This window comes from Streptomyces sp. NPDC001381 (genome assembly GCF_042895685.1).
In the GTDB taxonomy this organism is placed as follows: Bacteria; Actinomycetota; Actinomycetes; order Streptomycetales; family Streptomycetaceae; genus Streptomyces.
The window spans coordinates 56,831-113,843 of the sequence record NZ_JBIAWO010000010.1; the positions used below are offsets into that span (position 1 = coordinate 56,831).

The window sequence follows — 57,013 nt, forward strand, 5'->3', positions numbered from 1 at the left end:
ATGAGCACGGCGCGGGGTCGGGCGGTCCCGGTGGGGCGGTGACCGCGGATGATGGCGGAGCGCGTCATCCTAGAGCCCGAACGAGCCGTCTGACCAGGGGTTTCAGGACACATATACGGCAATGTCAGTGACGTGGTGTGCAATGGATCTCGTGCCCGCACTCGAAGAACCGCTGAAGAAGGTGCTCGGCCCACCGACCGCGAAGGTGATGGCCGAGCACCTCGGCCTGCACACCGTCGGCGACCTCCTGCACCACTATCCCCGCAGATACGAGGAGCGCGGCCAGCTCACGCACCTGGCCGACCTCCCCATGGACGAGCACGTCACGGTGGTCGCCATGGTCGCCGACGCCCGCCTGCACTCCTTCGCCTCGGCCAAGGCCCCCCGGGGCAAGGGCCAGCGGCTGGAAGTCACCATCACCGACGGCAGCGGCCGGCTCCAGCTGGTCTTCTTCGGCAACGGCGTGCACAAACCCCACAAGGAACTGCTGCCGGGCACCCGCGCGATGTTCGCCGGCAAGGTCTCGGTCTTCAACCGCCGCCTCCAACTGGCTCATCCGGCCTACGAATTGCTGCGCGGTGACGGCGAGGAGACGGTCGAGACCTGGGCGGGCGCCCTGATCCCGATCTACCCCGCCACCGCCAAGCTGGAGTCCTGGAAGATCGGCAAGGCGGTCCAGACCGTCCTGCCCAGCGCCCAGGAAGCCGTCGACCCCCTCCCCGAGACCCTGCGTGCGGGCCGCGGTCTTGCCACTCTCCCCGAGGCCCTCCTCAAGATCCACCGCCCCCACACCAAGGCCGACATCGCCGACGCGCGCACCCGTCTCAAGTGGGACGAGGCCTTCGTCCTCCAGGTCGCCCTCGCCCGCCGCCGCCACGCCGACGCCCAACTCCCGGCGGTCCCGCGCAGACCGTCCCCCGACGGCCTCCTGGCCGCCTTCGACGACCGCCTGCCCTTCACGCTCACCGAGGGCCAGCGGAAGGTCTCCCAGGAGATCTTCGACGACCTGGCGACCGACCATCCGATGCACCGCCTCCTCCAGGGCGAGGTCGGATCGGGCAAGACCCTGGTGGCCCTGCGCGCCATGCTCGCCGTCGTCGACGCGGGCGGACAGGCCGCCATGCTCGCCCCCACCGAGGTGCTCGCCCAGCAGCACCACCGCTCGATCGTGGAGATGATGGGCGAGCTGGCCGAGGGCGGCATGCTGGGCGGGGCCGAGCAGGCCACCAAGGTCGTGCTGCTGACCGGCTCCATGGGCGCCGCGGCCCGCCGCCAGGCCCTGCTCGACCTCGTCACCGGCGAGGCCGGAATCGTCATCGGCACACACGCCCTGATCGAGGACAAGGTCCAGTTCCACGATCTGGGCCTGGTCGTGGTCGACGAACAGCACCGCTTCGGCGTCGAACAGCGCGACGCCCTGCGCGGCAAGGGCAGACAGCCCCCGCACCTCCTCGTCATGACGGCCACCCCCATCCCGCGCACGGTCGCGATGACGGTCTTCGGCGACCTGGAGACCTCCGTCCTCGACCAGCTCCCGGCCGGCCGCTCACCCATCGCCAGCCACGTCGTCCCGGCCGCCGACAAGCCCCACTTCCTGGCCCGCGCGTGGGAACGGGTCCGCGAGGAGGTCCACAACGGCCACCAGGCCTACGTCGTCTGCCCGCGCATCGGCGACGACGTCGACGAACCCGCCGACCCGAAGAAGGCGAAGAAGTCCGCTGAGGACGAGGCCGAGAAACGCCCCCCGCTCGCCGTCCTCGACGTGGCCGACCAGCTCGCGAAAGGCCCCCTGCACGATCTCAGGATCGAAGTCCTGTACGGCCGTATGCACCCGGACGACAAGGACGCGGTCATGCGCCGCTTCGCCGCCGGCGAGACCGACGTCCTGGTCGCCACGACCGTCATCGAGGTCGGCGTCAACGTCCCGAACGCCACCGCGATGGTGATCATGGACGCCGACCGCTTCGGCGTCTCCCAGCTCCACCAGCTCCGCGGCCGCGTCGGCCGAGGCTCGGCCCCCGGCCTCTGCCTGCTGGTCACCGAGATGCCGGAGGCCAGCCCGGCCCGCCAGCGCCTGAACGCGGTCGCCTCCACCCTCGACGGTTTCGAACTCTCCCGCATCGACCTCGAACAGCGCCGCGAGGGCGACGTCCTCGGCCAGGCCCAGTCGGGCGCCCGCACCTCGCTGCGGGTGCTGGCCGTGATCGAGGACGAGGAGGTCATCGCGGAGGCGAGGCAGGAGGCGGTGGAGGTGGTCGCGGCGGATCCGGAGCTCGAGCGGTTCCCGGCCCTGCGGACGGCTCTGGACGCCCTGTTGGACGACGAGAGGGAGCAGTACCTGGAGAAGGGCTGAGTGGACCTGCCTCGGGGGCGCCGGGCCGCATACGACATGCCGCTACCGCCGCCCGGGCGCGACCAGCCACACTGAACGTAAAGCCGCCCACGAACAAGGACCGAAGATGACCCGCGTGATCGCCGGCGCAGCCGGCGGACGTCGCCTCGCAGTACCGCCAGGCACCGGAACCCGTCCCACCTCCGACCGCGCTCGCGAAGGTCTCTTCTCCACCTGGCAGTCCCTCCTCGGCGGCCCCCTGGACGGCGAACGAGTCCTCGACCTCTACGCCGGCTCGGGAGCGGTCGGTCTGGAGGCCCTCTCCCGAGGCGCGGGCCACACCCTCCTCGTGGAGGCCGACGCGAGAGCAGCCCGCGTCATCCGGGAGAACGTGAGAAACCTCGCGCTCCCCGGAGCCGAGGTCCGCGCCGGCAAGGCGCGGCAGGTCATCGAGACGGCTCCCGCGGAGCCGTACGACCTAGTCTTCCTCGACCCGCCGTACGCCGTCACGGACGACGATCTTCGGGAGATTCTCCTCACACTCCGCTCGGGGGGCTGGCTCGCGGCCGATGCCCTCGTCACCGTGGAGCGCAGCACCAGAGGCGGGGAGTTCCACTGGCCGGACGGCTTCGAAGCGCTCCGGGCCCGTCGCTACGGCGAGGGAACGTTTTGGTACGGTCGCGCCGCCTCTACGTGCGAAGACGCACGATGACCGGACCGGAGAGCGAGGGATCACTAGTGCGCCGCGCCGTCTGTCCCGGGTCGTTCGACCCGATCACCAACGGACACCTCGACATCATTTCCCGCGCCTCCCGTCTGTACGACGAGGTCTATGTCGCGGTGATGATCAACAAGTCCAAGAAGGGCCTGTTCGAGGTCGATGAGCGACTCGACCTGATCCGCCAGGTCACCGCCGAGTACGGCAACGTACGGGTCGAGGCCTTCCACGGCCTCCTCGTCGACTTCTGCAAGCAGCGCGACATCCCCGCCATCGTCAAGGGTCTGCGCGCGGTCAGCGACTTCGACTACGAGCTGCAGATGGCCCAGATGAACAACGGGCTGTCCGGGGTCGAGACGCTCTTCGTGCCGACCAACCCCACCTACAGCTTCCTGTCCTCCTCCCTGGTCAAGGAGGTGGCGACCTGGGGCGGCGACGTCTCCCACCTGGTGCCGCCGGTCGTCCTGGAGGCGCTCAACCAGCGCCTGCGCAAGGACTGATGGGACTACAGTCGTCCCGTCCGTCTCCAACACAGCTGTAGAGAGTGGCGAGCAACCGGTGGACGTGCAGAAGAAGCTCGACGAGATCGTCACGGCGGTCTCCAGTGCCCGGTCGATGCCCATGTCGGCCTCGTGCGTGGTCAACCGCGCCGAGCTGCTCGCCCTGCTCGAAGAGGTGCGCGCGGCCCTGCCCGACTCGCTGGCCCAGGCGCAGGAGCTGATCGGCGGCCGGGAGCAGATGGTCGAGCAGGCCCGCCAGGAAGCCGAGCGGATCATCTCCACCGCGCACGCCGAGCGTGGCTCCCTGATCTCCGACACCGAGATCGCCCGCCGCTCCCAGGCCGAGGCCGACCGCATCCTCGCCGAGGCCCGCAAGGAGGCCGAGGACATCCGCGCCGAGGCCGACGACTACGTCGACTCCAAGCTCGCCAACTTCGAGGTCGTCCTCACCAAGACCATCGGCTCCGTCGGCCGGGGCCGCGAGAAGCTGCTGGGCACCGGCCCGGGGCTGGACGACCAGGGCTACGTCGACCCCGAAGAGGACGACGCCCCCGAGCGCAGCCACGACCCCGAGACCCTGCGCCGCGACGCCGACGCCTACGTCGACGCCAAGCTGGGCGCCTTCGAGGCGGTCCTCTCCAAGACCCTGGAGGCCGTCGGCAAGGGCCGGCAGAAGCTGCACGGCCGGATCGCCACCGACGACCTCGGCGCGCTCGCCGAGGACACCTCGACCTACCAGCACTCCTCCGACGCCGACTACCTCGCCGACCTGGCCGCCCTCGCCGAGCAGGACACCGCGGCCGAGCAGCCCGCCCAGAGCCCGTACGGCCAGCAGCAGGAGGCCTACGCCTACCAGCAGCAGCCGGACCCGTACGCCGGCGGCTACGGGGGCCAGCAGCAGGGCTACGGCCAGCAGGCGGACCCCTACGGCTACCAGCAGGCCGACCCGTACGCGTACCAGGGCTACGACACCCACCAGGCGGCCTACGACCCGAACCAGGTCCCCCAGCAGGCCCAGCAGCACCAGGAACCACAGCGCCAGGACCAGCAGGTCGGCTACGCCCTCGACGAGACCAGCCTCTTCGACACCGGCATGATCAGCGCCGAGCAGCTGCGCGCCTACGAACAGGGCCGCGGCCTGTAGAAACAGGGGAGCTGCCCTCGGGGAGGGCCCGGATTGGGCTGTGGGCGAAAGCTCCAGTATCCTGGCTCTTCGGTCGCGCCTACGTCCGCGATCACCGCTGCCCGGGAACACGAAGGGCAGCGCCCCGAGCTGAGAAGATCGAAAGCAGGAATGGCCCTGAACGCCCGCCTCGACCACCGCAACCCTCTCGTGTTCGACACACACGAGCTGGGGCGGCGTCCTGGCGCGCTGCAGCGCCTGACCCGTGAGATCGACGCCCCCAGGGACCTCGGTATCCAGGGAGTCATCGGAGTGCCGGAAGGCGCCCCGGTGGAGCTCGAACTCCGCCTCGAGTCGGTCATGGAAGGGGTGCTCGTCACAGGCACCGCCCGTGCACGGGCCGAGGGGGAGTGCGTAAGGTGTCTGGAGCCGCTCGAGCTCGAACTCGAAGCGGACTTCCAGGAGATGTTCTCGTACCCTGACGCCGACGACCGTGGCCGCCCCAAGGCGGAACCGGCCGACGACGCCGAGGAAGACGAGGACAGGCTCTTCATCGAGGACGGCCTGTTCGACCTCGAACCCGTGCTGCGCGATGCGGTGGTGCTCGCACTGCCGATGCAGCCGGTGTGCCAGGACGACTGCCCCGGCCTGTGCTCCGAGTGCGGAGCCCGGCTGGCGGACGACCCGGACCACCACCACGACGCCGTCGACATCCGTTGGGCGGCACTGCAGGGACTCGCCGGTTCACTCGAAGACGGCGAGAAGGACGAGATGAGCGGCGACGCGCCTCGATCAGCACGCGCCGCCGAGAAGCAGGAGAAGTAGCCGTGGCTGTTCCGAAGCGGAAGATGTCGCGCAGCAACACGCGCCACCGCCGGTCGCAGTGGAAGGCTGCGGTCCCCACCCTGGTTGCGTGCGAGCGCTGCCACGAGCCCAAGCAGCAGCACATCGCGTGCCCGTCTTGCGGCACCTACAACAAGCGCCAGGTCCTCGAGGTCTGAGCGGCTGGTGAGAGGCTTCATGTCTGACGCCAAGGCGGACTCGACCGCCAAGAAAAAGGCGGACACCACGGCCTCGTCCCACACGCTTCTGGAAGGGCGGCTCGGCTACCGGCTCGAGTCCGCCCTTCTGGTGCGTGCGCTGACCCACCGCTCCTACGCGTACGAGAACGGCGGCCTGCCGACGAACGAGCGGCTGGAGTTCCTCGGGGACTCCGTGCTCGGCCTCGTCGTCACGGACACGCTGTACCGCACCCACCCCGACCTGCCCGAAGGCCAGCTGGCCAAGCTGCGGGCCGCGGTGGTCAACTCGCGTGCGCTGGCGGAGGTCGGTCGCGGCCTCGACCTGGGCTCCTTCATCCGGCTCGGCCGCGGTGAAGAGGGCACGGGCGGCCGGGACAAGGCGTCCATCCTCGCCGACACCCTCGAAGCGGTGATCGGCGCGGTCTATCTCGACCAGGGCCTCGACGCGGCCTCCGAACTGGTGCACCGCCTGTTCGACCCGCTGATCGAGAAGTCCTCGAACCTCGGTGCCGGCCTGGACTGGAAGACCAGCCTCCAGGAGCTCACCGCGACCGAAGGGCTCGGCGTGCCCGAGTACCTGGTCACGGAGACCGGCCCCGACCACGAGAAGACCTTCACTGCTGCCGCCCGCGTCGGAGGCGTCTCGTACGGCACCGGCACCGGCCGCAGCAAGAAGGAGGCGGAGCAGCAGGCCGCCGAGTCCGCCTGGCGGTCCATCCGGGCCGCGGCGGACGAGCGCGCCAAGGCGGCGGCGACGGCCGAGGCCGTCGCGGCGGCCGACGCCGTCGCGGACTCCGAGACCGAGTCCGAGTCCGCCTCCGCCTGATCGGAACACGACAGCACGGCGCCCGCCCTTCCCGACGGGGGGGGGCGGGCGCCGCGCATCCGGGGGATCCCATGCCCGAGTTGCCCGAGGTCGAGGTCGTCCGGCGCGGCCTGGAGCGATGGGTCGCCCATCGCACGGTCGCCGACGCCGAGGTGCTGCATCCGCGTGCCGTACGCCGTCACCTCGCGGGCGCCGACGACTTCGCGCACCGGCTCAAGGGCCATCGCATCGGCACCCCCAGCCGTCGCGGCAAGTACCTCTGGCTGCCGCTGGAGGACACCGGGCAGGCGATCCTCGCCCACCTCGGGATGAGCGGCCAGCTGCTGGTGCAGCCGCAGGGCTCGCCGGACGAGAAGCACCTGCGGATCCGGGTGCGCTTCGCCGACGCGCTGGCCACCGAACTCCGCTTCGTCGACCAGCGCACCTTCGGCGGTCTCTCGCTGCACGACACCACCGACGACGGCCTGCCCGACGTCATCGGGCACATCGCCCGCGACCCCCTCGATCCCCTGTTCGACGACGAGGCCTTCCACCAGGCCCTGCGCCGCAAGCGGACCACCATCAAACGGGCCCTGCTCGACCAGTCCCTGATCAGCGGCGTCGGCAACATCTACGCGGACGAGGCCCTGTGGCGCTCCCGCCTGCACTACGACCGCCCGACGGCCGGCTTCACCCGGCCCCGCACCCGTGAACTCCTCGGGCACGTCCGGGACGTGATGAACGCGGCGCTCGCCGTCGGCGGCACCAGCTTCGACAGCCTCTACGTCAACGTCAACGGCGAGTCGGGCTACTTCGACCGGTCCCTGGACGCGTACGGGCGGGAGGGGCTGCCCTGCAAGCGGTGCGGCACGCCGATGCGCCGGCGGCCGTGGATGAACCGCTCCAGCTACTTCTGCCCGAGGTGTCAGAGGGCGCCGCGCGTCCCGTCGTAGCGCTCGCGGGCGGCCAGGACGTCGTCCATGCGGCCCTCCACGCAGTGGATGAGGGACAGCAGCCGCTCGGCGACCTCGCGGCCCAGCGGGGTCAGTTCGTAGTCCACCCGCGGCGGGTTGGTCGGCTGTGCGTGCCGGTGCACCAGGCCGTCGCGCTCCAGCGCGTGCAGGGTCTGGGACAGCATCTTCTCGCTCACGCCGTCGACCCGGCGGCGCAGTTCGTTGAAGCGCAGCGAACCCTCGTACAGCGCCCCGAGCGTCAGGCCGCCCCAGCGGCCCGTGACGTGCTCCAGCGTGCCGCGCGACGGGCAGGCCTTGGCGAACACGTTGTACGGGAGGTCCATGTCCTCCGTGCGCTCCTGGGTGCTGGTCATGCCCCCAGCGTACGCGAAGGCAGCGCTAACCGACAGGTTGCACTAACCAGAAGTTAGTGCTTTCCTTTCGTCATCGCCGGTGAGCTGCGTATCCGTTCGCAGCTCCCGTATCTCACCTTTCCTGAGGAGTACGCACGTGACGACCCCTGTTGTCTCCATCGCCTACCACTCCGGCTACGGCCACACCGTCGTGCTCGCCGAGGCGGTCCGCGCCGGTGCCGTCCAGGCCGGTGCCGAGGTGCATCTGGTCAAGGTCGACGAGATCACCGAGGACCAGTGGACGGTGCTCGACGGCTCGGACGCGATCGTGTTCGGCTCGCCGACCTACATGGGCACGGCGTCGGGCGCCTTCCACGCCTTCGCGGAGGCGACGTCCGCGCGCTGGGCCACCCAGGCGTGGAAGGACAAGCTGGCCGCCGGGTTCACCAACTCGGGCTCCAAGAGCGGCGACAAGCTGCACACCCTGCAGTTCTTCCAGATCCTGGCCGCGCAGCTCGGCATGCACTGGGTCAACCTCGGCCTGCTGCCCGGCTGGAACAGCTCCACCGCCTCCGAGGACGACCTCAACCGTCTCGGTGTGTTCCTCGGCGCGGCCGCGCAGACCAACGTCGACGAGGGTGCCGAGGCCGTCCACAAGGCCGACGTCGCGACGGCGGAGCACCTGGGCCGGCGGGTCGCCGAGACGGCGAAGATCTTCCTGACCGGCCGGACCCAGGCTGCATGATCGTTTCTGCGGTCTCCCCGGCGCAAGTCCCCGGCCGGGACCCCCTCCGCGGCCCTGGCGGGCCTAGTAGCCGAAGTCCTGGGTCCACCAGGGTCCGCCGGACCCGAAGTGGACGCCCACACCCAGCGTCTTGAAGTCGCAGTTCAGTATGTTCGCCTTGTGGCCGGGGCTGTTCATCCAGGCCTCCATGACGGCGGCCGCGTCGGCCTGGCCCCGGGCTATGTTCTCGCCCCCGAGGCCGGATATGCCGGCCTTCCCGGCCCGGTCCCAGGGGGTCAGCCCGTCCGGGTCGGTGTGGTCGAAGAAGCCCCGCGCGGCCATGTCGTCGCTGAACCTCTCGGCCAGCTCGGACAGGGAGCTGTTCGCGGAGACGGCACTGCAGCCGACCTTGGCCCGCTCCTCGTTGACGAGCTTGAGCACCTCGGCCGCGGCCTGCGCCTCGGCCGAGACCGTCACCGGGGACTCGGACTTCTGGGGCGCCTTGGTGGCCGCCTTCGACTTGGACGCGGTGGTCTCCGGCTCCTCCGAGGGCGTGACCTCGGGCTTCTTCTCGGCCGTCTTGCTCGGCGACGCCGAGGCCGAGGACTTGGAGGCGGACGGGGACGGCGAGGTGGAGCGGCCGGCGTCGCGGCTCGTCGACGTGCCGGAGCGGCCGGCGTCGGCGGAGCCGGAGGTGCCGCCCTGCTCGGAGTTCGCGTTGCTCGGGGTGTCGGCGGCCTGCACGTTGTCGCCGGGGCCGGTGCTGCCGCCGAGCCGGTAGCTCTCCAGCCCGGGCACCACGCCCGTGGCCACCGCGACGGTGCCGAGGGCGACGGCCGCGGACATGCCGAGCAGGCCCGTCTTGACCGGGGTGGCGGCCTTCTTCTTACGGCGGCGGCGGCCCGGGCCGCCCGGTCCGGAGCCCGGCCGCGCGGCACTGCCGTCGGGCCGGAAGCCGTCGGCCGCGAACATCGTCGTGGCGGTGTACTCGTCGTCCGTCGCGTACAGGTACTCGCGGCTTCGCGCGACGGTGTCGGCGTACGCCTCCTGGTGCAGGTACGGCGCGATGCCGAGCGTGTCCGGGCCGTCCGGGTACGAGTCCCTCGGGTCGCTGCCTGCCGTGTACGAGCCGTGCGTCTCGGTGACCCCCGTGGCGCGGCCCGTGGCGGCGCGGCCGGCGGCGGAGCGTCGGTGGCGTCCCATGTCCTTGCCTTCCTCGTCCATCGGTCAACCCGTCTCACACGATCCCTGGGAGTAACCCAGCTCACCCGATCGAGTGAGTTTCATATGAGAATCATTGGGTCGGGACGGTACCGCATGGCGCCGGGGGAGGAAGTGCCCCGAGGGACATTGCCCGGTTAGGTTGCACCCATGAGCGAGGATGTACGGCTGGTCGCCTGGGTGCGCGGACGCGTGCAGGGCGTGGGATTCCGCTGGTTCACGCGGGCCAAGGCACTGGAGATCGGCGGCCTGAGTGGCTTTGCTCTCAATTTGGCCGACGGCCGGGTCCAGGTGGTCGCGGAAGGGGCCCGGGAGGGCTGTGAAGGCCTGCTGGAGTGGCTCGAGAGTGACGACACGCCCGGGCGCGTGGACGGAGTCACAGAGATATGGGACACACCTCGCGGCGGCTACGACGGCTTCGCGATCCGCTGACCGCCGCGTGCGGAGAGCGCCCGCACCGGCGGAGGTTCGTGCCACCGGCATGTGCCCACAGCAGAAATGAGCAGGTGGTTGCCAAGAATCGCTTGCGGTGGCAGGCTCCGCACGCAAGGATGATCGCCACGCCCCGGGGGTCCCGCAGGAGTCGCAACGCTGCCGTCACGGCCGTGTGCGAGCGGGTTGCCCGCCAATACGGGGCGTGATCGTGTTGACCGTCAAACTTTTTGGTGAGACGCTGAAAGCACCCCGCGCACCTAGCTGTTTGGCATGGATGAACGGCAGCACGAACAAGATCCTGCCAAGCTCCGCGGGTGCGAATCCCTCACGACCCACACCGCTTCGGTCGGTCACTCAGTGTGGAGGACCATCCATCATGGCAAAGGCGCTTCTCGGTTACGTCGGCGGCTCCGACCCGCGGCTCCTCGCCGAGATGCGACGGCTCCAGCAGCGCGTCCAGGACCTCGAATCCGAGCTCGTACGGATCCAGGCCGAGAACGACGCTCTGACGGCTGCCGCTTCTCACGACAGGTTCATGGAGAGCATCGACGCACACCAGGCGGAGCCTGCGCTCACCTGATCGCTGCACCGCTCCACGACAGCACGCGCAGCGGTTGGGCGAATCCATTCAACCGCGTCGGACCGCTTAGTTGTCAGAAGTTGCAAGGGACGCTTCGGCGTCCCTTCTCTCTTTCCCCCCGCGTCTTCCGTGCCGTCCCCGACCGTCTTCGCCCCGCCCTTCCCTCTCCTTAACGTGTGGTGTGCCCTGCGCGTTCATGGGTGAAACCGCGGGGTTGCCCCGCGTTCATCGTGTGAGACGACCCCGGAAGGTAGAGTCCAGCGCCGTGCACCTCAAGGCCCTGACCCTCCGAGGGTTCAAGTCGTTCGCCTCGGCGACCACACTCCGGTTCGAGCCCGGGATCACGTGTGTCGTCGGGCCCAACGGCTCGGGCAAGTCCAACGTCGTGGACGCGCTCAGCTGGGTCATGGGCGAGCAGGGCGCGAAGTCGCTGCGCGGCGGCAAGATGGAGGACGTCATCTTCGCCGGCACCACCGGGCGCCCCCCGCTCGGCCGCGCCGAGGTGTCCCTGACCATCGACAACTCCGACGGCGCCCTGCCCATCGAGTACGCCGAGGTCACCATCACGCGGATCATGTTCCGCAACGGCGGCAGCGAGTACCAGATCAACGGCGACACCTGCCGGCTCCTCGACATCCAGGACCTCCTCTCCGACTCCGGCATCGGCCGCGAGATGCACGTCATCGTCGGCCAGGGCCAGCTCGACTCCGTCCTGCACGCCGACCCGATGGGCCGCCGCGCCTTCATCGAGGAGGCGGCGGGCGTCCTCAAGCACCGCAAGCGCAAGGAGAAGGCGCTCCGCAAGCTGGACGCGATGCAGGCCAACCTCGCACGCGTGCAGGACCTGACGGACGAGCTGCGCAGGCAGCTGAAGCCGCTGGGCCGCCAGGCCGCCGTCGCCCGGCGGGCCGCCGTCATCCAGGCCGACCTGCGCGACGCCCGCCTCCGCCTGCTCGCCGACGACCTGGTACGGCTCCGGGAGGCGCTCCAGGCCGAGGTGGCCGACGAGGCGGCGCTCAAGGAACGCAAGGAGGCCGCCGAGCAGGAGCTGAGGAAGGCCCTCCAGCGCGAGGCGCTCCTGGAGGACGAGGTCCGCCGGCTCGCACCGCGCCTCCAGCGCGCCCAGCAGACCTGGTACGAGCTGTCCCAGCTCGCCGAACGCGTCCGCGGCACGATCTCCCTCGCCGAAGCCCGCGTGAAGAGCGCCACCTCCGCACCCCCCGAGGAGCGGCGCGGCCGCGACCCCGAGGACATGGAGCGCGAGGCCGCCCGGATCCGTGAGCAGGAGGCCGAGCTGGAGGCCGCCCTCGAAGCGGCCCAGCGCGCCCTCGACGACACCGTCGCCCACCGGGCCGACCTGGAGCGCGAACTCGCCGCCGAGGAACGGCGGCTGAAGGACGTCGCCCGGGCGATCGCCGATCGCCGCGAGGGCCTGGCCCGGCTGAACGGACAGGTCAACGCGGCCCGCTCGCGCGCCGCCTCCGCGCAGGCCGAGATCGACCGCCTGGCAGCGGCGAGGGACGAGGCCCGCGAGCGGGCGTTCGCCGCGCAGGAGGAGTACGAGGCCCTCAAGGCGGAGGTCGACGGCCTCGACGCGGGGGACGCCGAACTGGCCGAGCGGCACGAGACGGCCAGGCGGCGGCTCGCCGAGGCCGAGGCCGCCCTCACCGCCGCCCGCGAGGCGGCCACCGCGGCGGAACGCGACCGCGCGGCGACCAGGGCCCGGCACGAGGCCCTGGCGCTGGGGCTGCGCCGCAAGGACGGCACGGGGGCGCTGCTCGGGGCGAAGGACCGTCTCACCGGTCTGCTGGGCCCGGCCGCCGAACTGCTCACGGTGACACCCGGATACGAGGTGCCGCTGGCCGCCGCCTTCGGAGCGGCCGCGGACGCGATCGCCGTCACGACCCCGGCCTCGGCGGCCGAGGCGCTCCGCCTGCTGCGCAAACAGGACGCCGGACGGGCGGCGCTCCTGCTCGCCGGCGCACCCGAAGCGCCCCCGACGAACGCGTGGCACGGCACGGCCGGCCAGGACGGACCCGCGGACGCGCCACCGCGAAGCGCTCCCCTCTTCGCCATCGACCTGGTCCGCGCCCCCTACGAGCTCGTCCCCGCCGTACGCCGCCTCCTTCACAACATCGTCGTCGTCGACACCCTGGAGGCCGCCGAGAGCCTCGTGCACGCCCACCCCGACCTCGTCGCGGTCACCGCCGAGGGCGACCTGCTCGGCGCCCACTTCGCGCACGGGGGTTCCGCCGGGGCGCCCAGCCTCCTCGAGGTGCAGGCGTCCGTGGACGAGGCCGCCGCGGAGCTCGAGGAGCTGGCCGTGCGGTGCGCGGAGCTGACCGAGGCTCAGCACGTGGCGGGGGAGCGGCGCAGGGAGTGTGCCGCGCTCGTCGAGGAGCTGGGCGAGCGGCGCCGGGCCGCCGACCGGGAGAAGTCGGCCGTGGCCCAGCAGCTCGGGCGGCTGGCCGGCCAGGCCCGTGGTGCCGCGGGCGAGGCCGAGCGGTCCACCGCGGCGGCGGCGCGGGCGCAGGAGGCGCTCGACCGGGCCGTGGAAGAGGCCGAGGAGCTGGCCGAACGGCTGGCCGTGGCCGAGGAGATGCCCGTCGAGGAGGAGCCCGACACCTCGGTGCGGGACCGCCTCGCCGCCGACGGGGCCAACGCGCGCCAGACCGAGATGGAGGCGCGGCTTCAGGTCCGTACCCACGAGGAGCGGGTCAAGGGGCTGGCCGGACGGGCCGACTCGCTGGACCGGGCCGCGCGTGCGGAACGTGAGGCACGCGCGCGTGCCGAGCAGCGGCGGGCCCGGCTGCGGCACGAGGCCGCCGTCGCCGAGGCCGTCGCCTCCGGCGCGCGGCAGCTGCTCGCGCATGTCGAGGTGTCCCTCGGCCGGGCGGACGAGGAGCGCGTCGCCGCCGAGGCCGCCAAGGCGCGCCGTGAGCAGGAGCTGGCCGCCGCCCGCACCGCCGGGCGCGATCTCAAGGCCGAGCTCGACAAGCTGACGGACTCGGTCCACCGCGGCGAGGTCCTCGGTGCCGAGAAGCGGCTGCGGATCGAGCAGGTGGAGGCGAAGGCGCTGGACGAGCTGGGCGTGGAGCCGGAGGGGCTCGTCTCCGAGTACGGCCCCCATCAGCTCGTCCCGCCCTCCCCGCCCGCCGAGGGCGAGGTGCTGCCGGAGGATCCCGAGCACCCGCGCAACCAGCCCGTGCGCTTCGTCCGCGCGGAACAGGAGAAGCGGCTGCGGGCCGCCGAGCGGGCGTACCAGCAGCTCGGCAAGGTGAACCCGCTGGCGCTGGAGGAGTTCGCCGCGCTGGAGGAGCGTCACCAGTTCCTCAGCGAGCAGCTGGAGGATCTGAAGAAGACCCGCGCCGACCTGCTCCAGGTGGTGAAGGAGGTCGACGAGCGCGTCGAGCAGGTCTTCACCGAGGCGTACCGGGACACGGCGAGGGAGTTCGAGGGCGTCTTCAGCCGGCTGTTCCCCGGCGGCGAGGGCCGGCTCGTCCTGACCGATCCCGACAACATGCTCACCACGGGTGTGGACGTGGAGGCCCGGCCGCCGGGCAAGAAGGTCAAGCGGCTCAGCCTGCTCTCCGGCGGTGAGCGGTCGCTGACGGCCGTCGCCATGCTGGTGTCGATCTTCAAGGCCCGGCCCAGCCCGTTCTACGTCATGGACGAGGTCGAGGCCGCCCTCGACGACACCAACCTGCAGCGGCTCATCCGCATCATGCAGGAGCTGCAGGAGTCCTCGCAGCTGATCGTGATCACGCACCAGAAGCGGACCATGGAGGTCGCCGACGCGCTGTACGGCGTGTCCATGCAGGGCGACGGCGTGTCGAAGGTGATCAGCCAGCGGCTGCGCTAGCCCGCCTACCCCGGTTTCGCTTCTTCAATCCTTGAACGCAATCTCCTCACTGGTGCCAGTTTTCTCACATCACCCCCCCTGGTGGTTTCGGAACTTGAAGGCATAAGGTCTGCAACGTTGTTCTTGCCTTCAGGCAGCGTTGCCGATGGCCTTAGGAGTTGAACGTGACCAGCACCACGCAGGCAGAGAAGTCAGGAGCCAGGACGGCTCCCCCCGATCATCTCGGGCACGTCATCTTCATCGCGGCGGCAGCGGCGATGGGCGGATTCCTCTTCGGCTACGACAGCTCCGTGATCAACGGCGCCGTCGAGGCCATCCGGGACCGCTACGACATCGGCTCCGCAGCCCTCGCGCAGGTCATCGCCATCGCCCTGATCGGCTGCGCCATCGGCGCCGCGACCGCCGGCCGGATCGCCGACCGCATCGGCCGTATCCGGGTCATGCAGATCGCCGCCGTCCTCTTCACGGTCAGCGCCGTCGGCTCGGCCCTGCCCTTCTCCCTGTGGGACTTCGCCCTCTGGCGCGTCGTCGGCGGCTTCGCCATCGGCATGGCCTCCGTCATCGGCCCCGCCTACATCGCCGAGGTCGCCCCGCCCGCCTACCGAGGCCGGCTCGGCTCCTTCCAGCAGGCCGCGATCGTCATCGGCATCGCCGTCTCGCAGCTGGTCAACTGGGGTCTGCTGAACGCCGCCGGCGGTGACCAGCGCGGTGAGCTCATGGGCCTGGAGGCCTGGCAGGTCATGCTCGGCGTGATGGTCGTCCCGGCCGTCCTCTACGGCCTGCTCTCCTTCGCCATCCCCGAGTCCCCGCGCTTCCTGATCTCCGTCGGCAAGCGGGAGCGTGCCCGCGAGATCCTCGCCGAGGTCGAGGGGGACTCCGCCGACCTCGACGCCCGGGTCACCGAGATCGAGCACGCCATGAACAGCGAGCACAAGTCCACCTTCAAGGACCTGCTCGGCGGCGGCTTCTTCTTCAAGCCGATCGTCTGGATCGGCATCGGCCTGTCGGTCTTCCAGCAGTTCGTCGGCATCAACGTCGCGTTCTACTACTCCTCGACGCTGTGGCAGTCGGTCGGCGTCGACCCGACCGAGTCGTTCTTCTACTCCTTCACCACGTCGATCATCAACATCGTCGGCACCGTGATCGCGATGATCTTCGTGGACCGCGTCGGCCGCCGCCCGCTCGCGATCATCGGCTCGGTCGGCATGGTGATCGGCCTCGCCCTGGAGGCCTGGGCCTTCTCCTTCGACCTGGTCGACGGCAAGCTGCCGGCCGCCCAGGGCTGGACCGCCCTGATCGCGGCCCATGTCTTCGTCCTCTTCTTCGCCCTGTCCTGGGGTGTGGTCGTCTGGGTCATGCTCGGCGAGATGTTCCCGAACAGGATCCGTGCCGCCGCCCTCGGTGTGGCCGCCTCCGCGCAGTGGATCGCCAACTGGGCCATCACCGCGAGCTTCCCGTCGCTGGCCGACTGGAACCTCTCCGTCACCTACGTGATCTACACGGCCTTCGCCGCCCTCTCCGTCCCGTTCGTCCTCAGGTACGTCAAGGAGACGAAGGGCAAGGCGCTGGAGGAGATGGGCTGAGCCTCCACCGGAGGCCCTCGGACTCGAGGAGCCGGGCCACATCCCCGCTGCCCGCTCCTCGACACCCGTAAGACGTGCCGCCCCGGCTCATTACCCGAGCCGGGGCAGCACGTCTTCGCAGAACAGCCGCAGACTCCGCCACCCCTCCGCCACCGGCATCCCGCCCGCCAGCGGATGCAGGACGAGGTTGTCGAGGCCCTGGGCCACGCAGTCGTCCGGCGTGAGGATCCGGTACACCCCCTCCGCCCGCAGCTCCTCGACCGTCGACGCCCCCGACCGCACCGCCGAGCGGATCTCCCCGGACTGCCAGGAGGCGTAGGTCCGCGCCTCGTGCAGGAAGTGCCCGCCGTACCGCGCCCACGCCCGGTCCGGATCCTCGGCGACGTGCAGCAACGGGGTCTCTGCGGCCGGCATCATCGTCCAGCCCTCGGTCCCGTACTCCACGAGCCGTTCCTTGTAGTAGGCCTCCAGCTCCGGCAGGTGCGCGCTCGGGAAGAAGGGCAGCCCGAGCCGGGCGGCCCGGCGGGCGGCGGCCCGGGAGGAGCCCCCGACCAGCAGGAGGGGGTGCGGGTCGGACGCGGGGCGCGGGGTGACCCGTACCGTACGGCCCCGGTACGCGAACTCCTCCCCGGTCCATGCCGCCAGCACGGTCTCCAGCAGTTCGTCCTGGAGCCGGCCCCGCCGCGCCCAGTCCACCCCGGCCCGGGCGTACTCCTCCGGCCGGTATCCGATCCCGGCGACCGTGACCAGCCGTCCGCCGCTCAACAGATCCAGTACGGCGATGTCCTCGGCCAGCCGCAGCGGGTCGTGCAGCGGGCCGATCACCGCCGACACCGTGACCGCCAGCCGCCGGGTCGCCCCCAGCACCGCCCCGGCGAACACGAACGGCGACGGCAGCCAGTTGTCGTCGACCCCGTGGTGCTCCTCGGTCTGCACGGTGGTCACCCCGTGCGCGTCGGCGTACGCGGCCATCTCCAGCGCGGCCCGGTAGCGCTCGCCCAGCTCCGCGGGACGGGCGCCGGGAGCGACGAGATTGAAACGGACGACGGTGACGGGCATGGGGACCCCCTTCGCGGATGTGGAGGGACCGTAGCTGACGACCCGTCAGGTGACCAGAGGTGCGAGACACCCGCCCCGGGGAGCCGGGCCCCCGCCAGGGGAGGGATGGATACTGGACGCGTTATGGAAACCGTCATCCTTGCTGTAGTCATCGCCGTGGTCGTGCTCGCGGTGCTCGGCGGACTCGTCGTCGGCAGCCGGCGGAAGAAGCCGCTGCCCCCGCCGCCCCCCGCCGCGCCCGACATCACCGCGCCTCCGGCCGAGCCGCACGTCGGCGACGAGGCCGAGACGCCGCGCGACGAACCGCGCCGCACGATCGAGGAGGTGGACCTGCCCGACGGCGGCTCGACCGGAGTCGCGGTCGAGGAACCGCCCCTTGTCGAGGCTCCCGGGATCGAGATCCCGGAGCCCACCGCAGGCCGCCTGGTGCGCCTGCGCGCCCGTCTCTCCCGCTCCCAGAACGCCCTCGGCAAGGGCCTGCTCACGCTGCTCTCGCGCGAGCACCTGGACGACGACACCTGGGAGGAGATCGAGGACACCCTGCTCACCGCCGATGTCGGCGTGCTGCCCACCCAGGAGCTCGTGGAGCGGCTGCGCGAGCGGGTGAAGGTCCTCGGCACCCGTACGCCCGAGGAACTGCGCGGGCTGCTGCGCGACGAGCTGCTCAAGCTGGTCGGGACCGACGTCGACCGCACGGTGAAGACCGAGCCCGCGGACCGCAAGCCCGGCATCGTGATGGTCGTCGGCGTCAACGGCACCGGCAAGACCACCACCACCGGCAAGCTCGCGCGCGTCCTCGTGGCCGACGGGCGGACCGTCGTCCTCGGCGCCGCCGACACCTTCCGCGCCGCCGCCGCCGACCAGCTGCAGACCTGGGGCGAGCGGGTCGGCGCCCACACCGTGCGCGGGCCGGAGGCCGGTGACCCCGCCTCCGTCGCCTTCGACGCGGTCAAGGAGGGCAAGGAGATGGGCGTCGACGTCGTCCTCATCGACACCGCCGGCCGGCTCCACACCAAGACCGGGCTCATGGACGAGCTCGGCAAGGTCAAGCGGGTCGTCGAGAAGCACGCCCCGCTCGACGAGGTGCTGCTCGTCCTCGACGCCACGACCGGCCAGAACGGTCTCGTCCAGGCCCGGGTCTTCGCCGAGGTCGTCGACATCAGCGGCATCGTGCTGACCAAGCTCGACGGCACGGCCAAGGGCGGCATCGTCGTCGCCGTCCAGCGCGAGCTGGGTGTCCCGGTCAAGCTCGTGGGGCTCGGCGAGGGCGCGGACGACCTGGCGCCGTTCGAGCCGGAGGCGTTCGTTGACGCCCTTATCGGAGACTGACCACCACCTCCGGACCTCCGTATGTGGTGACGCGAGAAGCGCCCGCCCCCAGGTGCAGTGGGAGCGGGCGCTTCGCCGTGTACGCGGGCACCTCGCGGCCGGGCCGCAGGGCGTCCGCCGGGCGTCCGCCGGCCGGACAGGATCTAGGCGCGTGACCGGTGGGCCACGTACGCCAGTGTCCCCAGCAGCAGCCGGGCCTCCGGCGGGCGGGTGGCCGAGTCCAGGGCCGGCGGGCGCAGCCAGCGCACCGGGCCCAGGCCGCCGCGGTCGGAGGGCGGCGCCGTGACGTACGCACCGGGGCCGAGGCCGCGCAGGCCGAGGGCGGCCGGGTCGTCCCAGCCCATGCGGTAGAGGAGGTCGGTCAGCTCGGCGGCGGCGCCGGGGGCGACGAAGAACTGGGCGCGGCCCTCGGGGGTGACGGTGACCGGGCCGAGCGGGAGGCCCATGCGCTCCAGCCTGACCAGGGCGCGCCGCCCGGCGGGCTCGGCCGCCTCGATCACGTCGAACGCGCGCCCGACCGGCAGCATCACCGCGGCGCCCGGGAACTCCGCCCAGGCCCTCGTCACGTCGTCGAGGGTGGCGCCGGCGGGCACGCGCGGGGCGAACTCCAGGGGGTGGGCGCCGGGCGCGCGGCAGTCGGGGCGGCCGCAGGAGCAGACGCCGGCCGCGGCCCGGGCGCCCGGCAGCACGTCCCAGCCCCACAGTCCCGTGAACTCGGCGACGGCGGTGCACTCGGACGAGCGACCGCGCCTGCGCGCGCCGGAGCGGATCTCGCGAATGCCGCCGATCGTGAAGCCCATGCCCCCTCCAACGGGTTCGACGCGCCATTGGTTACGTAACGGACGCATGTCGTGACTCTGCGTGTTTCCGGTGCCCGTCGGCCACCTGTTCCATGCGGCTTCCGGAAGCGCGCCGGGTGGTGCGGTCGGCTGCGTGCGCCCCTGAGTGCTTCGCTCCGCTCACTCCCGGCCGTCCGGTGTCAAGTGAATCGCGTGCGAGCCATCGGGAGTTCATTCGAAGGGGTGGCGAATGGTGGCGTTTCCGGGATCGCCGTGGCTGGGGCCGTGATCGTGGGATTACGCTGAGTGTGCGGGTCCTGGGGGCACATGCACAGGTGGGTATGCCGGAGGCAAGTCGGCTTTCCGTTCGAAGGGTGACAACTACCGTACGAGGGGCCGTATTTACCGGCATTCTGATAAGGCTTGGCGCACTCAGTGACAAGTGGTCTCAGGGATGGGGGCGTTCCAGTGAGCGGCAACGACGGAAGCGGGAGCAGCACGGCGAGTGCGGACAAGCGCCCGAACGAGCTGCTCGCCTCGTGGTTCGTGCGCAGCGGCTGGTCGAAGGGCGAGCTGGCCCGTCAAGTCAACCGCCGGGCCCGCCAGTTGGGCGCCAACCACATCTCCACGGACACCTCGCGCGTGCGCCGCTGGCTGGACGGCGAGAACCCCCGTGAGCCCATCCCCAGAATCCTGTCCGAGCTGTTCTCCGAGCGGTTCGGGTGCGTCGTCTCGGTCGAGGACCTCGGTCTGCGCGCCGCGCGCCAGGCGCCCTCGGCGACCGGCGTGGACCTGCCCTGGACGGGCCCGCAGACGGTGGCCCTGATCAGCGAGTTCTCGCGCAGCGACCTGATGCTGGCGCGGCGCGGCTTCCTCGGAACCTCGCTGACCCTGTCCGCGGGCCCGTCCCTCATCGAGCCGATGCAGCGCTGGCTCGTCCCCTCGCCGCCCGCCCCGCCCCAGGAGCCGGAGTCCGTCCCCACCAGCCGGGCCCGCGGCCGGCTCTCCAGGCCCGAGCTGGACCTGCTGGAGTCCACCACGGTGATGTTCCGGCAGTGGGACGCCCAGTGCGGCGGCGGACTGCGCCGCAAGGCCGTCGTCGGCCAGCTGCACGAGGTGACGGACCTGCTCCAGGAGCCCCAGCCCGAGGCGACCTCCAGGAGGCTGTTCAAGGTCGCCGCCGAGCTGGCCGAGCTCGCCGGCTGGATGTCGTACGACGTGGGGCTCCAGCCGACCGCCCAGAAGTACTTCGTCCTCGCCCTGCACGCCGCCAAGGAGGCCGGTGACCGGCCGCTCGGCTCGTACGTCCTCTCCAGCATGAGCCGCCAGATGATCCACCTCGGACGGCCCGAGGACGCCCTGGAGCTGATCCACCTCGCGCAGTACGGCAGCCGGGACTGCGCGAGCCCGCGCACCCAGTCGATGCTGTATGCGATGGAGGCCCGCGCCTACGCCAACATGGGGCAGCCGGGGCGGTGCAAGCGGGCCGTGCGGATGGCCGAGGACACCTTCGCCGACGCCGACGAGTGGGACGAGCCCGACCCGGACTGGATCCGCTTCTTCTCCGAGGCCGAGCTGTACGGCGAGAACAGCCACTCCTTCCGCGACCTCGCCTATGTCGCCGGCCGCAGCCCCACCTACGCCTCGCTCGCCGAGCCCCTGATGCGGAAGGCCGTCCAGCTGTTCGCGGGCGACCCCGACCACCAGCGTTCCTACGTGCTGAACCTGATCGGCATGGCCACCGTCCATCTGCTGCGGCGTGAGCCCGAGCAGAGCGCCCAGCTCGCCGCGCAGGCCATGAAGGAGGCGAAGAAGGTCCGCTCCGAGCGCGTGAACACTCGTATTCGAAAGACCGTCGACACCGCCGTACGCGACTTCGGGGACCTCTCCGAGGTCGTCGACCTCACCGAGCGGCTCGCCATGGAGCTGCCGGAGACGGCCGAGGCCGTCTGACCGCCCCTGATCCACCCCGCGAAAACCCTTGAACCCCGGCCGCGGCCGGCCCTCCCGAAGTGCCCGACTCGGCTCCCCCATGCCAGGTCATCGGAAGGCCGCCCGCGGCCGGTTTTCCTTCCTCGAGTGAAGGTTGCGCCACGATAACGATCCGCTCGGCGGACATCAGGCAGTTCATCGAGGCGTAACGCACGGAGTGCCTTCGTCACGGCGGCGAAACAACGAGGGGCTTCCACCGAAACCGCGCTGCGTCAATCTCATGGCGCATAACCGGCCCACCCCTCATGACCCCCGCCTCTGGCTTCGCCCGCACGGGGCCGTACCTACGACGAGGAGACGCCGATGGCACCAGCCATCACGCTTGCCGCAGACAAGCTGTCTGTGGCCAACACAGGCTTCATGCTCATCTGTTCCGCCCTGGTGCTGATCATGACGCCGGGCCTCGCCTTCTTCTACGGAGGCATGGTCCGCGTCAAGAGCACCCTCAACATGCTGATGATGAGCTTCATCAGCATGGGTATCGTCACCATCCTGTGGGTGCTGTACGGCTTCTCCATGGCGTTCGGGACGGACCACGGCTCGCTCATCGGCTGGGAGTCCGACTTCGTCGGATGGACCGGCATCGACAAGGCGGACATCTGGTCCGGGTACACCATCCCGGTCTTCGTCTTCGCCGTCTTCCAGATGATGTTCGCCATCATCACGCCCGCCCTGATCAGCGGTGCGCTCGCGGACCGCGTGAAGTTCACCGCCTGGTCGATCTTCCTCGTGCTGTGGGCGACGATCGTGTACTTCCCGGTCGCCCACTGGGTGTGGGGCACCGGCGGCTGGGCCTTCGAGCTCGGCGTGATCGACTTCGCGGGTGGTACCGCGGTCCACATCAACGCGGGTGCCGCGGCACTCGGCGTGATCCTGGTCATCGGCAAGCGCGTCGGCTTCAAGAAGGACCCGATGCGCCCGCACAGCCTGCCCCTGGTCATGCTCGGCGCCGGCCTGCTGTGGTTCGGCTGGTTCGGCTTCAACGCCGGCTCCTGGCTGGGCAACGACGACGGCGTCGGCTCGCTGATGTTCGTCAACACGCAGATCGCCACCGCGGCCGCGATGCTCGCCTGGCTGATCTACGAGAAGCTCCGCCACGGCGCGTTCACCACGCTGGGCGCCGCCTCCGGCGCGGTCGCCGGTCTGGTCGCCATCACCCCCTCCGGTGGTGCGGTCACCCCGATCGGCGCGATCGCGGTCGGTGCCATCGCCGGTGTCGCCTGCGCCGCCGCCGTCGGCCTGAAGTACAAGTTCGGCTACGACGACTCGCTGGACGTCGTCGGCGTCCACATGGTCGGCGGTGTCATCGGCTCCCTGCTGATCGGCTTCTTCGCCAGCGGCAAGGGCCAGTCCGCGGTCAAGGGCCTCTTCTACGGCGGCAACGCGGACCAGCTCTGGAAGCAGTGCGCCGGTGTCTTCGCGGTCCTCGCCTACTCGCTGGTCGCCTCCGCGATCCTGGCCTTCATCCTCGACAAGACCATCGGTATGCGGGTCAGTGAGGACGAGGAGGTGTCCGGCATCGACCAGGCCGAGCACGCCGAGACCGCATACGACTTCAGCGGCGCCGGCGGCGGTGCCGCCCGGACCGCCGTGCCGGCCGCCGTCGGCGCCGACAGCAAGAAGGTGGACGCATGAAGCTCATCACCGCCGTCGTGAAGCCCCACCGGCTCGACGAGATCAAGGAAGCCCTGCAGGCCTTCGGCGTCCACGGTCTGACGGTCACCGAGGCGAGCGGCTACGGTCGACAGCGGGGACACACCGAGGTCTACCGCGGTGCCGAGTACACCGTCGACCTCGTCCCCAAGATCCGCATCGAGGTGCTGGCCGAGGACGACGACGCCGAACAGCTGATCGACGTCATCGTCAAGGCGGCCCGCACCGGCAAGATCGGTGACGGCAAGGTCTGGTCCCTCCCGGTCGAGACGGCCGTACGGGTCCGCACCGGCGAGCGCGGCCCGGACGCGCTCTGACCGCAGAACAGAACAGGAGTCGCTGGGTGACGAGCACGGACGTGCGAAACGAAGCAGAGGACCCGGGACCCAGCGGCTACGCGGCGGCCCGGCTGCGCCTCCTCACCGAGGGGGCGCGGTCCGGGCCGCCGCGCCGTGCGGCCCTCTCCGGGCTGACGGACGACTGGCTGGCCCAGCTGTTCACCGCCGGAAGCGAGGAGCTGAAGGGCGTCTCGCTCGTCGCCGTCGGCGGCTACGGCCGCGGCGAGCTCTCCCCGCGCAGCGACCTCGACCTCCTGCTGCTGCACGACGGCAGCGACCCCAAGGCGGTCGCCGCCCTCGCCGACCGCCTCTGGTACCCCGTGTGGGACCTGGGCCTCGCCCTCGACCACTCGGTGCGCACCCCGGCGGAGGCCCGCAAGACCGCCGGCGAGGACCTCAAGGTGCAGCTGGGCCTGCTGGACGCCCGGCATCTCGCCGGCGACCTCGGCCTCACCGCCGGACTGCGCACGGCCGTCCTGGCCGACTGGCGCAACCAGGCACCCAGGCGCCTGCCCGAACTCCAGGAACTGTGCGCCGAGCGCGCCGAACGCCAGGGCGAGCTGCAGTACCTGCTGGAGCCCGACCTCAAGGAGGCCCGCGGCGGTCTCCGGGACGCCACCGCCCTGCGGGCCGTGGCCGCCTCCTGGCTCGCCGACGCGCCCCGCGAGGGCCTCGACGACGCCCGCCGCCGGCTCCTCGACGTCCGCGACGCCCTGCACCTGGCCACCGGCCGCGCGACCGACCGGCTGTCCCTGCAGGAGCAGGACCAGGTCGCGGCCGAGCTGGGCCTGCTCGACGCGGACACCCTGCTGCGGCAGGTGTACGAGGCGGCGCGGGTCATCTCGTACGCGAGCGATGTCACCTGGCGCGAAGTGGGACGCGTGCTGCGGTCCCGCGCCGTGCGGCCGCGGCTGCGCGCCATGCTCGGGGGCGGGAAGCCCCTCCCCGAGCGCTCCCCGCTGGCCGAAGGCGTCGTGGAGCAGGACGGCGAGGTGGTGCTCGCCCGCGCCGCACGCCCCGAACGCGACCCCGTGCTTCCGCTGCGCGCCGCGGCCGCCGCCGCCCAGGCCGGCCTCCCGCTCTCCCTGCACGCCGTACGGCGCCTGGCCGCCACCGTGCGCCCGCTGCCCACGCCGTGGCCCGCCGAGGCCCGTGAACAGCTGGTCACCCTGCTCGGCTCCGGCCAGCCCACCATCGAGGTCTGGGAGGCGCTGGAGGCCGAGGGCCTGATCACCCGGCTGCTCCCCGACTGGGAGCGGGTGCGCTGCCGGCCGCAGCGCAACGCCGTGCACATCTGGACCGTCGACCGGCACCTCATCGAGACCGCCGTCCGCGCCTCCGAGTTCACCCGCCGCGTCAGCCGCCCCGACCTGCTGCTGGTCGCCGCGCTGCTGCACGACATCGGCAAGGGCTGGCCCGGCGACCACTCGGTGGCGGGCGAGATCATCGCCAAGGACGTGGCCGCCCGCATCGGCTTCGACCGCGCGGACGTGGCCGTGCTCTCCTCGCTCGTACGCCATCACCTGCTGCTCGTCGAGACGGCCACCCGGCGCGACCTGGAGGACCCGGTCACCGTGCGGTCGGTCGCCGAGGCGGTCGGCACCCAGAGCACGCTGGAGCTGCTGCACGCGCTCACCGAGGCGGACGCGCTGGCCACCGGGCCCGCCGCCTGGTCCTCCTGGCGGGGTTCGCTCGTGGCGGACCTGGTCAAGCGGGTCGCGGCGGTGCTCGCCGGGGACGAGCCCGACGAGCCGGACGCCGCCGCGCCCACCGCCGAGCAGGAACGCCTCGCCATCGAGGCCGTCGCCACCGGCAGCCCGGTGCTGGCCCTGCGCGCGCAGACCGAGGCACCCGCCGACGAGCAGCCGTCCGGCGACCCCGAGCCGCTCGGCGTCGAGCTGCTCATCGCCGTACCGGACCAGGCGGGCGTACTGCCCGCGGTGGCCGGCGTGCTCGCCGTGCACCGGCTGACCGTGCGCACCGCCGAGCTGCGCGCCCTGGACCTGCCCGACGGCGTCGAGGGCTCCGTCCTGCTGCTGAACTGGCGGGTCGCCGCCGAGTACGGCTCGCTGCCCCAGGCCGCCCGGCTGCGCGCCGACCTCGTCCGCGCCCTCGACGGCTCCCTGGACATCGCCGGACGGCTCGCCGAGCGCGACGCGGCCTACCCCCGGCGCCGGGGCGTGGTCGCTCCTCCGGCGCGCGTGACGGTCGCCTCGGCGGCCTCCCGGCACGCCACCGTCATCGAGGTACGCGCCCAGGACGCCCCGGGGCTGCTGTTCCGGATCGGCTCGGCGCTGGAGGACGCGGCCGTGCGGGTGCGCAGCATGCACGTCAGCACGCTGGGCGCCAACGCGGTGGACGCCTTCTACGTCACCGGCGCGGAGGGCTCACCCCTGCCGGTCGACGAGGCGGCGGCCCTCTCGCGCAAGCTGGAGGAGACCCTGCGGGGCTGATCCCGACGACGGGCGGGACCGGGTCTCGGTGACGACCGTGACCCGGTCTTGCCTCGCCGGGATACCCTTGAAGACGCTCGTACCGCCCCCGACCCCGAGGACCGACGCCGCCGTGTTCGATACTCTCTCCGATCGCCTCTCAGCGACTTTCAAGAACCTGCGCGGCAAGGGACGGCTCTCCGAGGCGGACATCGACGCCACAGCGCGCGAGATCCGTATCGCCCTTCTCGAGGCCGACGTGGCCCTGCCGGTCGTGCGGACGTTCATCAAGAACGTCAAGGAGCGTGCCCTCGGCGCGGAGGTCTCCCGGGCGCTGAACCCCGCCCAGCAGGTGCTCAAGATCGTCAACGACGAGCTGGTCACCATCCTCGGCGGCGAGACCCGTCGGCTGCGCTTCGCCAAGCAGCCGCCCACCGTGATCATGCTGGCCGGTCTGCAGGGTGCCGGTAAGACCACCCTCGCGGGCAAGCTCGGCCGCTGGCTGAAGGAGCAGGGCCACTCGCCGCTGCTCGTCGCCTGTGACCTCCAGCGCCCCAACGCCGTCAACCAGCTCAGCGTGGTCGCCGACCGGGCCGGCGTGGCCGTGTACGCCCCGCAGCCCGGCAACGGCGTCGGCGACCCGGTCCAGGTCGCCAAGGACTCCATCGAGTACGCGAAGTCCAAGGTCCACGACATCGTGATCGTGGACACCGCCGGCCGTCTCGGCATCGACCAGGAGCTGATGCAGCAGGCCGCGGACATCCGCGACGCCGTCTCGCCCGACGAGATCCTCTTCGTCGTCGACGCGATGATCGGTCAGGACGCCGTCAACACCGCCGAGGCCTTCCGCGACGGCGTCGGCTTCGACGGCGTGGTGCTCTCCAAGCTCGACGGCGACGCCCGCGGTGGCGCGGCCCTGTCGATCCGCCAGATCACCGGCAAGCCGATCATGTTCGCGTCGAACGGCGAGAAGCTCGACGACTTCGACGCGTTCCACCCGGACCGGATGGCCTCCCGCATCCTCGACATGGGTGACCTGCTCACCCTGATCGAGCAGGCCGAGAAGACGTTCAGCCAGGAAGAGGCCGCCAAGATGGCCTCCAAGCTGGCGTCCAAGAAGGGCCAGGACTTCACCCTGGACGACTTCCTGTCCCAGATGGAACAGGTCAGGAAGATGGGCTCGATCTCCAAGCTCCTCGGCATGCTGCCGGGCATGGGCCAGATCAAGGACCAGATCAACAACCTCGACGAGCGGGACGTCGACCGCATGGCCGCGATCATCAAGTCGATGACGCCGGCCGAGCGCCAGGACCCGACGATCATCAACGGCTCGCGCCGCGCCCGTATCGCCAGGGGCTCCGGCGCCGAGGTCAGTGCCGTGAAGGGCCTGGTCGAGCGGTTCTTCGAGGCCCGCAAGATGATGTCCCGGATGGCCCAGGGCGGCGGCATGCCGGGCATGCCGGGGATCCCGGGCATGGGCGGCGGCCCCGGCCGGCAGCGGAAGCAGCCGAAGAAGGCCAAGGGCAAGCAGCGCTCCGGAAACCCGATGAAGCGCCGGCAGCAGGAGCTGGAGGAGGCCCAGCGTCGCGAGGCCGGCGCCCAGGGCGCGGGCGCGTTCGGACTGCCGCAGCAGGGTGGCCAGGACTTCGAGCTCCCGGACGAGTTCAAGAAGTTCATGGGCTGACATCGGCCGGCAGCCTGCGGACCACGTCGTCGAGGGCGCCCTTCCACCGGGGAGGGCGCCCTCAGCGCATGCCGAGGCCCGTGGTCTGCCGTAACGTCCAGATATGAGCAATGCCGCTCCGCCGCGCAGGGCACCGGACCAGCCGTGGCGCACCGAGGGCACCCCGGACGAGCCGCCAAGGCCCCCCGGAGGCAGGCGGATCCGCGGCCGGTGGTGGGGTCTCGCCGTCACCGCCGTGGTCGTGTTCCTGCTGGTCTACATCGGGCTGAACTATCTCGGCGAGGGCGACGAGCCGACGATCTCGTACACGGAGTTCAGCCGTCAGGTCGACGAAGGCAACGTCGACAAGATCTACTCCAAGGGCGACGCGATCCAGGGCCAGCTCAAGAAGGCCCGGGAGGACCCCGACGGGGGCGGCGAGTACACCAAGTTCAAGACCCAGCGCCCGGCCTTCGCCGACGACGACCTCTGGCAGAGCCTGGACCGCCAGGACGTCACCGTGACCGCACAGCCGGTCGTGCAGCAGCGCAGCCTGGTCTCCAACCTGCTGCTCTCGCTGGTGCCGATCGTGATCCTGGTCGTGGTGTGGGTCTTCTTCGCCCGGCGGATCGGCGGCGGCCTGGGCGGCGCGGGCGGCATGCTCGGCCGCAAGGCGCCGCCCAAACCGGTCGAGCTGCGGCCCGGCACCGAGCGCACGACCTTCGCCGACGTGGCCGGCATCGACGAGGTCAAGGGCGAGCTGGACGACGTCGTCGACTTCCTGGAGCACCCCGACGTCTACCGCAGGATGGGCGCCAAGATGCCCCGCGGGGTGCTGCTGGCGGGCTCGCCCGGCACCGGCAAGACCCTGCTGGCGCGCGCGGTGGCCGGCGAGGCGGGCGTGCCCTTCTTCTCCGCCTCCGCGTCCGAGTTCATCGAGATGATCGTCGGCGTCGGCGCCTCCCGGGTGCGCGAGCTGTTCGCCGAGGCGCGCAAGGTGGCGCCGTCGATCATCTTCATCGACGAGATCGACACCATCGGACGGGTCCGCAGCGGCGGTGCCTCGGTGAGCGGTCACGACGAGCGCGAGCAGACGCTGAACCAGATCCTCACCGAGATGGACGGCTTCTCCGGGGCCGAGGGCGTCGTCGTCATAGCGGCGACGAACCGCGCCGACATCCTGGACCCGGCGCTGACCCGGCCCGGCCGCTTCGACCGGGTGGTCAACGTCTCCCCGCCGGACCGCGGCGGGCGCGAGGCGATCCTGCGCATCCACACCCGCGAGATCCCGCTCGCCCCGGACGTCGACCTCACCCAGGTGGCCCGCACCACCCCGGGCATGACGGGGGCGGATCTGGCCAATCTCGCCAACGAGGCGGCCCTGCTCGCGGTCAAGCGCAAACAGCGGCGGGTGACCCAGTCCGACCTGTCGGAGGCGCTGGAGAAGGTGCAGCTCGGAGCCGAGCGCACCCTCGTGATGCCCGAGGAGGACCGCCGGCGCACCGCGTACCACGAGAGCGGCCACGCCCTCCTCGGCATGCTGCAGCCGGGCGCCGACCCCGTCCGCAAGGTCACCATCGTGCCGCGCGGCCGCGCCCTCGGGGTGACCATGTCGACCCCCGAGGTGGAGCGGTACGCGCACTCGGAGGAGTACCTGCGCGGCCGCATCATCGGCGCTCTCGGCGGGATGGCGGCCGAGCAGGTGATCTACGGGGTCGTGACGACCGGCGCGGAGAACGACCTCGAACAGGTCACCAACATCGCGCGCGGGATGGTCGCCCGGTGGGGCATGAGCCCGCGCGTGGGCCGGCTGTCCGCCCTGCCCAGCGACGCCCAGCAGGCCTACGGCCTCGCCGCCGCTCCGGCCACCCTCGACGTCATCGACGACGAGATGCGCCGGATCGTCGACGAGTGCTACGAGGAGGCGTGCCGCAAACTCCGCGATCACCGCGGCCAGTTGGACGCCCTCGCCCAGGCGCTGCTGGAACACGAGACCCTGGAGGAGGCGGACGCGTACCGCATCGCGGGGATCACCCGGCTCCGCAAGGACGAGGTGTGACGCCGCGAGCCGGCCCGCGGTGCGATGCCGAGCGGGAGGTGGGAGCCGTGCCCGCGGTGGGATGCCGATCCTGCGGTGCGATGCCGACGGTCCGGCGCGATCCGGCGTGCGGCCGTGCGGGCGTTTGATCGTCAGGGCGTCCGGGCGATCAGGTACCGGAACACGTTCGGCATCCACACCGTGCCGTCCGGCCGCCGGTAGGGGTGCAGCGCCTCCGTCAGCTCCTTGCCGACCTGCTCCTGGTCCGTCGCCGCGAGCGCCGCGTCGAACAGACCCGTGGACAGCAGGCCCTTGACGGCGCTGTCGACTCCCGCGTAGCCGAAGGGACAGGCCACCCGCCCGGATCCGTCGGGCCTGAGACCCGCTTGCTGCGCGGCCTCCTCCAGGTCGTCCCGCAGAGCGGGCCGCAGCCGGACCGAGCCGCGCGGGCGACCGTCCGACCCCGTGGCCCGTGATGCGGCGCCGGGTCCGGTGGTGCGGGGTGATGCGCCGGGTCCGGTGGCGCGCGGTGCGGCGCCGGTCGCGGTTGCACGGGGTGCGGTGCCCGGTCCGGTTCCGCGGGGTGCGGTGCCCGGTTCGGTTCCGCGGGGTGCGGTGCCCGGTTCGGTCGTGCGTGGCGAGGCGCCGGGTCCGGTGGTGCGTAATCCGGCGTCCGGTCCGGCGGCGCGTGGTGCGGTGCCGGGGGCGGTGGTGCGCGGTGCGGTGCCGGGTCCGGTGGTGCGTGCCAGGCCGTCCGGGCCGGCGACGGCCCGCAGCACCTCCCAGGTGGCACAGCGCTCCGGCGGTCCCCAGCCGACGAGCACCACGGGCGCCCCCCGCTCGGTCAGCGGGGTCGCGGCCGCGAGCAGGCCGAGCAGCCCCTCCGCGTCGTCCGCGAGACAGCCGATCGGCTCGAAGGCGGTCACCAGGTTGTACGCGCGTGTCTCCGCGTCGGCCGCCTCCCCGGGCGATCCGTCGGTCAGCCGGATGTCCCCCCGCGCGTGCGCCTGCCCCGCCCCGGGCAGCAGCCGCTCGCGCGCGAGGGCCAGCCGCTGCGGGGAGAAGGGCTCGACACCGGTGAGGGCCGCGCCTCTGGAGGCCGCCATCAGCAGTGCGAGCCCGGAGCCGCAGCCGAGGCCGAGAAGACGTGTGCCGGGGCCCACTTCCAGTCGTTCGTAGACGGCCTCGTAGAGCGGAACCAGCATCCGTTCCTGGATCTCGGACCAGTCACGCGCGCGGGCACCCAGATCCGCGCGGGGCACCGGCCCGGCATGAGGAAGGTGCTGCCGCACGAGCACAGGTGTCATGAATAAGCGCCCCAATCCGCCGAGAATTGCCGCTGTACCGGTCAGGTGGCCCCCGTGCAGTGCGCTCGCACTTCACCCGTATGCCAGGTAACTCCCCCTCTGCGGCCGCGTCCAGTGGTCTCGGGGCCCTGCTTGTGGACTCATGCGGGGAGTGGCGAGAATTCACATTCCGGCAACGTGGGCCCGTACCATCACGCCATGGCCAAGGCACCCGTCTCACCCGGCGGGCGGACGACGCGGACGCGCCCGGTAACGTCACGACCGTCGCGCACGCTGACCGAGACGGCGCCCTCCGGTGGGAAGAGCGACCGAAACGCCCCTTGCGCCGCGCCGTACTCCTGTTCCCCGGCGCGCGGACAAGGGCTACGCGCCGGGGCGTACGGCGAACTACGCACCACCTTGTGGTGAGCTGTGAGGCTTCTCCGCAGATCAGCGCACCCGCCCTCGTCAGGACGCATCAGCGGCAACTGACGGGTACGTGCAAATTATTTGGGATGCCCCGGAATAGGAACACAGCGGCACCCCCGCTCGTTGTCATTACGTGAGCACGACACAGACACCACCTGTTCTCGCCGCAGAGCTGGCACAGGCGTGGGCCGACATTCAGCGGTACCACCCCGAACTGCCGGACCTTGCCGCGCCAGAGTCCCTGATCGGGGAGTCGTCGTCCGCCTGCGGTCACGAGCTCTCCTTCGAGCGACTGCTTCATGAGGCAGTCCATGGCGTCGCCGCCGCCCGCGGCGTCCGCGACACCTCCCGCGCCGGCCGCTACCACAACCGCAGATTCCTCGCCATCGCCGAGGAGCTGGGCCTGGACCATCCCGAGGAACCGCATCCGAGCAGCGGTTTCTCCCTGGTCACGCTCAACCCCGAGGCCAAGCGCCGCTACCGCCCGACGATCGAGCGCCTGCAGCGGGCCCTGAAGGCCCACACGGCGGCCACCTCCGCCGAGAGCACCACCCGCACCTTCCGCGGCCCCGCCGCCCGCCACGGCTCCTCCGGCGGTGGCGTCCGGGTGAAGGCGGTCTGCGACTGCGGTCGCAACGTCCGGGTGGTCCCGTCGGTCCTGGCCCAGGCCCCGATCGTGTGCGGCGGCTGCGGCAAGCCGTTCCGCATCCCGGAGATCGCGGGCGCGGCGTAACGCCGGACGGCCCAGCACCGGCATCTCGTGGCTGCCGGTCGGGGGACGTCGAGGGGAGCCGCCGCCCCGGTTCACGGGCGCGGCGGCACCCGGCGGGCGCCGGGCCGCGCACCCGACGTACGCCCACCGCGGCGCCGGGTGCGATTCAGGCATGCCCGGACGCGGACCGACCCTCGGCCTCAGGCGACCCGCAGGGTGTGGCAGAATGGCTAGCTGTACTCGACAGCCGCACAGGACCCCTCTCTCCTCCGGCTGACGCGTCCATCGGGCACTCGGGTACCGCAACCCCACGCGGCTCTCTCGCCGTGCCCAACCACGTCAAAACCAGGAGAACCCACTCCAGTGGCAGTCAAGATCAAGCTGAAGCGTCTGGGCAAGATCCGTTCGCCTCACTACCGCATCGTCGTCGCCGACTCCCGCACCCGTCGTGACGGCCGTGCGATCGAGGAGATCGGCAAGTACCACCCGACCTACAACCCGTCGGTCATCGAGGTGGACGCCGACCGCGTGGCGTACTGGCTGGGTGTCGGCGCGCAGCCGACCGAGCCCGTGCTCGCCATCCTGAAGAAGACCGGCGACTGGCAGAAGTTCAAGGGCGAGCCCGCCCCGGCTCCGCTGCTCGTCGCCGAGCCGAAGAAGGCGCGCCCGTCGTTCGAGGCCCTCGGTGGGGACGACGAGGGCAAGGGTGAGGCGATCACCCAGAAGAAGAAGGCCGAGAAGAAGGACGAGGCTGCGGCTGAGTCCGGGTCGACCGAGGCCTGAGCATGCTCGAGGAGGCTCTCGAGCACCTCGTGAAGGGCATCGTCGACAACCCTGACGATGTGCAGGTCGCCTCGCGCAACCTGCGCCGCGGGCGCGTGCTCGAGGTCCGGGTCCACCCGGACGACCTCGGCAAGGTGATCGGCCGCAACGGCCGCACCGCGCGCGCTCTGCGCACCGTCGTGGGCGCCATCGGCGGCCGCGGTGTCCGTGTCGACCTCGTCGACGTGGACCACGTCCGCTGACGCCAAACGCAGCACCGGCTCGGGCCGGGGAGGGCCACTGGGCCGTCCCCGGCCCGTCGTCGTATCGACAGGAGATTAGGACACGTGCAGCTGGTAGTCGCACGGATCGGCCGTGCCCATGGCATCAAGGGCGAGGTCACCGTCGAAGTACGTACCGACGAGCCGGAACTCAGGCTCGCGCCGGGTGCCGTACTCGCCACCGATCCCGCCTCCGCGGGACCCCTCACCATCGCGACCGGCCGGGTGCACAGCGGCCGGCTCCTCCTGCGCTTCGAGGGCGTCGGCGACCGCACCGCCGCCGAGGCCCTGCGCAACACCCTCCTGATCGCCGAGGTCGACCCGGAGGAGCTGCCGGAGGAGGAGGACGAGTACTACGACCACCAGCTGATCGACCTGGACGTGGTCACCGCGGACGGCGTGGCGGTCGGCCGGATCACCGAGATCTCGCACCTCCCCTCCCAGGACCTCTTCATCGTGGAGCGGCCGGACGGCAGCGAGGTGATGATCCCGTTCGTGCAGGAGATCGTCACCGAGATCGACCTGGAGGAGCAGAAGGCCGTCATCGACCCGCCGCCGGGTCTGATCGACGACCGCGCGGAGATCGCGTCCGCCCGGGAAGAGTCCTGATGCGCCTCGACGTCGTCACGATCTTCCCCGAGTACCTCGACCCGCTGAACGTCTCCCTCGTCGGCAAGGCACGCGCGCGGGGCCGGCTGGACGTGCGGGTGCACGACCTGCGGGAGTGGACGTACGACCGGCACAACACGGTCGACGACACGCCCTACGGCGGCGGGCCCGGCATGGTCATGAAGACCGAACCCTGGGGCGACGCCCTGGACTCGATCCTCGCCGACGGCTACGAGACGGGTTCGGCGCGGCCCGCGATCGTCGTCCCGACCCCCAGCGGCCGCCCGTTCACCCAGGAACTCGCCGTCGAACTGTCCGAGCGGCCCTGGCTGATCTTCACGCCGGCCCGCTACGAGGGCATCGACCGGCGTGTCGTCGACGAGTACGCCACCCGGCTCCCGGTCTACGAGGTCTCCATCGGCGACTACGTCCTCGCCGGCGGCGAGGCGGCCGTACTCGTCATCACGGAGGCGGTCGCCCGGCTGCTGCCCGGCGTGCTCGGCAACGCCGAGTCCCATCGCGACGACTCCTTCGCGCCCGGCGCCATGGCGAGCCTCCTGGAGGGGCCCGTCTACACCAAGCCGCCCGCCTGGCGCGGCCGGGAGATCCCCGAGGTGCTGCTCAGCGGCCACCACGGCAAGATCGCCCGCTGGCGCCGCGACGAGGCCCTGCGCCGTACGACGGCCCACCGGCCCGACCTGATCGAGCGCTGCGCGCCCCAGGCCTTCGACAAGAAGGACCGCGAGATGCTCTCCATCCTGGGCTGGGAACCCGACCCGGAGGGCGAGCCGTACGGCCGATTTTGGCGCAGGGCCGGCGACGTGGAAGAATAGGCCGCTGTTGTGCGCCGTCCGGTGTGCGCCCCTGCCACAGGGGGACACGACGCCCGCCCCGACGGGCACACGGCACTCACTCGTTGAACATCTAGTTCCGTTGATGACCTGTGGCATCAGCGAAGAAAGCAGACGCAATGTCTCACCTGCTCGACTCCGTCGACGCCGCGTCGCTGCGCAGCGACGTCCCGGCCTTCCGCCCGGGTGACACCGTCAACGTCCACGTGCGCGTCATCGAGGGCAACCGCTCCCGTGTGCAGCAGTTCAAGGGCGTCGTCATCCGCCGTCAGGGCGCCGGTGTCCGCGAGACCTTCACGGTCCGCAAGGTCTCCTTCTCCGTCGGCGTCGAGCGCACCTTCCCGGTGCACACCCCGATCGTCGAGAAGATCGAGCTCGTCACCCGCGGTGACGTGCGTCGCGCCAAGCTGTACTACCTGCGTGAGCTGCGCGGCAAGGCCGCGAAGATCAAGGAGAAGCGCGACAACTGAGCACCCTCGGTGGGTCCACTGGTGATCCACTGAGCGCACCCGGGAGATCCACAGAGGGGCCGGATAGCATCTGACCCCGATGGACACCGAAGCTCAGCCGACGACGGAGCGCGACCGCTCCTCCCACCCCCGTCCAGGGGCTGGTGAGGACCGGTCGCGTTTCTCGTTGACGGCACGGATCACGTCGTGGCTGCCGGGCGGCCGGATCAGTCTGACCCTGCTGATCTGCCTGGTGTTCCTGCTGTTCCTCAACGCTTTCGTGGTCCAACCGTTCCAGATCCCCAGCGGATCCATGGAGAACGGATTGAGGATCGGCGACCGCGTTCTCGTAAATAAGTTCGCGTACCGTTTCGGTGCCGAGCCGCGGCGCGGTGACGTCGTCGTCTTCGACGGCACCGAGTACTTCGGGAACTCCGACTACGTCAAACGCGTCGTGGGGGTAGGCGGAGACCACGTGGTCTGCTGCGACAAGGAGGGGAGGATCCGGGTGAACGGCCGGTCGGTCGACGAGTCGACGTTCCTGTATCCAGGCGACAGCCCGTCCACGGTGGACTTCGACGTGACGGTGCCCGAGGGGACCCTGTTCGTCCTCGGCGACCACCGCGCAGCCTCCAGCGACTCCCGCGACCACCTGGGCTCACCGGGCGGCGGCATGATCCCCGTGGACCGGGTGATCGGCCGCGCCGACTGGATCGTATGGCCGTACGGGCACCTGACCCGCCTGTCCCGCCCGAGTGCCTACGCGCGCGTGCCCGGCGCGGAGGGCGCCGATGGGTAACCGAGGCAAGCCGCGCGGCGTGCCCTCCTCCGCCGCGGACCAGCTCCTGCCCACCGGCGTCCGGCGCGCCTCCGGCCCGGGCGGCGGCCGTACGCGCGCGGAGCGGCGCAAGCTCCAGCGCAAGGTCAAGCGCAAGCGCAGGAGGTCGGCCGTGCGGGAGATCCCGCTCCTGGTCGGCGTCGCGGTGCTGATCGCCCTGGTCCTGAAGACCTTCCTGGTGCAGGCCTTCGTGATCCCGTCCGGGTCGATGGAACAGACGATCCGCATCGGCGACCGCGTCCTGGTGGACAAGTTCACCCCGTGGTTCGGCTCCAAGCCGCAGCGCGGGGACGTCGTCGTGTTCAAGGACCCCGGCGGCTGGCTCAACGACGAGACGACCACGACGAAGAAGGACGACCCCGTCGTCGTCAAGCAGGTCAAGGAAGGGCTCACCTTCATCGGTCTGCTGCCCTCCGACAACGAGAAGGACCTCATCAAACGGGTCGTCGGTGTCGGCGGCGACCATGTGCAGTGCTGTGACACGCAAGGGCGAGTCACCGTCAACGGCGTTCCCCTGGAAGAGGGAAGCTATCTGTACCCCGGGAACGCCCCCTCCGACGCCGCGTTCGACATCACCGTCCCCCAGGGCCGGCTGTGGGTGATGGGGGACCACCGCGCCAACTCCGCGGACTCCCGGTCCCACCAGAACACGGACTACGGCGGCACCGTCTCCGAGGACGAGGTGGTCGGCCGGGCCATGGTGATCGCATGGCCGCTCGGACACTGGGAACGTCTCAAGGAACCGCAAACTTTCTCTTCGGTGACCGGCTCGACCGCCACGGCGACTTCGTCCGCCCAGCTGTCGCATAGGGTTGCTCCGGACGATCCGAACGGAAGCGTCCGACAACTCCCGACCCCTGCGGAACTCCCGCTCGTTATGGGAGTGGTGGGCCTGCGTCGTGCATGGGGCAGGCGGCGGCACGGAGTAAGGAGTTGGCGTGGGGGATGTGGCGGTTGGCGCACGGTCCGGGCACGACGGCGAGGAGCACCGCGGACACCCCGTGGAAACCGCCGACCCGGCTGGGGACGGCGCCGTGACCTCCGGGAGTGACCCGGCGGCGGGCGGCGAGGGCCCGCCGGCGGACGAGCCCCCCAGGGGCGGCGGCGACGGGCCGGGCGATCCGGCCCCGAAGGCGAAGAAGCCGCGCTCCTTCTGGAAGGAGCTGCCGATCCTGATCGGCATCGCGCTCGTCCTCGCGCTGCTGATCAAGACGTTCCTGGTGCAGGCGTTCTCGATCCCGTCCGCGTCGATGGAGAACACCCTCAAGGAGGGTGACCGGGTCCTCGTCGACAAGCTGACCCCGTGGTTCGGCTCCGAGCCCGAGCGCGGCGAGGTCGTCGTCTTCCACGACCCGGACAACTGGCTGGCCGGCGAGGCCACGACCGACCCGAACGCCCTGCAGACCTTCCTCAGCTGGATCGGCCTGATGCCGTCCGCCGAGGAGAAGGACCTGATCAAGCGGGTCGTCGGCGTCGGCGGTGACACCGTCTCCTGCAAGGGCACGGGCCCGCTGACGGTCAACGGCAAGGCGCTGGACGAGCCGTACGTGTACCCGGGGAACACCCCGTGCAGCCAGGACGACCAGGGCGGCCAGTTCTCCGTGAAGGTCCCCAAGGGCTTCATCTGGGTCATGGGCGACCACCGGCAGAACTCGCGCGACTCCCGCTACAACCAGTCGGACAAGAACCACGGCATGGTGCCCGTCGATCAGGTCGTCGGCCGCGCCATCGTCAAGGCCTGGCCGATCAACCGCTGGGGCACGCTGCCGGTTCCGGACACCTTCGACCAGTCGGGCCTGAACGACCAGTCGTCGGCCGCCGCGGCCCTGACGGTCGCCCCGGAGGGCCTCGCGTTCGCCGGAGCCGTCCCGGTGGTCCTGTGGCGCCGCCGCCGCGCGGTCGCGCAGTCCGAGAACGGCTGACCTCGGCACCCCGCATCAGTAAACCCTTTCCCAAGCTTGTGACCATGGCCGGGGAGGAAGGGCTGACCCGGTTCGGTACCGCCGGGTAGGGTGCGGACCCATGGGCGGCGAGAGCACGACACGTACGGCCCCGCGCAGCGGCGGTGGCACCAGCAGTGGCCCGGTGGGCAGCCGGACCGGACAGCGTCTGTCCGGCCTGGTCGTCGCGCTGGGCCTTGTGCTGTTCCTCGGCGGATTCGGCTGGGCGGCCCTGGTCTACCGGCCCTACACCGTGCCCACCAGCTCCATGAGCCCGACGATCGAGGGCGGGGCCCGGGTGCTGGCCCAGAAGGTCGACGGCGACGACGTGCGCCGTGGCGACGTCGTCGTCTTCAGCGACAAGGAGTGGGTGAGCAACGCGCTCGTGGTCAAGCGCGTGGTCGCGGTCGGCGGCGACACCGTCGCCTGCTGCACCGACGGCAAGCTGACCGTCAACGGCAAGCAGATCGAGGAACCGTATCTGCCCGAGGGCAGCCTCGCGGAGATCACCGGCTTCCCGACCGTGAAGGTCCCTGAGGGCCGGCTCTTCCTGCTCGGCGACGAGCGGCAGGGCTCCCTGGACTCCACCGCGCACCTCACGGACGCGGCCCGGGGGACGGTGGCGCGCAGCGCCGTCACGGCCCGCGTGGACGCCGTCGTCTGGCCGTGGGACGGCCTGCTCAAGCGCCCCACGGGCTTCGAGGCGCTGGGCACCCTGTCGCAGCCGGGTCCGCTGCGCACCATCCTCTGGATGATCGCCGGCGGCACCGTGCTGATCCTCGGCGGCGCCGCGTACGGCCCCGTCGCCAAGCGGACGTCCGGTCGCACCCGCACCCAGCCGGAGCCGGCCGGTGCCGGCTGAGACGACCGACCCGGCCGCCGACACCTACGAGGGCGGGCTGCGCAAGGTCGCGCGGGTCGTCCTCCTGGACCCCCGGGACCGCATCCTTCTGCTGCACGGCCACGAACCGGACGACCCCGCCGACGACTGGTGGTTCACCCCCGGCGGCGGGGTGGAGGGCGACGAGACCCGTGAAGAGGCCGCCCTGCGGGAACTCGCCGAGGAGACCGGCATCACCGACGTCGAGCTCGGCCCGGTGCTGTGGCGGCGGATGTGCTCCTTCCCGTTCGCGGGCCGCCGCTGGGACCAGGACGAGTGGTACTACCTGGCCCGTACGACCGTGACGGCGACCCGGGCCACGGCGCTGACCGAGCTGGAGCGGCGCAGTGTCGCCGGAGCGCGCTGGTGGACGTGTCAGGAACTGACCCGGGCACATGAGACGGTGTATCCGACCAGACTCGCCGAGCTGCTGAGCAGGCTGCTCGACGAAGGTCCCCCGGCCGGACCCGTGACCCTTGACACCGAAATCGTCTAGAGGCTCACGGGACTGGCGCACAATGGGGGGATCGCACGGCTGAAGGGGAACATGCCATGAGCGCCGAGGACCTCGAGAAGTACGAGACCGAGATGGAGCTGAAGCTCTACCGGGAGTACCGCGATGTCGTCGGGCTGTTCAAATACGTGATCGAGACCGAGCGGCGTTTCTATCTGACCAACGACTACGAGATGCAGGTGCACTCGGTCCAGGGTGAGGTGTTCTTCGAGGTCTCGATGGCGGACGCGTGGGTGTGGGACATGTACAGGCCCGCGCGGTTCGTGAAACAGGTCCGGGTTCTCACGTTCAAGGACGTGAACATCGAGGAGCTCAACAAGAGCGACCTGGAGCTGCCGGGCAGCTGAGCGGTGCCGCTCCGGCACCCGTGCGGGTGACGGGGTTTTCCACACCCGCCGAGTTGCACACCAAGATCCTTTTCTTGGCGCCGGACACGTGAACGTTGGCACCGGAGGTGGTGCCGACATGAACGCGGATCTGGCACGTGGTGCACTCGGCAGGTACGGCGAGGAGCTGGCCGCCCGACGGCTGGCCGAAGCCGGGATGACGGTCCTGGAGCGCAACTGGCGCTGCGGCAGGACCGGTGAGATCGACATCGTCGCGCGGGACGGGGACGTCCTGGTCGTCTGCGAGGTCAAGACCCGACGCGGCGGCGCATTCCAGCACCCGATGGCGGCGGTGACGCCCGAGAAGGCACAGCGCCTGCGCGGCCTGGCCGAGCGATGGGTCCACACCCACGGAGGAGCTCCCCCGGGCGGCGTCCGCATCGACCTGGTCGGGGTCGTCCTGCCCCACCGCGGGGCGCCCGTCGTGGAGCACGTGCGGGGGGTGGCCTGAGATGGGGTTCGCGCGCACGTGTGCGGTGGCGCTGGTGGGCGTCGAGGGCGTCGTCGTCGAGGTCCAGGCCGACCTGGAGCCCGGGGTGGCCGCGTTCACGCTGGTGGGGCTCCCCGACAAGAGCCTGAGCGAGAGCCGGGACCGGGTCAGGGCGGCGGTGGTCAACTCGGGCGGCGAGTGGCCGCAGAAGAAACTCACCGTCGGACTCAGCCCGGCGTCGGTGCCGAAGGGAGGCAGCGGCTTCGACCTGGCCGTCGCCTGTGCCGTACTCGGCGCGGCGGAACGGATCGATCCCCGGGCCCTCGCCGACGTCGTGATGATCGGCGAGCTGGGACTGGACGGACGGGTGCGCCCGGTCCGCGGCATCCTGCCGGCCGTACTGGCCGCCGCGGACGCGGGCTACGACCAGGTGGTCGTCCCCGAGTGCGCCGCCGCCGAGGCCTCGCTGGTGCCGGGCGTCTCCGTGCTCGGGGTGCGCAGTCTGCGGCAGCTGGTCGCCGTCCTCGCCGACGAGCCTGTGCCCGAGGAGGACCCGGACGACCTCGGCCGCCCGGACCCGCTCCTCGCCGGCCTGCGGCTGCCCGGCACGGGCGCGGCCACCGGTATGCACGGCGTCGGCGCCGCCCAGCCCGACCAGGGACACGACCTCGCGGACGTGGTGGGCCAGCGCTCGGCGCGCACGGCGGTGGAGGTGGCCGCGGCCGGCGGACACCACCTCTTCCTGGAGGGGCCGCCGGGGGCGGGCAAGACCATGCTCGCGGAGCGGCTGCCGGCCGTCCTGCCCCGGTTGACCAGGGAGGAGTCGCTGGAGGTCACGGCGGTGCACTCGGTGTCCGGGCTCCTGCCCCCGGGCAAGCCCCTGATCGACCTCCCGCCCTACTGCGCCCCGCACCACTCGGCCACCATGCAGGCCCTGGTCGGCGGCGGCCCGGGCGTCGCACGGCCCGGTGCCGTCTCGCTGGCCCACCGGGGCGTGCTCTTTCTGGACGAGACCCCGGAGTTCAGCAGCCGGGCTCTCGACGCGCTGCGCCAGCCCCTGGAGGCCGGCCATGTCGTGATCGCCCGGAGCGCGGGTGTGGTGCGGTTCCCGGCGCGCTTCCTGATGGTGCTGGCGGCCAACCCCTGCCCCTGCGGACGCTTCTCGCAGCGGGACACCCTCTGCGAGTGCCCGCCGTCGGCGATCCGCCGCTACCAGGCCCGGCTCTCCGGGCCCCTGCTCGACCGGGTCGATCTGCGCGTCGAGGTGGACCCGGTCGGCCGGCACGAGCTCACGCACCGCGGCCCGGGAGGCGAGTCCACGGCCACGGTCGCCGACCGGGTCAGGGCCGCACGCGAGCGCGCGGCGGCGCGACTGGCGGGCACCCCGTGGCGGACGAACAGCGAAGTGCCGGGCCGGGAACTGCGCAGCCGCTGGCACGCGGCGGCCGGCGCGATGGACGAGGCCGAACGGAACCTGGAGCGGGGGGTGCTCACCGTCCGGGGCCTCGATCGCGTCCTGAGGGTCGCCTGGACCGTCGCCGACCTCGTCGGCCACGACCGGCCCGACGCGAGCGACGTCGCCCTGGCCCTGCAACTGCGCACGGGCGTGCCGCGCGGAGTGCCGATGGCGCTCGGGGCCCTGACATGACCGGCACCGGCGAGCCGGACGCCGAACGGCTCGCCCGGGTCTTCCTCACCCGGGTCGTCGAACCCGGCGACGAGGTCGGCGGGCGGTGGGTGCGGGAGCGCGGGGTCCTGGAGGTGGCGCGGCGGCTGCGGGAGGGCGGGGAGCCGCTGCCCGGGGTGACCGCGCGGCGGTGGGAGGGGCTCCTGGCGCGGGCCGCGGGGGCCGGGCCGGAGCGGGACCTGGAGACGGCCGGGGCCGCCGGGGTGCGGTTCGTGTGCCCCGGGGACACGGAATGGCCCGGCCCCCTTGACGACCTCGGGGACGGCCGCCCGCTCGGGCTGTGGGTGCGCGGGCGCCCCAGCCTGCGCATGTGGGCGCTGCGGTCGGTCGCCGTCGTCGGCGCCCGCGCCTGCACCGAGTACGGCGCCCACATGGCCACCGCCCTGGCCGCCGGACTCGCCGAGCGGGGGTGGGTGGTCGTCTCCGGCGGCGCCTACGGGGTCGACGGCGCCGCCCATCGGGGCGCCCTCGGGGCGGGCGGGGCCACCGTCGCCGTCCTGGCCTGCGGGGTCGACCGCCCCTATCCGCGCGGCCACACCGAGTTGATCAACAGGGTCGCCGCACAGGGGCTGGTGGTGGGGGAGCTGCCGCCGGGGGACCATCCGACGCCCAGCAGGTTCATCCTGCGGAACCGCGTGATCGCCGCGCTCACCCGGGGCACGGTGGTCGTCGAGGCCGCCCACCGCAGCGGCTCGCTGGTCACCGCGCGGGCGGCCCAGCGGCTGGGCCGGCACACCATGGGGGTCCCGGGGCCGGCCACCAGCGGTCTGTCCGCCGGGGTGCACGAGCTGCTGCGCGGCGAGGCCGAGCTGGTCACGGACGCCGCGGAAGTCGTCGAACTGGTCGGCGACATCGGCGACCTCGCCCCCGTGCGGCGTGGCCCGGTGCTCCCGCGCGACCTGCTGGAGCCCGGCGCCCGTCGCGTCCTCGCCGCGCTCCCCGCCCGGCGCGCGGCCGGCGCCCGCGAGGTCGCCCGCGGCGCCGGGACCACGCCCGACGACGCGATCGCGCGACTGTACGAACTCAGAGCACTCGGCTACGTCGAACGACTCGGCGACGGCTGGAAGTTGACACGCCAGGCGATGGTCTCCGTTCGAGGGGGCCGAAGCCCGTGCTGACCGAGTGTGTTCGGCCGTCCGGGGGAACGCCGAAGGCCTTGGGAATTCCCGTAGTTGGCCCCCTGCGGCGGTCACCCGGAGCGACCGCCGTGACCCGGTGGGGCGCTCAGCGGAACGTATCTGCGTACAAGTGCGGTCACGTCCTTCGCGCACCGCGACACTCCAGTCACGCTACGCTCACGAGGATTCCGGTACAGAACGGCAGCAGAACGACTTCAGGCCAGCAGGACACCCAGGCACCCCCGACTCCACGTACTTCACGGCAGAACGGCACAAGGCGACGAATGCCCCAGCACACCTCCGGGTCCGACCGGGCGGCGGTCCCCCCAGCCGCCCGCGACGGTGGCAGCGTGCGGCCGCCCGCTCCCTCGACGCTCGACGAGCTCTGGCGCTCGTACAAGGCGACGGGGGACGAGCGGCTGCGGGAGCAGCTGATCCTGCACTACTCGCCGCTGGTGAAGTACGTGGCGGGCCGGGTGAGCGTCGGCCTGCCGCCGAACGTGGAGCAGGCCGACTTCGTCTCCTCGGGGATCTTCGGGCTGATCGACGCGATCGAGAAGTTCGACATCGACCGGGAGATCAAGTTCGAGACGTACGCCATCACCCGTATCCGGGGCGCCATGATCGACGAGCTGCGGGCGCTGGACTGGATCCCCCGGTCCGTGCGGCAGAAGGCGCGCAACGTCGAACGTGCGTACGCGACGCTGGAGGCGCGGCTGCGCCGGACCCCGTCGGAGTGCGAGGTGGCCGCCGAGATGGGCATCGCCGTGGACGAACTGCACGCGGTGTTCAGCCAGTTGTCGCTGGCCAACGTGGTCGCCCTGGAGGAGCTGCTGCACGTCGGGGACGAGGGCGGCGACGGGCTCAGCTTCATGGACACCCTGGAGGACACCGCCGCGGACAACCCCGTCGAGGTGGCCGAGGACCGGGAACTGCGGCGGTTCCTGGCACGGGCGATCAACACACTGCCCGACCGGGAGAAGACCGTCGTCACGCTGTACTACTACGAGGGCCTGACCCTCGCCGAGATCGGGAACGTGCTGGGCGTGACCGAGAGCCGGGTCAGCCAGATCCACACCAAGTCCGTCCTCCAGCTGCGCGCGAAACTGGCGGGCTTCGGCCGCTGACCCGGCCGGATGAGGGCAGTGCGGGCGCAGTCACTCCCCTCCGGGGTGCGGCGTCCGTAAAGTGGTCGACGTGCCAAGGATTCGAGCGGCCTCCGTGGCCGAGCACCGGTCGATGCAGCGTGCCGCCCTGCTGGACGCGGCACGCTCCCTGCTGTCCGAGGGCGGTACGGAGGCGCTGACCTTCCCCGCCCTCGCCGAGCGGACGGGGCTCGCCCGCTCGTCCGTGTACGAGTACTTCCGGTCACGGGCGGCCGTGGTCGAGGAGCTGTGCGAGGTCGACTTCCCCGTCTGGGCGGCGGAGGTCGAGGCGGCGATGGCCGCGGTCCAGGAGCCGGAGGCCAAGGTCGAGGCGTATGTGCGGCGACAGCTGGCACTGGTCGGGGACCGGCGCCACCGCGCTGTGGTGGCGATCTCGGCGAGCGAGCTGGACGCGGCGGCCCGGGAGAAGATCCGGGCGGCGCACGGCGGCCTGGTCGCGATGATCGTGGCGGCGCTGGGGGAGATGGGGCACGCCGAGCCCCGGCTGGCGGCGATGCTGGTGCAGGGCGTCGTGGACTCCGCGGTGCGGAGGATCGAGCTGGGGGCGGCGGAGGAGCCGGCCGCGATCACCGAGGCCGCGGTCTCGATGGTGCTGCGCGGGGTGCTGGGCTGAGGGGGGCGCGGGCCGGGGGACCGGGAGCAGCCTCGACGGGCCCCTGCGCAGCAGCCACGGGGGCAGCAGGGTGAGCGGGTTCAGGTAGGTTCCGCCTCTGCGCAGGCCCCAGTGCAGGCAGGGCGCCGTGCAGTGCGAGCCCGTCGGTTCCACCTCGCCGATCACCTCGCCCGCGGCGACCTCCGCGCCTTTCGGGACCGAGGCCCGTACCGGCTCGTACGTCGTCCGCAGGTCGGTGCCCGTGAGGTCCACGGACACCACCCCTCTGCCGGCCACCCGGCCCGCGTAGGCCACCCGGCCCGCCGCCACCGCCCGTACCGGCGTGCCCGGTGCCGCCGCCAGGTCCACTCCGCGGTGGCCCCGGGCGTACACCGTCGCCGGGGGTTCCCAGCCCCGTACCACCGCCGGACGGGTGCCCACCGGCCAGGTCCGGGCGATTGCCGGGGCCGGGCGGGGAGGTGCCGTCGGGGGCGGGGGCGGGGGATCCGCCCGGGCCGTCGTCGTCAGGGTGAGCAGCGGGAGCAGCAGGAGGGCCAGCCGGCGGGTCGCGTTCATGGGAACAGCGTTCCGCGGGCCCGGCGATCATGGCCCGGACTGTGGACGACCCTCCGGTTGTGGAGAGCGGCGTCACCCGGTGCCTCCCGGGTCCCGTACACTTCTTCTGGCGATCCGGGTCACCGGGTCGACTTCGCACGCCCCGGTATCGGGAGCCGGCCCAGGCCGGTCCTCCGGTATCCGCGCCCCTCGGTCCTTCGTGGCTCGGCGCACCGCGGGCGTCAGGCGCGGGAGCCGTCCGGCATCCGCGGCACAACCGAGAAACCCAAGGAGAACGGCCATGGCCGTCGTCACGATGCGGGAGCTGCTGGAGAGCGGCGTCCACTTCGGTCACCAGACCCGTCGCTGGAACCCGAAGATGAAGCGCTTCATCTTCACCGAGCGCAACGGCATCTACATCATCGACCTGCTCCAGTCGCTGTCGTACATCGACCGCGCCTACGAGTTCGTCAAGGAGACCGTGGCCCACGGCGGCACGGTCATGTTCGTCGGCACGAAGAAGCAGGCGCAGGAGGCCATCGCCGAGCAGGCCACCCGCGTCGGCATGCCCTACGTCAACCAGCGCTGGCTGGGCGGCATGCTCACCAACTTCTCGACCGTCTACAAGCGTCTGCAGCGCCTCAAGGAGCTCGAGCAGATCGACTTCGAGGACGTCGCCGCGTCCGGTCTGACCAAGAAGGAGCTTCTCGTGCTCTCGCGCGAGAAGGCCAAGCTGGAGAAGACCCTCGGTGGTATCCGTGAGATGTCCAAGGTTCCCAGCGCCGTCTGGATCGTGGACACCAAGAAGGAGCACATCGCGGTCGGCGAGGCCCGGAAGCTGAACATCCCGGTCGTCGCCATCCTCGACACCAACTGCGACCCCGACGAGGTCGACTACAAGATCCCGGGCAACGACGACGCGATCCGCTCCGTCACCCTGCTCACCCGTGTGATCGCCGACGCCGTCGCCGAGGGCCTCATCGCCCGCTCCGGCGTCGCCACCGGCGACAAGGGCGAGAAGGCCGCGGGCGAGCCGCTCGCCGAGTGGGAGCGCGACCTGCTCGAGGGCGAGAAGAAGGCGGAGACCGAGGAGGCGGCCCCGGCTGCCGAGGCCGCTGCTGAGGCTCCCGCCGCCGAGGCCGCTGCCGAGGCCCCCGCCGCCGAGGCCGCCGAGGCCCCGGCCGCGGACGCCGAGCAGGCCTGACCGTCCAGCGTCAAGGTTGACGGCGGGGGCGGCGACATGAAGTCCGCCCCCGCCGTTCACCCGTAGGTCAGTGGCGTGTCAGCCGTCCCCCGCTCCATGGGGACCACCGGGAGCGGCAGGGAACGGGCCGATCCCCTGATCTTCGATCTTCCAGACTTCGAGAAAGATTCACAGACTCATGGCGAACTACACCGCCGCCGACGTCAAGAAGCTTCGTGAGCTCACGGGCGCCGGCATGATGGACTGCAAGAAGGCGCTGGACGAGGCCGATGGCAACGTCGAGAAGGCCGTCGAGGCGCTCCGCATCAAGGGCCAGAAGGGCGTCGCCAAGCGCGAGGGCCGCTCCGCCGAGAACGGCGCCGTCGTCGCGATCATCGCCGACGACAACGCCTCCGGTGTCCTGGTCGAGCTGAAGTGCGAGACGGACTTCGTCGCCAAGGGCGAGAAGTTCCAGGGCGTGGCCAAGGCCATCGCCGAGCACGTCGCCAAGACCGCCCCGGCCGACATCGAGGCGCTGCTCGCCTCCGAGATCGAGCCCGGCAAGACCGTCCAGGCGTTCGTGGACGAGGCCAACGCCAACCTCGGCGAGAAGATCGTCCTGGACCGCTTCGCGCAGTTCAACGACGGTTTCGTCTCCGCGTACCTGCACCGCACGATGCCCGACCTGCCGCCGCAGATCGGTGTCCTCGTCGAGCTGGACAAGCCGAACGCCGAGGTCGCCAAGGGCGTCGCCCAGCACATCGCCGCCTTCGCGCCGAAGTACCTCTCCAAGGAGGACGTGCCGGCCGAGGTCGTCGAGTCCGAGCGCCGCATCGCCGAGGAGACCACCCGCGCCGAGGGCAAGCCCGAGGCCGCGATCGCCAAGATCGTCGAGGGTCGCCTCAACGGCTTCTTCAAGGACGCCACGCTGCTCGGCCAGCCGTACGCGCTCGACAACAAGAAGTCCGTCCAGAAGGTCCTGGACGAGGCCGGTGTCACCCTGAAGCGCTTCTCGCGCATCAAGGTCGGCATCTGAGTCCGTACCGCGATCGACGCGCGACCCCTATAGGGTCGACGTAAGTCGTCCGCGTACGCCGTCACGCACGCGTGACGGACAGCAGATCTGACGAGGAGGCCATTGCCGCGCATGGGTTGCCCAGGACACCCCACCGGCAATGGCCTTCTTCGCATGTGCACCACGTGAAAGAGGCGGGATCTCCCATGACCACCAAGGCCCAGAAGAGCGACGACGGCAAAGTACGCGGCCGGTTTCTGCTGAAGCTGTCCGGCGAGGCATTCTCCGGCGGCGGGGGCCTGGGCGTGGACCCCGACGTGGTGCACAAGATCGCCCGGGAGATCGCGGCCGTGGTCCGGGACGGCGCGCAGGTCGCGGTCGTCATCGGCGGCGGCAACTTCTTCCGCGGCGCCGAGCTCCAGGTGCGCGGCATGGACCGGGCCCGCTCCGACTACATGGGCATGCTCGGCACCGTCATGAACTGCCTCGCCCTCCAGGACTTCCTGGAGAAGGAGGGCATCGACAGCCGGGTGCAGACCGCCATCACCATGGGGCAGGTGGCCGAGCCGTACATCCCGCTGCGCGCCGTACGGCACCTGGAGAAGGGCCGTGTGGTCATCTTCGGTGCCGGAATGGGCATGCCGTACTTCTCCACCGACACCACCGCCGCGCAGCGCGCCCTGGAGATCGACGCCGAGGCGCTGCTGATGGGCAAGAACGGCGTGGACGGCGTCTACGACTCCGACCCCAAGACCAACCCCGAGGCCGTCAAGTTCGACTCCCTCGGCTACGGCGAGGTCATCACGCGCGACCTCAAGGTCGCCGACGCCACCGCCATCACCCTGTGCCGCGACAACAAGCTCCCGATCCTCGTCTTCGAGCTTCTGGCCGAGGGCAATATCGCTCGCGCCGTCAAGGGTGAGAAGATCGGCACGCTTGTGGGTGAGCAGGGCAGCCGGGCCTGACCGGAAACCCCCCGGTTCCTGACCGGAAAGCCCCCGGTTCCTGACCGGTAGGGACTCCGGGTTCGAACGACAACCCCTGACCGGGGGACGGACCCTGGTCGGAGGATGGACAATGTCCTGCCGGTCGGGAACCGTGCAGGAAGAAGACGCGACGCAGCCGGCCGCCGCCACCGACAGGGAACCGCAGCCGGGCCTTACTCAAGACACGCAGGAGCAAGTGGTGATCGAAGAGACCCTCCTCGAGGCCGAGGAGAAGATGGAGAAGGCCGTCGTGGTCGCCAAGGAGGACTTCGCCGCGATCCGCACCGGCCGTGCGCACCCGGCGATGTTCAACAAGATCGTGGCCGACTACTACGGCGCGCCGACGCCGATCAACCAGCTGGCTTCGTTCTCCGTGCCGGAGCCGCGCATGGCGGTCGTGACCCCGTTCGACAAGACGGCGCTGCGCAACATCGAGCAGGCGATCCGTGACTCCGACCTGGGCGTCAACCCGAGCAACGACGGCAACATCATCCGTGTGGTGTTCCCCGAGCTCACCGAGGAGCGCCGCCGCGAGTACATCAAGGTCGCCAAGGGCAAGGCGGAGGACTCCCGGGTGTCCATCCGTTCCGTGCGCCGCAAGGCCAAGGACGCGATCGACAAGCTCGTCAAGGACGGCGAGGTCGGCGAGGACGAGGGCCGCCGTGCGGAGAAGGAGCTCGACGACACCACCGCGAAGTACGTCGCCCAGGTGGACGAGCTCCTGAAGCACAAGGAAGCGGAGCTGCTCGAGGTCTGATGAACGACTCTTCCTGGGGCTCTCCGCCTCAAGCCGGGGTGCCCGGTTCGCGAACCGGGGCACACCCCGGGTACTGGGGACCCGTCGACCAGGGGCCTGTCCAGGGGGCTGCCCCGGCGGGTCCCGCGTACGATGCGCCTGAGGCGCAGCAGACTCGCCCCATGCCCATCGTCCCCGACGTACCCGCACACGGCGGAAACCAGGATGACGACCCGGGGGCCGCTCGGCTGGGCGGCCCCTCGTTCCGAGACGAGACGTACCGCCCCGGGGCGCCCGACGAGGCGTTCCGCGCGCAGACGTTCCGCCACGAGACCACGCCGGCACAGCCCCCCGCGGCGATGCCGCAGAATCCGGAACCCATGCCCGACGCCCCGCAGCCCGCGCCCGCACCGCAGAAGAAGAGCGCGGGCCGAGACCTGGGCGCGGCCATAGGGGTCGGGGTCGGGCTCGGCGTGGTGATCGTCGCCTCGCTGTTCATCGTCAAGGCCGTGTTCGTCGGCGTGATAGCCGTCGCCGTCGTCGTGGGTCTGTGGGAGCTGACCAGCAGGCTGCAGGAACGCAAGGAGATCAAGGCACCCCTGGTGCCGCTCGCGCTCGGCGGCGCCGCGATGGTCGTCGCCGGCTACGTGCGGGGACCCGAGGGCGCCTGGGTCGCCATGGCCCTGACCGCTCTCGCGGTCCTGGTCTGGCGGATGACGGAACCGCCGGAGGGCTACCTCAAGGACGTCACGGCCGGCGTCTTCGCGGCCTTCTACGTCCCGTTCCTGGCCACCTTCGTCGCCCTGATGCTCACCGCCGACGACGGCCCGCAGCGCGTCCTGACGTTCCTGCTCCTCACGGTCGTCAGCGACACCGGCGCCTACGCCGTCGGCTGGCGCTTCGGCAAGCACAAACTCGCTCCGCGCATCAGCCCCGGCAAGACCCGCGAGGGCCTGCTGGGCGCGGTGTCGTTCGCGATGGTCGTGGGCGCGCTGTGCATGGAGTTCCTGATCGAGGACGGCACCTGGTGGCAGGGCCTGCTGCTCGGCCTCGCGGTCGCGGCCAGCGCCACGCTCGGTGACCTCGGCGAGTCCATGATCAAGCGGGACCTCGGCATCAAGGACATGGGCACGCTGCTCCCGGGCCACGGCGGCATCATGGACCGCCTGGACTCCCTCCTGCCGACGGCTCCGGTCGTCTGGCTGCTGCTGGTGCTGTTCGTCGGGTCCGGCTGACCGGCGGCCCGTGCCCGAGGCCCGCGGGCCCCCGTCCTGGTCACCCGGGGCGGGGGCCCGCTGCCGTGGCCCGGCGGGCCGGCGAGTGGGACGATTGCTTCAGGAGGACTCTTCCCGGCGTTACGCGTTCTTCGCAGGGATTCCCAGGGGGGATCGTCCTGAAAGGGGGCGGGCGTCATGTCCGGCTTCCGTGAATCGATCGACGTTGACCGCAGCCCCGAGGATGTGTGGGCGTACCTCATCGATCCGTCGCACCTGCCCGAATGGCAGGCGAGCGCGGTATCGGCCGAGCCGCTCGACTCCGGACCCGTCGGGGTCGGCTCCCGGGTGCGCATCACACGGCACGTCGGCCGCCGGGACATCCCGATGACCATGGAGTACACCGAGTGCGACCCCCCGCACGCCTGGGGCATGCAGGGAGTCGACGGCCCCATCCGCGGCCACGTCCACGGCGAGATCGACCCGCTCGACGACGGCCGCCGCTCCCGCGTGACCATGGAGCTCGACTTCGAGGGCAAGGGCATGGGCAAGGTCCTGCTCCCCCTGGTCGTCCGCCCCCAGATCCGCAAGGAGCTGCCGCTCAACGAACGGCTGCTGAAGGACCGGCTGGAGCACGGGACGGCGTAGGGAGACTCTGCTCTGCCGTCCTGGCCGTCGATTACCGCCAGACCTGGATCCGCACCGAAAAGGCGCCGGATCCGTTCCCGGGCTTGTTGTCGTTGATGCGAAGGGCCAGGCGTGTTTCTCCGGGGCCGAGACTCTCGTTCTGATAGGTGCGCCGCAGGGAGGTGCCGACGAGGAAGTAGCCGTCCTCCGCCGTCTTGCCGAGCAGACTGAACGGCGCAGCTCCCGGAAGAGGGCTGTCATTGCCGGCGCTCCAGCCCGCCCAGCCGTTGGGGCCGTTCTCGCCCGTGAACCACACGCCGGCCCAGATGCTTCCGCTCGCACTGATGTCGACCCAGTCGCCGTTCTTGAGGTGCACGTTGGTGTCGACGTCGGTGTTCCATTCCGCAACAGTGATGTACTTGTCCACGATGACAGGCATGTGCCCTCGTCTCTTCACCGGAGTTGCCCTGGATGGCCGAACCATTCGGCTGCCGATCGCCAAAACTGCTCCTTGGTGTTCGCTGATCGCAACCCGCGCCGAGGCGTATATTTTTTCGCTCCGTGATTTTCCGCTACGCCTTTTCCTGCTCCGCAATCTCCAGAAATAGGGAATTCGAATACGCCGGTTGCGCGTGACACCCCTCGCGGCTGCGCGGGGACGGGCCGTCCGGTCATCGCCGATCGGCCGGGCCGACTGTCCCGGCAAAACCGATTGCGTGGCGGCCCGGACCCTGGCTACGGTTCGCGCATGTCTGTTACGCCCCGTGTTTCTTAGCTCGGACACCAGCTTCGACGTCACCCGTGTGTCCTTGATCTGCTACGGAGCGTAACTCCCTTGAACACTCTTCGCGGTCCCGGTCTGTTCCGGAACCGGGACTTCTCGCTGCTGCTGAGCGGCCAGTTGGTCTCTGCCATCGGTGACCAGGCTCATTTCATGGCCCTGCCGCTGATCGTGCTGGCCCTCACCGGGTCGGCCGCCCAAGCCGGGTTCGTACTCGGCCTCGGCACCCTTTCGTTCCTGGTGTTCGGTCTGACGGCCGGTGCCCTGGTCGACCGGTGGGACCGCAAGGCCACCATGATCTGGTGTGAGCTCGGCCGGGCCGTGCTCACCGCCGGCGTCGCCGTCGCGCTGTGGCTGAACAGGCTCACCATGCCCCAGCTGTACGCGACAGCGGTGCTCGTCGGGATCCTGACCACGCTCTTCCAGGTGGCGAACACAGCGGCGCTGCCCAACGTGGTCGGTCCGAGCCGGCTGTCCGCCGCGCTCGGCTACTCGCAGTCCGTCGCCAGCGCGGTGGGCGTCTTCGGAGCCTCACTCGCCGGTGCGCTCTACTCCGTCGGACGGACCGTGCCGTTCGCCGTCAACGCGGTCTCCTTCGCGGTGTCCGCGGCGTCGCTGCGCTTGATGCGTGCTCGCTTCCAAGCGGACCGGCAGGACGTGCGGACGACGTCCCGACTCACCACCGAGATCCGGGAGGGGCTCGGCTGGCTCTGGCGCCAGCCGGTCATCCGCTTCCTCACCCTGGTCTCGGCCGCCGACAAGGTGCGCTACGGCGCCGGATACCTGTTGATCATCACCCTCGCCCAGCAGGTGGGTGCCTCACCGCTGTGGATCGGCGTCATCTTCAGCGGCGCGGCGGTCGGTGCCATGGCGGGGGCACTGGTCTCGGACAAGGTCACGCGCCGCTTCCCGCTGGGCCGGATCGCCGTGGTGATGCTGTGGTTGGAGGCACTGATGTTCCCGCTGTACGCGCTCGCCCCCAACCCGCTGCTGCTGGCCGCGGTCGCGGCCGCCGAGTCGCTGGTGGCCCCCGTCTACGCGGTGGCCATGACCACCCACCAGCTGGCCATCACCCCCGACGAGCTGCGGGGCCGCGCGACGAGCGCGGTCTCCACGCTCACCACGGGCGCCTTGTCGATCGGCACGCTCGCAGGAGGCGCGCTGATCACCACACTGGGCGCCAAGCCGCTGGTCTGGCTCTGCGGAGCATGGCTGCTCGTCCTGGCCCTCCTCACCACCGCCAACCGGGCCGTGCGGCAGGCGCCGCCGGCGGGTGAGCTCCCACGGCAGCAGGCCGCCGGCGCGACCGAGACCGCGGACGTGACTGGCTAGCACGGCCGCGGCCGTGACTGGCTAGCGGGACTGGCTTCACCTGCGCAGACGCCCCCGCTCGCTCCGGCGGGCAGGGCCGTCCGTGGGCCGTCCGTGGGCCGTTGGAGGGGGCCCACGGACGGCCGGGGCGACCGGCAGAGGGCTGTGCCCGGCTCGCGGCACGGGTCACGGAAATCGATCTGCGACACTGGTACAGCCATGCCTAAGCCCGGAGAACTCACTTTCGTCGCCCCCCGCGGAGCCAAGAAGCCGCCGCGGCACCTTGCCGACCTCTCGCCGGCCGAGCGGAAGGAAGCGGTCGCGGAGATCGGTGAGAAGCCGTTCCGTGCCAAGCAGCTCTCGCAGCACTACTTCGCGCGGTACGCGCACGACCCCGCCGAGTGGACCGACATCCCCGCCGGGGCGCGGGAGAAGCTGCGGGACGCTCTGCTGCCGGATCTGATGACCGTCGTACGGCATCTGTCCACCGACCAGGGCACCACCCGCAAGACGCTGTGGCGGCTGTTCGACGGCACGCTCGTGGAGTCGGTGCTCATGCGGTACCCGGACCGGGTGACCATGTGCATCAGCTCCCAGGCGGGGTGCGGGATGAACTGCCCGTTCTGCGCCACCGGGCAGGCGGGGCTCGACCGGAATCTCTCCACCGCCGAGATCGTGCACCAGATCGTCGACGGGATGCGGGCCCTGCGGGACGGGGAGGTCCCCGGTGGGCCCGCCCGGCTGTCCAACATCGTGTTCATGGGGATGGGCGAGCCCCTCGCCAACTACAAGCGGGTCGTCGGAGCCGTCCGGGCGCTCACCGATCCGGCGCCGGACGGGCTCGGGCTCTCGCAGCGCGGGATCACCGTGTCGACGGTCGGGCTCGTGCCCGCCATCCACCGGTTCTCCGACGAGGGCTTCAAGTGCCGTCTCGCCATCTCGCTGCACGCGCCGGACGACGAGCTGCGCGACACCCTCGTCCCCGTGAACACGCGGTGGAAGGTGCGCGAGGTGCTGGACGCCGGCTTCGAGTACGCCGAGAAGTCGGGCCGCCGGCTGTCCATCGAGTACGCCCTCATCCGGGACATCAACGACCAGGCCTGGCGAGGCGACCGGCTCGGGCGGCTGCTCAAGGGCCGGCCCGTGCACGTCAACCTCATCCCGCTCAACCCGACCCCCGGCTCGAAGTGGACCGCGTCGCGGCCCGAGGACGAGAAGGCGTTCGTCGAGGCCATCGCGGCGCACGGGGTGCCCGTCACCATCCGGGACACCCGCGGCCAGGAGATCGACGGGGCGTGCGGTCAGCTCGCGGCCACCGAGCGGTAGTCTGACCTCAGTACCAGTACATCTTCATATTCCGACAGGGGAGCGCCACAGCGCTGAGAGTGCGGCACCAGGCCGCAGACCCTCTGAACCTCGCCCAGGTCATTCTGGGTAGGAAGTTCGGTCATCGCTCAAGCTGTTGTGCCCCGCCCGGCCGCCCCGGGCGGGGCCGCGTCTCTTCCTGGTCAACCCCAGGAGGAAAACCAGTGCACACCAGGACGTTCGTGGCCGCGGCCGTCGGCCTCGGTCTCGTCACGCTGTCCGCGTGCGGTGCGGAGTCGTCCGACGACAGCGCGTCGAACAGCGGCTCCAGGACCGTCACCCTCGTCAGCCACGACTCGTGGGCCGTCTCCAAGAGCGTGCTCGCCGGCTTCGAGAAGGAGTCCGGGTACAAGGTCAAGGTCCTCACGGACGGCGACGCCGGGCAGGCCGTCAACAAGGCCGTCCTCACCAAGGACAACCCGCAGGGCGACGTCTTCTTCGGCGTCGACAACACCCTGCTCTCCCGCGCCCTCGACAACGGTCTGTTCCAGTCCTACGAGGCCAAGGGGCTCGACCAGGTCGGCAGCGCGTACCAGCTGGACTCCGGCAGGCACCGGGTCACGCCGGTCGACTACGGCGACATCTGCGTCAACTACGACAAGCAGTACTTCGCCGACCACAAGCTGGCCCCGCCGGCCACCTTCGCCGACCTGGTCAAGCCCGCGTACAAGAACCTCCTCGTCACCGAGAACGCCTCCACCTCCTCGCCCGGCCTCGGCTTCCTGCTCGGCACGGCCGCCCGGTACGGCGACGACGGCTGGGAGGGCTACTGGAAGCAGCTCAAGGCCAACGGCGTGAAGGTGGTCGACGGCTGGGAGCAGGCCTACAACGAGGAGTTCTCCGGCTCGGCCGGTGGCAAGAAGGCCAAGGCGGACCGGCCGCTCGTCGTGTCGTACGCCTCCTCGCCGCCCGCCGAGGTCATCTACGGCGATCCGAAGCCGAGCACCGCGCCCACCGGCGTCGCGACCGGCACCTGCTTCCGGCAGGTCGAGTTCGCCGGGCTGCTGAGCAACGCGCGCAACAGCGCGGGCGGCAAGGCGCTCATCGACTTCCTGATCACGAAGAAGTTCCAGGAGGACATGCCGCTCAACATGTTCGTCTACCCGGTGGTGAAGGGCGCGAGCGTGCCCCCCGAGTTCACGCGGTACGGGCCCGCCGCCGAGGACCCCGAGACCATGGACCCGGCGAAGATCGCCGGCCATCGCGACCAGTGGGTCAAGTCGTGGACCTCGCTCGTCCTGAAGTAGTCCCCGCCGGGAAGCGGTCCGGGAACGCGGCGCGGCTCGGGCTGATGGCCCTGCCCGTCGCGTTCTTCGGGCTCTTCTTCGCCTACCCCGTCGCCGCGATCGTCGCGCGCGGACTGAAGGTCGACGGGGCGTGGCGGTTCGGACGGCTGGGGGAGGTGCTGGCCCAGTCCGACATCCGGCACGTCCTGTGGTTCACCACCTGGCAGGCGTTCGCCTCCACCGCGCTCACCCTGCTGGTGGCGCTGCCGGGCGCGTACGTCTTCGCGCGCCTCGACTTCCCCGGCAAACAGGTGCTGCGGGCGGTGGTCACGGTCCCGTTCGTACTGCCGACGGTCGTCGTCGGTACGGCGTTCCTCGCGCTCGTGGGACGCGGCGGACTGCTCGACGAGCTGTGGGGCGTACGCCTGGACACGACCGTGTGGGCGATCCTGCTCGCGCACGTCTTCTTCAACTACGCGGTCGTCGTACGGACCGTGGGCGGGCTGTGGGCGCAGCTCGACCCGCGGCAGGAGGAGGCCGCGCGGATGCTGGGCGCGTCCCGCCTGCGCGCCTGGCGCACGGTCACCCTGCCCGCCCTCGGGCCGGCCGTGGCCGCCGCGGCGCTGATGGTCTTCCTCTTCACCTTCACCTCCTTCGGTGTGGTCCAGATCCTCGGCGGGCCCACCTTCTCCACCCTCGAGGTGGAGATCTACCGCCAGACCTCCGAGATCTTCGACCTCTCCACCGCCGCGGTCCTGACGATCGTCCAGTTCGCGGCCGTGGGCGCGATCCTCGCCGTGCACGCGGGGACCGTACGGCGGCGGGAGACCGCGCTGCGGCTGGTGGACGCGGACCTGACCGCCCGGCGGCCGCGCGGGGCCGGGCAGTGGGCGCTGCTGGCCGGGGTGCTGGCGAGCATCGCCGTGCTGCTGGTGCTGCCGCTCGCCGTGCTGGTGCAGCGGTCCCTGGACGCGCCGGACTTCGCCTACTACCGTGCCCTGACCAGCGAGGACGGGAACGTCTTCCTGGTCCCGCCGATCGAGGCGATCGGCAACTCGCTGGAGTACGCCGCCGCCGCGACCGCGATCGCGGTGGTGATCGGCGGGCTGGCCGCGGCCGCCCTCACCCGGCGGGACGCGGGCCGGCTCGTCCGGGGCTTCGACGCGCTGCTGATGCTGCCGCTGGGCGTGTCCGCGGTGACCGTCGGCTTCGGGTTCCTGATCGCGCTGGACGAGCCCCCGCTGGACCTGCGGAGCAGCTGGCTCCTCGTCCCGCTCGCCCAGGCGCTGGTCGGGGTCCCCTTCGTCGTACGGATCATGCTGCCCGTGCTGCGGGCGGTGGACCAGCGGCTGCGGGAGGCCGCGGCGGTGCTCGGGGCGTCGCCCTGGCGGGTGTGGCGGGAGGTGGACCTGCCGATGGTGCGGCGCGCGCTGCTCGTCGCGGCCGGGTTCGCCTTCGCGGTGTCGCTGGGGGAGTTCGGGGCGACCGTGTTCATCGCGCGGCCCGACAACCCGACGCTGCCGGTGGCGGTGGCGCGGCTGCTGGGGCGGGCCGGCGAGCTCAACTACGGGCAGGCGATGGCCCTGTCGA

53 protein-coding genes, 1 pseudogene and 1 riboswitch (1 of these 55 only partly in view) are annotated in these 57,013 nt (G+C 71.2%); of the genes and pseudogenes, 47 read left to right on the forward strand and 7 right to left on the reverse strand.

Going from position 1 to position 57,013, the window contains the following annotated elements; all coding sequences use genetic code 11:
• The first annotated feature begins 142 nt into the window (after positions 1-142).
• From recG to mutM, 8 genes are all read left to right on the forward strand, one after another.
• Positions 143-2,353, forward strand: coding sequence for an ATP-dependent DNA helicase RecG (recG, locus tag ACFY2L_RS32125; protein WP_390661329.1), 2,211 nt, complete (start codon positions 143-145; stop codon positions 2,351-2,353).
• A 106-nt stretch (positions 2,354-2,459) separates the two neighbouring features.
• Positions 2,460-3,044, forward strand: a complete 585-nt coding sequence (gene rsmD / locus ACFY2L_RS32130) for a 16S rRNA (guanine(966)-N(2))-methyltransferase RsmD (RefSeq protein WP_390661328.1) — start codon at positions 2,460-2,462, stop codon at positions 3,042-3,044.
• 26 nt (positions 3,045-3,070) lie between these two features.
• Positions 3,071-3,550: a pantetheine-phosphate adenylyltransferase gene (gene coaD, locus ACFY2L_RS32135; RefSeq protein WP_390661461.1), complete on the forward strand. Its 480-nt coding sequence runs from the start codon at positions 3,071-3,073 to the stop codon at positions 3,548-3,550.
• 58 nt (positions 3,551-3,608) lie between these two features.
• Complete coding sequence (locus ACFY2L_RS32140) at positions 3,609-4,694, forward strand: ATP synthase F0 subunit B (RefSeq protein WP_390661327.1); 1,086 nt, start codon at positions 3,609-3,611, stop codon at positions 4,692-4,694.
• A 150-nt stretch (positions 4,695-4,844) separates the two neighbouring features.
• A complete protein-coding gene (locus tag ACFY2L_RS32145; RefSeq protein ID WP_390661326.1) occupies positions 4,845-5,498 on the forward strand; it encodes a YceD family protein in 654 nt (217 codons plus the stop codon).
• A 2-nt stretch (positions 5,499-5,500) separates the two neighbouring features.
• Positions 5,501-5,674: a 50S ribosomal protein L32 gene (gene rpmF, locus ACFY2L_RS32150; protein ID WP_003951102.1), complete on the forward strand. Its 174-nt coding sequence runs from the start codon at positions 5,501-5,503 to the stop codon at positions 5,672-5,674.
• Positions 5,675-5,681: 7 nt separating this feature from the next.
• Positions 5,682-6,521, forward strand: coding sequence for a ribonuclease III (gene rnc, locus ACFY2L_RS32155; protein WP_390661325.1), 840 nt, complete (start codon positions 5,682-5,684; stop codon positions 6,519-6,521).
• Positions 6,522-6,592: 71 nt separating this feature from the next.
• Positions 6,593-7,453, forward strand: a complete 861-nt coding sequence (gene mutM, locus ACFY2L_RS32160) for a bifunctional DNA-formamidopyrimidine glycosylase/DNA-(apurinic or apyrimidinic site) lyase (protein WP_390661324.1) — start codon at positions 6,593-6,595, stop codon at positions 7,451-7,453.
• Here mutM and ACFY2L_RS32165 read toward each other — a convergent pair.
• Positions 7,426-7,827, reverse strand: a complete 402-nt coding sequence (locus tag ACFY2L_RS32165) for a winged helix-turn-helix transcriptional regulator (protein ID WP_390661323.1) — start codon at positions 7,825-7,827, stop codon at positions 7,426-7,428. The two genes, mutM and ACFY2L_RS32165, sit on opposite strands and share 28 nt — an antisense overlap.
• A 136-nt stretch (positions 7,828-7,963) precedes the next feature.
• On the opposite strand from ACFY2L_RS32165, the gene ACFY2L_RS32170 reads away from it, so the two are divergent.
• Positions 7,964-8,551: a flavodoxin family protein gene (locus ACFY2L_RS32170; RefSeq protein ID WP_390824115.1), complete on the forward strand. Its 588-nt coding sequence runs from the start codon at positions 7,964-7,966 to the stop codon at positions 8,549-8,551.
• Between the two features lie 63 nt (positions 8,552-8,614).
• Here ACFY2L_RS32170 and ACFY2L_RS32175 read toward each other — a convergent pair whose 3' ends face one another.
• Complete coding sequence (locus ACFY2L_RS32175; RefSeq protein WP_390661321.1) at positions 8,615-9,733, reverse strand: CAP domain-containing protein; 1,119 nt, start codon at positions 9,731-9,733, stop codon at positions 8,615-8,617.
• Positions 9,734-9,901: 168 nt separating this feature from the next.
• On the opposite strand from ACFY2L_RS32175, the gene ACFY2L_RS32180 reads away from it, so the two are divergent.
• The 4 genes from ACFY2L_RS32180 (at position 9,902) to ACFY2L_RS32195 (ending at position 16,211) form a co-directional block, all read left to right on the forward strand.
• Positions 9,902-10,183: an acylphosphatase gene (locus ACFY2L_RS32180; protein ID WP_390661320.1), complete on the forward strand. Its 282-nt coding sequence runs from the start codon at positions 9,902-9,904 to the stop codon at positions 10,181-10,183.
• 379 nt (positions 10,184-10,562) lie between these two features.
• Positions 10,563-10,766, forward strand: a complete 204-nt coding sequence (locus ACFY2L_RS32185; RefSeq protein ID WP_352341352.1) for a hypothetical protein — start codon at positions 10,563-10,565, stop codon at positions 10,764-10,766.
• A gap of 265 nt (positions 10,767-11,031) precedes the next feature.
• The gene (gene smc / locus ACFY2L_RS32190; protein WP_390824116.1) at positions 11,032-14,628 is read left to right on the forward strand and encodes a chromosome segregation protein SMC; all 3,597 of its coding nucleotides are present in this window, start codon (positions 11,032-11,034) and stop codon (positions 14,626-14,628) included.
• Between the two features lie 164 nt (positions 14,629-14,792).
• Positions 14,793-16,211, forward strand: coding sequence for a sugar porter family MFS transporter (locus tag ACFY2L_RS32195; protein WP_390661318.1), 1,419 nt, complete (start codon positions 14,793-14,795; stop codon positions 16,209-16,211).
• Positions 16,212-16,301: 90 nt separating this feature from the next.
• Here ACFY2L_RS32195 and ACFY2L_RS32200 read toward each other — a convergent pair whose 3' ends face one another.
• A complete protein-coding gene (locus ACFY2L_RS32200) occupies positions 16,302-17,270 on the reverse strand; it encodes an LLM class flavin-dependent oxidoreductase (RefSeq protein WP_390824117.1) in 969 nt (322 codons plus the stop codon).
• A gap of 123 nt (positions 17,271-17,393) precedes the next feature.
• Between ACFY2L_RS32200 and ftsY the strand changes: the two genes are divergently transcribed.
• A complete protein-coding gene (gene ftsY / locus ACFY2L_RS32205) occupies positions 17,394-18,599 on the forward strand; it encodes a signal recognition particle-docking protein FtsY (RefSeq protein ID WP_390661316.1) in 1,206 nt (401 codons plus the stop codon).
• 143 nt (positions 18,600-18,742) lie between these two features.
• Here the strand turns inward: ftsY and ACFY2L_RS32210 are convergent, their stop codons facing one another.
• Positions 18,743-19,399, reverse strand: coding sequence for a bifunctional DNA primase/polymerase (locus ACFY2L_RS32210; protein ID WP_390661315.1), 657 nt, complete (start codon positions 19,397-19,399; stop codon positions 18,743-18,745).
• 447 nt (positions 19,400-19,846) lie between these two features.
• Between ACFY2L_RS32210 and ACFY2L_RS32215 the strand changes: the two genes are divergently transcribed.
• From ACFY2L_RS32215 to ftsH, 6 genes are all read left to right on the forward strand, one after another.
• Entirely contained in the window at positions 19,847-21,331 is a 1,485-nt protein-coding gene (locus ACFY2L_RS32215) for a hypothetical protein (protein WP_390661314.1), read from the forward strand.
• A gap of 342 nt (positions 21,332-21,673) precedes the next feature.
• The gene (locus ACFY2L_RS32220; RefSeq protein ID WP_390661313.1) at positions 21,674-23,005 is read left to right on the forward strand and encodes an ammonium transporter; all 1,332 of its coding nucleotides are present in this window, start codon (positions 21,674-21,676) and stop codon (positions 23,003-23,005) included.
• Positions 23,002-23,340, forward strand: coding sequence for a P-II family nitrogen regulator (locus ACFY2L_RS32225; protein WP_003997576.1), 339 nt, complete (start codon positions 23,002-23,004; stop codon positions 23,338-23,340). Before ACFY2L_RS32220 ends, ACFY2L_RS32225 begins: the two co-directional genes overlap by 4 nt.
• A 26-nt stretch (positions 23,341-23,366) precedes the next feature.
• The gene (locus ACFY2L_RS32230; RefSeq protein WP_390824118.1) at positions 23,367-25,814 is read left to right on the forward strand and encodes a [protein-PII] uridylyltransferase; all 2,448 of its coding nucleotides are present in this window, start codon (positions 23,367-23,369) and stop codon (positions 25,812-25,814) included.
• A gap of 112 nt (positions 25,815-25,926) precedes the next feature.
• Positions 25,927-27,477, forward strand: a complete 1,551-nt coding sequence (gene ffh, locus ACFY2L_RS32235) for a signal recognition particle protein (RefSeq protein ID WP_390661311.1) — start codon at positions 25,927-25,929, stop codon at positions 27,475-27,477.
• Between the two features lie 103 nt (positions 27,478-27,580).
• Positions 27,581-29,515 (forward strand): ATP-dependent zinc metalloprotease FtsH, encoded by a 1,935-nt coding sequence (ftsH, locus tag ACFY2L_RS32240; protein WP_390661310.1) that lies wholly within the window; start codon positions 27,581-27,583, stop codon positions 29,513-29,515.
• Between the two features lie 131 nt (positions 29,516-29,646).
• Here the strand turns inward: ftsH and ACFY2L_RS32245 are convergent, their stop codons facing one another.
• Positions 29,647-30,756: an SAM-dependent methyltransferase gene (locus ACFY2L_RS32245; protein WP_390824119.1), complete on the reverse strand. Its 1,110-nt coding sequence runs from the start codon at positions 30,754-30,756 to the stop codon at positions 29,647-29,649.
• Positions 30,757-31,342: 586 nt separating this feature from the next.
• Here ACFY2L_RS32245 and ACFY2L_RS32250 point away from each other — a divergent pair.
• The 17 genes from ACFY2L_RS32250 to ACFY2L_RS32330 all read left to right on the forward strand — a co-directional run bounded on the left by ACFY2L_RS32250 (position 31,343) and on the right by ACFY2L_RS32330 (position 44,445).
• Positions 31,343-31,942, forward strand: a complete 600-nt coding sequence (locus ACFY2L_RS32250; RefSeq protein ID WP_390661308.1) for a hypothetical protein — start codon at positions 31,343-31,345, stop codon at positions 31,940-31,942.
• Positions 31,943-32,284: 342 nt separating this feature from the next.
• A complete protein-coding gene (gene rpsP / locus ACFY2L_RS32255) occupies positions 32,285-32,704 on the forward strand; it encodes a 30S ribosomal protein S16 (RefSeq protein ID WP_390661307.1) in 420 nt (139 codons plus the stop codon).
• Positions 32,705-32,706: 2 nt separating this feature from the next.
• The gene (locus tag ACFY2L_RS32260; RefSeq protein WP_003973401.1) at positions 32,707-32,946 is read left to right on the forward strand and encodes an RNA-binding protein; all 240 of its coding nucleotides are present in this window, start codon (positions 32,707-32,709) and stop codon (positions 32,944-32,946) included.
• A gap of 84 nt (positions 32,947-33,030) precedes the next feature.
• Positions 33,031-33,573, forward strand: a complete 543-nt coding sequence (gene rimM / locus ACFY2L_RS32265) for a ribosome maturation factor RimM (protein WP_390661305.1) — start codon at positions 33,031-33,033, stop codon at positions 33,571-33,573.
• Positions 33,573-34,406, forward strand: coding sequence for a tRNA (guanosine(37)-N1)-methyltransferase TrmD (trmD, locus tag ACFY2L_RS32270; RefSeq protein ID WP_390661304.1), 834 nt, complete (start codon positions 33,573-33,575; stop codon positions 34,404-34,406). The genes rimM and trmD overlap by 1 nt, the downstream gene beginning before the upstream one ends.
• A 137-nt stretch (positions 34,407-34,543) precedes the next feature.
• Positions 34,544-34,894, forward strand: a complete 351-nt coding sequence (gene rplS / locus ACFY2L_RS32275) for a 50S ribosomal protein L19 (protein WP_020128707.1) — start codon at positions 34,544-34,546, stop codon at positions 34,892-34,894.
• A gap of 79 nt (positions 34,895-34,973) precedes the next feature.
• Positions 34,974-35,672 carry a signal peptidase I gene (lepB, locus tag ACFY2L_RS32280; RefSeq protein WP_390824120.1) on the forward strand — a complete coding sequence of 233 codons (699 nt, stop codon included), beginning with the start codon at positions 34,974-34,976 and terminating at the stop codon, positions 35,670-35,672.
• Entirely contained in the window at positions 35,665-36,762 is a 1,098-nt protein-coding gene (gene lepB, locus ACFY2L_RS32285; protein ID WP_390661302.1) for a signal peptidase I, read from the forward strand. Before lepB (ACFY2L_RS32280) ends, lepB (ACFY2L_RS32285) begins: the two co-directional genes overlap by 8 nt.
• Positions 36,650-37,633 carry a signal peptidase I gene (lepB, locus tag ACFY2L_RS32290; protein ID WP_390661301.1) on the forward strand — a complete coding sequence of 328 codons (984 nt, stop codon included), beginning with the start codon at positions 36,650-36,652 and terminating at the stop codon, positions 37,631-37,633. Before lepB (ACFY2L_RS32285) ends, lepB (ACFY2L_RS32290) begins: the two co-directional genes overlap by 113 nt.
• 100 nt (positions 37,634-37,733) lie before the next feature.
• A complete protein-coding gene (lepB, locus tag ACFY2L_RS32295) occupies positions 37,734-38,513 on the forward strand; it encodes a signal peptidase I (RefSeq protein WP_390661300.1) in 780 nt (259 codons plus the stop codon).
• A complete protein-coding gene (locus ACFY2L_RS32300; RefSeq protein ID WP_390661299.1) occupies positions 38,503-39,027 on the forward strand; it encodes an NUDIX hydrolase in 525 nt (174 codons plus the stop codon). The genes lepB (ACFY2L_RS32295) and ACFY2L_RS32300 overlap by 11 nt, the downstream gene beginning before the upstream one ends.
• A 56-nt stretch (positions 39,028-39,083) precedes the next feature.
• Positions 39,084-39,392, forward strand: a complete 309-nt coding sequence (locus ACFY2L_RS32305) for a DUF2469 domain-containing protein (RefSeq protein ID WP_005311352.1) — start codon at positions 39,084-39,086, stop codon at positions 39,390-39,392.
• Positions 39,393-39,480: 88 nt separating this feature from the next.
• Positions 39,481-39,882: a YraN family protein gene (locus ACFY2L_RS32310; RefSeq protein ID WP_390824121.1), complete on the forward strand. Its 402-nt coding sequence runs from the start codon at positions 39,481-39,483 to the stop codon at positions 39,880-39,882.
• A 1-nt stretch (position 39,883) separates the two neighbouring features.
• On the forward strand, positions 39,884-41,509 hold the full coding sequence (locus tag ACFY2L_RS32315) for a YifB family Mg chelatase-like AAA ATPase (protein WP_390824122.1): 1,626 nt from the start codon (positions 39,884-39,886) through the stop codon (positions 41,507-41,509).
• Positions 41,506-42,666, forward strand: a complete 1,161-nt coding sequence (gene dprA, locus ACFY2L_RS32320; protein ID WP_390824123.1) for a DNA-processing protein DprA — start codon at positions 41,506-41,508, stop codon at positions 42,664-42,666. The genes ACFY2L_RS32315 and dprA overlap by 4 nt, the downstream gene beginning before the upstream one ends.
• 284 nt (positions 42,667-42,950) lie before the next feature.
• The gene (whiG, locus tag ACFY2L_RS32325; RefSeq protein ID WP_390661291.1) at positions 42,951-43,793 is read left to right on the forward strand and encodes an RNA polymerase sigma factor WhiG; all 843 of its coding nucleotides are present in this window, start codon (positions 42,951-42,953) and stop codon (positions 43,791-43,793) included.
• Positions 43,794-43,887: 94 nt separating this feature from the next.
• Positions 43,888-44,445 carry a TetR/AcrR family transcriptional regulator gene (locus tag ACFY2L_RS32330; protein WP_390661460.1) on the forward strand — a complete coding sequence of 186 codons (558 nt, stop codon included), beginning with the start codon at positions 43,888-43,890 and terminating at the stop codon, positions 44,443-44,445.
• An 18-nt stretch (positions 44,446-44,463) separates the two neighbouring features.
• Here ACFY2L_RS32330 and ACFY2L_RS32335 read toward each other — a convergent pair.
• Positions 44,464-45,000: pseudogene (locus tag ACFY2L_RS32335) on the reverse strand (murein hydrolase activator EnvC family protein); the annotation flags it as partial.
• Between the two features lie 280 nt (positions 45,001-45,280).
• Between ACFY2L_RS32335 and rpsB the strand changes: the two are divergent.
• The 6 genes from rpsB to ACFY2L_RS32365 all read left to right on the forward strand — a co-directional run bounded on the left by rpsB (position 45,281) and on the right by ACFY2L_RS32365 (position 50,761).
• A complete protein-coding gene (rpsB, locus tag ACFY2L_RS32340) occupies positions 45,281-46,183 on the forward strand; it encodes a 30S ribosomal protein S2 (protein ID WP_390661290.1) in 903 nt (300 codons plus the stop codon).
• A gap of 178 nt (positions 46,184-46,361) precedes the next feature.
• On the forward strand, positions 46,362-47,198 hold the full coding sequence (gene tsf, locus ACFY2L_RS32345; protein WP_390824124.1) for a translation elongation factor Ts: 837 nt from the start codon (positions 46,362-46,364) through the stop codon (positions 47,196-47,198).
• A 185-nt stretch (positions 47,199-47,383) separates the two neighbouring features.
• A complete protein-coding gene (gene pyrH, locus ACFY2L_RS32350) occupies positions 47,384-48,142 on the forward strand; it encodes a UMP kinase (protein ID WP_390661288.1) in 759 nt (252 codons plus the stop codon).
• A 220-nt stretch (positions 48,143-48,362) separates the two neighbouring features.
• Positions 48,363-48,920, forward strand: a complete 558-nt coding sequence (gene frr / locus ACFY2L_RS32355; protein ID WP_390661287.1) for a ribosome recycling factor — start codon at positions 48,363-48,365, stop codon at positions 48,918-48,920.
• Entirely contained in the window at positions 48,920-50,134 is a 1,215-nt protein-coding gene (locus tag ACFY2L_RS32360; RefSeq protein ID WP_390824125.1) for a phosphatidate cytidylyltransferase, read from the forward strand. Before frr ends, ACFY2L_RS32360 begins: the two co-directional genes overlap by 1 nt.
• Positions 50,135-50,311: 177 nt before the next feature.
• Entirely contained in the window at positions 50,312-50,761 is a 450-nt protein-coding gene (locus tag ACFY2L_RS32365) for an SRPBCC family protein (protein WP_390661285.1), read from the forward strand.
• Positions 50,762-50,792: 31 nt separating this feature from the next.
• Here ACFY2L_RS32365 and ACFY2L_RS32370 read toward each other — a convergent pair whose 3' ends face one another.
• Positions 50,793-51,167: a hypothetical protein gene (locus ACFY2L_RS32370; RefSeq protein WP_390661284.1), complete on the reverse strand. Its 375-nt coding sequence runs from the start codon at positions 51,165-51,167 to the stop codon at positions 50,793-50,795.
• Between the two features lie 408 nt (positions 51,168-51,575).
• Here ACFY2L_RS32370 and ACFY2L_RS32375 point away from each other — a divergent pair, with 408 nt between their 5' ends.
• From ACFY2L_RS32375 to ACFY2L_RS32390, 4 genes are all read left to right on the forward strand, one after another.
• The gene (locus tag ACFY2L_RS32375) at positions 51,576-52,853 is read left to right on the forward strand and encodes an MFS transporter (RefSeq protein WP_390824126.1); all 1,278 of its coding nucleotides are present in this window, start codon (positions 51,576-51,578) and stop codon (positions 52,851-52,853) included.
• Positions 52,854-53,051: 198 nt separating this feature from the next.
• Positions 53,052-54,158, forward strand: a complete 1,107-nt coding sequence (gene rlmN, locus ACFY2L_RS32380) for a 23S rRNA (adenine(2503)-C(2))-methyltransferase RlmN (RefSeq protein WP_390661282.1) — start codon at positions 53,052-53,054, stop codon at positions 54,156-54,158.
• Between the two features lie 26 nt (positions 54,159-54,184).
• Positions 54,185-54,291: riboswitch (TPP riboswitch) on the forward strand.
• A gap of 70 nt (positions 54,292-54,361) precedes the next feature.
• Positions 54,362-55,444, forward strand: coding sequence for a thiamine ABC transporter substrate binding subunit (locus ACFY2L_RS32385; RefSeq protein ID WP_390824127.1), 1,083 nt, complete (start codon positions 54,362-54,364; stop codon positions 55,442-55,444).
• Positions 55,445-55,488: 44 nt separating this feature from the next.
• A protein-coding gene (locus ACFY2L_RS32390) for an ABC transporter permease (protein ID WP_390661280.1) crosses the window boundary here: on the forward strand, positions 55,489-57,013 show its 5' portion. The gene runs 77 nt beyond the window's last position; only the first 1,525 of its 1,602 coding nucleotides appear in the window; the start codon lies at positions 55,489-55,491; its stop codon lies off the right edge, out of view.

Bases quoted from the DNA above. Each gene is read 5' to 3' on its own strand.
- recG (WP_390661329.1), top strand. From the start codon at position 143: ATGGATCTCGTGCCCGCACTCGAAGAACCGCTGAAGAAGGTGCTCGGC.
- rsmD (WP_390661328.1), top strand. From the start codon at position 2,460: ATGACCCGCGTGATCGCCGGCGCAGCCGGCGGACGTCGCCTCGCAGTA.
- ACFY2L_RS32145 (WP_390661326.1), top strand. From the start codon at position 4,845: ATGGCCCTGAACGCCCGCCTCGACCACCGCAACCCTCTCGTGTTCGAC.
- mutM (WP_390661324.1), top strand. From the start codon at position 6,593: ATGCCCGAGTTGCCCGAGGTCGAGGTCGTCCGGCGCGGCCTGGAGCGA.
- ACFY2L_RS32165 (WP_390661323.1), bottom strand. From the start codon at position 7,827: ATGACCAGCACCCAGGAGCGCACGGAGGACATGGACCTCCCGTACAAC.
- ACFY2L_RS32175 (WP_390661321.1), bottom strand. From the start codon at position 9,733: ATGGGACGCCACCGACGCTCCGCCGCCGGCCGCGCCGCCACGGGCCGC.
- ACFY2L_RS32180 (WP_390661320.1), top strand. From the start codon at position 9,902: ATGAGCGAGGATGTACGGCTGGTCGCCTGGGTGCGCGGACGCGTGCAG.
- ACFY2L_RS32185 (WP_352341352.1), top strand. From the start codon at position 10,563: ATGGCAAAGGCGCTTCTCGGTTACGTCGGCGGCTCCGACCCGCGGCTC.
- ACFY2L_RS32200 (WP_390824117.1), bottom strand. From the start codon at position 17,270: ATGCCCGTCACCGTCGTCCGTTTCAATCTCGTCGCTCCCGGCGCCCGT.
- ftsY (WP_390661316.1), top strand. From the start codon at position 17,394: ATGGAAACCGTCATCCTTGCTGTAGTCATCGCCGTGGTCGTGCTCGCG.
- ACFY2L_RS32210 (WP_390661315.1), bottom strand. From the start codon at position 19,399: ATGGGCTTCACGATCGGCGGCATTCGCGAGATCCGCTCCGGCGCGCGC.
- ACFY2L_RS32220 (WP_390661313.1), top strand. From the start codon at position 21,674: ATGGCACCAGCCATCACGCTTGCCGCAGACAAGCTGTCTGTGGCCAAC.
- ACFY2L_RS32225 (WP_003997576.1), top strand. From the start codon at position 23,002: ATGAAGCTCATCACCGCCGTCGTGAAGCCCCACCGGCTCGACGAGATC.
- ftsH (WP_390661310.1), top strand. From the start codon at position 27,581: ATGAGCAATGCCGCTCCGCCGCGCAGGGCACCGGACCAGCCGTGGCGC.
- ACFY2L_RS32260 (WP_003973401.1), top strand. From the start codon at position 32,707: ATGCTCGAGGAGGCTCTCGAGCACCTCGTGAAGGGCATCGTCGACAAC.
- trmD (WP_390661304.1), top strand. From the start codon at position 33,573: ATGCGCCTCGACGTCGTCACGATCTTCCCCGAGTACCTCGACCCGCTG.
- rplS (WP_020128707.1), top strand. From the start codon at position 34,544: ATGTCTCACCTGCTCGACTCCGTCGACGCCGCGTCGCTGCGCAGCGAC.
- lepB (WP_390824120.1), top strand. From the start codon at position 34,974: ATGGACACCGAAGCTCAGCCGACGACGGAGCGCGACCGCTCCTCCCAC.
- lepB (WP_390661302.1), top strand. From the start codon at position 35,665: ATGGGTAACCGAGGCAAGCCGCGCGGCGTGCCCTCCTCCGCCGCGGAC.
- lepB (WP_390661300.1), top strand. From the start codon at position 37,734: ATGGGCGGCGAGAGCACGACACGTACGGCCCCGCGCAGCGGCGGTGGC.
- ACFY2L_RS32305 (WP_005311352.1), top strand. From the start codon at position 39,084: ATGAGCGCCGAGGACCTCGAGAAGTACGAGACCGAGATGGAGCTGAAG.
- ACFY2L_RS32315 (WP_390824122.1), top strand. From the start codon at position 39,884: ATGGGGTTCGCGCGCACGTGTGCGGTGGCGCTGGTGGGCGTCGAGGGC.
- dprA (WP_390824123.1), top strand. From the start codon at position 41,506: ATGACCGGCACCGGCGAGCCGGACGCCGAACGGCTCGCCCGGGTCTTC.
- whiG (WP_390661291.1), top strand. From the start codon at position 42,951: ATGCCCCAGCACACCTCCGGGTCCGACCGGGCGGCGGTCCCCCCAGCC.
- rpsB (WP_390661290.1), top strand. From the start codon at position 45,281: ATGGCCGTCGTCACGATGCGGGAGCTGCTGGAGAGCGGCGTCCACTTC.
- tsf (WP_390824124.1), top strand. From the start codon at position 46,362: ATGGCGAACTACACCGCCGCCGACGTCAAGAAGCTTCGTGAGCTCACG.
- pyrH (WP_390661288.1), top strand. From the start codon at position 47,384: ATGACCACCAAGGCCCAGAAGAGCGACGACGGCAAAGTACGCGGCCGG.
- ACFY2L_RS32360 (WP_390824125.1), top strand. From the start codon at position 48,920: ATGAACGACTCTTCCTGGGGCTCTCCGCCTCAAGCCGGGGTGCCCGGT.
- ACFY2L_RS32365 (WP_390661285.1), top strand. From the start codon at position 50,312: ATGTCCGGCTTCCGTGAATCGATCGACGTTGACCGCAGCCCCGAGGAT.
- rlmN (WP_390661282.1), top strand. From the start codon at position 53,052: ATGCCTAAGCCCGGAGAACTCACTTTCGTCGCCCCCCGCGGAGCCAAG.